The 40400-nt window shown below is 73.2% G+C and carries 38 protein-coding genes and 1 pseudogene; 22 read left to right on the top strand and 17 right to left on the bottom strand.

Features of this window, described 5'->3' with window-relative positions; translation table 11 throughout:
* Positions 1-134: 134 nt before the first annotated feature.
* Together ORI94_RS12710 and ORI94_RS12705 are read right to left on the bottom strand one after the other, a co-directional pair.
* Complete coding sequence (locus ORI94_RS12710) at positions 135-461, bottom strand: ATP-binding protein (RefSeq protein WP_266074628.1); 327 nt, start codon at positions 459-461, stop codon at positions 135-137.
* 565 nt (positions 462-1026) lie between these two features.
* The gene (locus ORI94_RS12705) at positions 1027-2022 is read right to left on the bottom strand and encodes a heavy metal transporter (RefSeq protein WP_416237808.1); all 996 of its coding nucleotides are present in this window, start codon (positions 2020-2022) and stop codon (positions 1027-1029) included.
* A gap of 81 nt (positions 2023-2103) precedes the next feature.
* Between ORI94_RS12705 and dapE the strand changes: the two genes are divergently transcribed.
* Entirely contained in the window at positions 2104-3183 is a 1080-nt protein-coding gene (dapE, locus tag ORI94_RS12700; RefSeq protein ID WP_266074627.1) for a succinyl-diaminopimelate desuccinylase, read from the top strand.
* A 156-nt stretch (positions 3184-3339) separates the two neighbouring features.
* Positions 3340-4098, top strand: a complete 759-nt coding sequence (locus ORI94_RS12695) for a TIGR00730 family Rossman fold protein (RefSeq protein WP_266074626.1) — start codon at positions 3340-3342, stop codon at positions 4096-4098.
* Positions 4099-4324: 226 nt separating this feature from the next.
* On the opposite strand, the gene folP is transcribed toward ORI94_RS12695, so the two are convergent.
* Positions 4325-5185 (bottom strand): dihydropteroate synthase, encoded by an 861-nt coding sequence (gene folP, locus ORI94_RS12690; protein WP_266074625.1) that lies wholly within the window; start codon positions 5183-5185, stop codon positions 4325-4327.
* Positions 5186-5360: 175 nt separating this feature from the next.
* Here folP and ORI94_RS12685 point away from each other — a divergent pair, with 175 nt between their 5' ends.
* Together ORI94_RS12685 and ORI94_RS12680 are read left to right on the top strand one after the other, a co-directional pair.
* Positions 5361-5723 (top strand): DivIVA domain-containing protein, encoded by a 363-nt coding sequence (locus tag ORI94_RS12685; protein ID WP_266074624.1) that lies wholly within the window; start codon positions 5361-5363, stop codon positions 5721-5723.
* The gene (locus ORI94_RS12680; RefSeq protein WP_323056047.1) at positions 5720-6304 is read left to right on the top strand and encodes a DNA-3-methyladenine glycosylase I; all 585 of its coding nucleotides are present in this window, start codon (positions 5720-5722) and stop codon (positions 6302-6304) included. The genes ORI94_RS12685 and ORI94_RS12680 overlap by 4 nt, the downstream gene beginning before the upstream one ends.
* A gap of 55 nt (positions 6305-6359) precedes the next feature.
* On the opposite strand, the gene ORI94_RS12675 is transcribed toward ORI94_RS12680, so the two are convergent.
* Positions 6360-7163, bottom strand: coding sequence for an enoyl-CoA hydratase/isomerase family protein (locus tag ORI94_RS12675; protein ID WP_266074623.1), 804 nt, complete (start codon positions 7161-7163; stop codon positions 6360-6362).
* Positions 7164-7541: 378 nt separating this feature from the next.
* On the opposite strand from ORI94_RS12675, the gene ORI94_RS12670 reads away from it, so the two are divergent.
* Positions 7542-7709 carry a DUF3117 domain-containing protein gene (locus tag ORI94_RS12670; protein WP_069086806.1) on the top strand — a complete coding sequence of 56 codons (168 nt, stop codon included), beginning with the start codon at positions 7542-7544 and terminating at the stop codon, positions 7707-7709.
* A gap of 115 nt (positions 7710-7824) precedes the next feature.
* Here the strand turns inward: ORI94_RS12670 and ORI94_RS12665 are convergent, their stop codons facing one another.
* Positions 7825-8523, bottom strand: coding sequence for an O-methyltransferase (locus ORI94_RS12665; protein WP_266074660.1), 699 nt, complete (start codon positions 8521-8523; stop codon positions 7825-7827).
* Between the two features lie 219 nt (positions 8524-8742).
* On the opposite strand from ORI94_RS12665, the gene sigE reads away from it, so the two are divergent.
* From sigE to ORI94_RS12640, 5 genes are all read left to right on the top strand, one after another.
* Positions 8743-9459: an RNA polymerase sigma factor SigE gene (sigE, locus tag ORI94_RS12660; protein WP_266074622.1), complete on the top strand. Its 717-nt coding sequence runs from the start codon at positions 8743-8745 to the stop codon at positions 9457-9459.
* Positions 9456-10472 (top strand): anti-sigma factor family protein, encoded by a 1017-nt coding sequence (locus tag ORI94_RS12655; protein ID WP_266074621.1) that lies wholly within the window; start codon positions 9456-9458, stop codon positions 10470-10472. Before sigE ends, ORI94_RS12655 begins: the two co-directional genes overlap by 4 nt.
* Before the next feature lie 172 nt (positions 10473-10644).
* The gene (locus ORI94_RS12650) at positions 10645-12774 is read left to right on the top strand and encodes a trypsin-like peptidase domain-containing protein (RefSeq protein WP_266074620.1); all 2130 of its coding nucleotides are present in this window, start codon (positions 10645-10647) and stop codon (positions 12772-12774) included.
* Between the two features lie 442 nt (positions 12775-13216).
* On the top strand, positions 13217-13678 hold the full coding sequence (locus ORI94_RS12645) for a sec-independent translocase (RefSeq protein ID WP_266074619.1): 462 nt from the start codon (positions 13217-13219) through the stop codon (positions 13676-13678).
* A 245-nt stretch (positions 13679-13923) separates the two neighbouring features.
* A complete protein-coding gene (locus tag ORI94_RS12640) occupies positions 13924-14604 on the top strand; it encodes a hypothetical protein (RefSeq protein WP_266074618.1) in 681 nt (226 codons plus the stop codon).
* Between the two features lie 153 nt (positions 14605-14757).
* On the opposite strand, the gene ORI94_RS12635 is transcribed toward ORI94_RS12640, so the two are convergent.
* From ORI94_RS12635 to ORI94_RS12625, 3 genes and pseudogenes are all read right to left on the bottom strand, one after another.
* On the bottom strand, positions 14758-15891 hold the full coding sequence (locus ORI94_RS12635) for an Mrp/NBP35 family ATP-binding protein (protein ID WP_266074617.1): 1134 nt from the start codon (positions 15889-15891) through the stop codon (positions 14758-14760).
* Between the two features lie 43 nt (positions 15892-15934).
* Positions 15935-16559 (bottom strand): annotated as a pseudogene (locus ORI94_RS12630) (DUF1003 domain-containing protein).
* The gene (locus tag ORI94_RS12625; RefSeq protein WP_266074616.1) at positions 16549-17895 is read right to left on the bottom strand and encodes a magnesium transporter MgtE N-terminal domain-containing protein; all 1347 of its coding nucleotides are present in this window, start codon (positions 17893-17895) and stop codon (positions 16549-16551) included. Before ORI94_RS12625 ends, ORI94_RS12630 begins: the two are co-directional and overlap by 11 nt.
* Before the next feature lie 260 nt (positions 17896-18155).
* Here ORI94_RS12625 and ORI94_RS12620 point away from each other — a divergent pair, with 260 nt between their 5' ends.
* Positions 18156-18950: a hypothetical protein gene (locus ORI94_RS12620; protein ID WP_266074615.1), complete on the top strand. Its 795-nt coding sequence runs from the start codon at positions 18156-18158 to the stop codon at positions 18948-18950.
* A 22-nt stretch (positions 18951-18972) separates the two neighbouring features.
* On the opposite strand, the gene ORI94_RS12615 is transcribed toward ORI94_RS12620, so the two are convergent.
* Together ORI94_RS12615 and ORI94_RS12610 are read right to left on the bottom strand one after the other, a co-directional pair.
* The gene (locus ORI94_RS12615) at positions 18973-19494 is read right to left on the bottom strand and encodes a hypothetical protein (RefSeq protein WP_266074613.1); all 522 of its coding nucleotides are present in this window, start codon (positions 19492-19494) and stop codon (positions 18973-18975) included.
* 108 nt (positions 19495-19602) lie between these two features.
* Entirely contained in the window at positions 19603-20721 is a 1119-nt protein-coding gene (locus tag ORI94_RS12610) for a magnesium and cobalt transport protein CorA (protein ID WP_266074611.1), read from the bottom strand.
* A gap of 580 nt (positions 20722-21301) precedes the next feature.
* On the opposite strand from ORI94_RS12610, the gene ORI94_RS12605 reads away from it, so the two are divergent.
* From ORI94_RS12605 to ORI94_RS12590, 4 genes are all read left to right on the top strand, one after another.
* Positions 21302-21886, top strand: a complete 585-nt coding sequence (locus tag ORI94_RS12605) for a suppressor of fused domain protein (protein ID WP_266074610.1) — start codon at positions 21302-21304, stop codon at positions 21884-21886.
* Between the two features lie 231 nt (positions 21887-22117).
* On the top strand, positions 22118-22762 hold the full coding sequence (locus tag ORI94_RS12600; protein ID WP_266074609.1) for a DUF6758 family protein: 645 nt from the start codon (positions 22118-22120) through the stop codon (positions 22760-22762).
* Between the two features lie 164 nt (positions 22763-22926).
* Entirely contained in the window at positions 22927-23784 is an 858-nt protein-coding gene (locus tag ORI94_RS12595) for a PHP domain-containing protein (RefSeq protein ID WP_266074608.1), read from the top strand.
* Between the two features lie 200 nt (positions 23785-23984).
* The gene (locus ORI94_RS12590) at positions 23985-24590 is read left to right on the top strand and encodes a MarC family protein (protein ID WP_266074607.1); all 606 of its coding nucleotides are present in this window, start codon (positions 23985-23987) and stop codon (positions 24588-24590) included.
* Positions 24591-24701: 111 nt separating this feature from the next.
* Here ORI94_RS12590 and ORI94_RS12585 read toward each other — a convergent pair whose 3' ends face one another.
* Positions 24702-24854 (bottom strand): hypothetical protein, encoded by a 153-nt coding sequence (locus ORI94_RS12585; RefSeq protein ID WP_266074606.1) that lies wholly within the window; start codon positions 24852-24854, stop codon positions 24702-24704.
* Positions 24855-25071: 217 nt separating this feature from the next.
* Here ORI94_RS12585 and ORI94_RS12580 point away from each other — a divergent pair, with 217 nt between their 5' ends.
* Positions 25072-25974, top strand: a complete 903-nt coding sequence (locus ORI94_RS12580) for an NYN domain-containing protein (RefSeq protein WP_266074659.1) — start codon at positions 25072-25074, stop codon at positions 25972-25974.
* 22 nt (positions 25975-25996) lie between these two features.
* Here the strand turns inward: ORI94_RS12580 and ORI94_RS12575 are convergent, their stop codons facing one another.
* Complete coding sequence (locus ORI94_RS12575; protein ID WP_266074605.1) at positions 25997-26959, bottom strand: alpha/beta fold hydrolase; 963 nt, start codon at positions 26957-26959, stop codon at positions 25997-25999.
* Between the two features lie 120 nt (positions 26960-27079).
* On the bottom strand, positions 27080-29584 hold the full coding sequence (locus tag ORI94_RS12570; protein WP_266074604.1) for a DEAD/DEAH box helicase: 2505 nt from the start codon (positions 29582-29584) through the stop codon (positions 27080-27082).
* 487 nt (positions 29585-30071) lie between these two features.
* Between ORI94_RS12570 and ORI94_RS12565 the strand changes: the two genes are divergently transcribed.
* The gene (locus ORI94_RS12565) at positions 30072-30827 is read left to right on the top strand and encodes a ferritin-like fold-containing protein (protein WP_042172755.1); all 756 of its coding nucleotides are present in this window, start codon (positions 30072-30074) and stop codon (positions 30825-30827) included.
* Positions 30828-31125: 298 nt separating this feature from the next.
* On the opposite strand, the gene ORI94_RS12560 is transcribed toward ORI94_RS12565, so the two are convergent.
* The 4 genes from ORI94_RS12560 to ORI94_RS12545 all read right to left on the bottom strand — a co-directional run bounded on the left by ORI94_RS12560 (position 31126) and on the right by ORI94_RS12545 (position 33260).
* Positions 31126-31395 (bottom strand): hypothetical protein, encoded by a 270-nt coding sequence (locus ORI94_RS12560; protein ID WP_042172757.1) that lies wholly within the window; start codon positions 31393-31395, stop codon positions 31126-31128.
* Between the two features lie 369 nt (positions 31396-31764).
* Complete coding sequence (locus tag ORI94_RS12555; RefSeq protein ID WP_019522837.1) at positions 31765-31992, bottom strand: DUF3107 domain-containing protein; 228 nt, start codon at positions 31990-31992, stop codon at positions 31765-31767.
* A gap of 168 nt (positions 31993-32160) precedes the next feature.
* Entirely contained in the window at positions 32161-32805 is a 645-nt protein-coding gene (locus ORI94_RS12550) for a TetR/AcrR family transcriptional regulator (protein ID WP_042172863.1), read from the bottom strand.
* A 227-nt stretch (positions 32806-33032) separates the two neighbouring features.
* Complete coding sequence (locus ORI94_RS12545) at positions 33033-33260, bottom strand: hypothetical protein (protein ID WP_266074602.1); 228 nt, start codon at positions 33258-33260, stop codon at positions 33033-33035.
* A gap of 201 nt (positions 33261-33461) precedes the next feature.
* On the opposite strand from ORI94_RS12545, the gene ORI94_RS12540 reads away from it, so the two are divergent.
* The 5 genes from ORI94_RS12540 (at position 33462) to ORI94_RS12520 (ending at position 40287) form a co-directional block, all read left to right on the top strand.
* The gene (locus ORI94_RS12540; protein ID WP_266074601.1) at positions 33462-34535 is read left to right on the top strand and encodes an alpha/beta fold hydrolase; all 1074 of its coding nucleotides are present in this window, start codon (positions 33462-33464) and stop codon (positions 34533-34535) included.
* Positions 34536-34543: 8 nt separating this feature from the next.
* The gene (locus ORI94_RS12535; protein ID WP_323056045.1) at positions 34544-36076 is read left to right on the top strand and encodes a DUF3152 domain-containing protein; all 1533 of its coding nucleotides are present in this window, start codon (positions 34544-34546) and stop codon (positions 36074-36076) included.
* A gap of 182 nt (positions 36077-36258) precedes the next feature.
* Positions 36259-38046: a DUF3492 domain-containing protein gene (locus ORI94_RS12530; RefSeq protein WP_266074599.1), complete on the top strand. Its 1788-nt coding sequence runs from the start codon at positions 36259-36261 to the stop codon at positions 38044-38046.
* A complete protein-coding gene (locus tag ORI94_RS12525) occupies positions 38043-39218 on the top strand; it encodes a hypothetical protein (RefSeq protein ID WP_266074598.1) in 1176 nt (391 codons plus the stop codon). The genes ORI94_RS12530 and ORI94_RS12525 overlap by 4 nt, the downstream gene beginning before the upstream one ends.
* A 40-nt stretch (positions 39219-39258) precedes the next feature.
* Positions 39259-40287, top strand: a complete 1029-nt coding sequence (locus tag ORI94_RS12520) for an NAD-dependent epimerase/dehydratase family protein (protein WP_266074597.1) — start codon at positions 39259-39261, stop codon at positions 40285-40287.
* The last annotated feature ends 113 nt before the right edge of the window (positions 40288-40400 follow it).

Genomic DNA, 40400 nt, shown 5'->3' with positions numbered 1-40400 from the left:
GGGGTGCAACGCCTGACGGGGTGAGGGGGGGGAGCGCCCAAACCAGCGCCGTCGGGGCCCGGGTTCTTCCCGGGCCCCGACGGCGTTCGTGCGGTCCGGACGTGTCCGGACGGATCCCCGTGGATCCGGACGGGTCAGCCGAGCGGCAGCGCCGTGGCCGGGAGGGTTTGGGCGGTCGGCACGCCCTCCAGACCGACGGCGTCGGTCGGCAGCGCGTCCCCGGCGGCCTGCTCGAGTGCCCGGCCGCCGGAGTTGCCCGCGGTGTCGGTGACGGTGTGCGCCGCGTCGTCCACGGCGCCGGTCGCGCCGGCCCCGTCCAGGACGGTCAGGCCGCCGACGCTCGGGGTGGCCGGCAGTTCGGGGGCCGCGCCGGCGGAACCGGCCGCACCGACCCCGGCGGCCGCTCCGGCGGCGACGAGCAGCGCGGCACGGGCGATCCGACGGGTCAGGGGGAGGGACATGGTGCTCCTTCGGCGGGAGAGAACGGTGGGACGTCCAGCCGGACCCGGTGATCGGCCTCCGGGCTCGGACGCAGTGACTACCGCTCGAAGGGCGGGAAGGTTGCGGTGCGACGACGTAAAGAGTTGGCAATGCGTCACATGATCGGCTACGCCGAAAAGCGGACGAACGGTACGCCGTTCGATGGGCTGCCGAATGGTTACAGCGCCCAAGTCCCAAGGAGTACGCCGAGTCGGGGGAGGGGGCGCGGAAATCCGCCCACCTCGTCAACGGCCCGCCCCTCGGGGCAACCCCTGGGAGCGGTCCGTCGGGCAACTGTGCGGGTGTCCGTGCGGGCCGCTTCGCGTGGCGGCCGCGCGGGGTGGCGCCCCGTCACGTGGTGAGGCCGGTCGAGCGGCACACCGGGCGCGACACCTACGGCCTCGCCGGTGCCCCCGTCCGGGCCCGCGGAGCCGGGACCGGCGACGGCCGCCGGGAGCTCTCCCGGCAGGACACGCCCGCCGGCCCCGGACCGGAGGCGGCAGGTCATGCCCGGGTCCACCACGACGGGGGGCGCACTCCGCGCGACTACCGCGCGGTCGTGATCCGGACCGCGTCCGCACCGCCGTCCGAGCCCGCGGAGTTCTTGCCGTCCTCGCCGTCCTCGCCGTCGGCCGGGCTCCACCGGCCGTCGTCCCCGGCGCTCCACTCCTCCCCCGCGTACGACACCCGCTCGATGTGCAGCGCGGAGGCGTTGGCCACGGCCCAGTGCGCCAGCTGCCAGCCCCGGTCCCTGCCCTTGCGGCCGGGGTCCGCCTCGGTGGAGACCGGCAGCGTCATGGTCCGTCCGTCCGAGCCGGCGCCTTCGTCCCCGGGAGCGGAGGACGGGCTCGCCGGATCGCCGACCCCGCCACCGGCCGGCTCCAGGGCGCCCCGCCCGAAGTCGCGGGCCAGCGCGGCCCGTACCGCGTCCGTCCCCGCCGCGCGGGTCGCCGCCGGGCGGCCCTCGCAGGTCAGGGTGGCCGCCGAACGGCGGCCGGTGAGAGCGGCGGCCAGCAGGGTGGCATCCGGCTCGTGCTTGGCGTACGCCTGCGGGAAGCCGCTGAGCTGCACCCGCTGGGCGGCGACGGTGAGCGGCAGCCGGGTGTACCCCGGTACCTCCTCCAGACCGTCGTAGAACTTCCCCGCCGAGTACGCCGGGTCCATGATCTCCTTCGGCGTGCCCCAGCCCTGCGAGGGCCGCTGCTGGAACAGGCCGAGCGAATCGCGGTCCCCGAAGTCGATGTTGCGCAGCGCCGACTCCTGGAGCGCGGTCGCCAGCGCGATCGTCACGGCCCTCTCGGGCAGGTCGCGCGCGGTGCCCACAGCCGTGATCGTCGCCGCGTTCACCGCCTGCTCGGGCGTGAACTCGTACGTGGCCCCGTCGCCCTTGGCGGACACGACCCGGCAGCCCGGCCCGCTCGGACCGCCGCCCGTGTCGTACTGGACCACCAGGTAGCCGGCGACTCCGAGGAGGACCACGGAGGCCGCCCCGAAGCGGAAGAAGCGGCCACGACGCTTGGAAGGAGGCGGTGACTCTGACACGCGTACAAGGTACTGGAGAGTACGAGGCGTGTGCGCCGGGTGTGGACAGTGCGCCCGGACCAGCGCGTTAGGGTCGTGGGCATGGCCGACACCCCGCTTGACCTCACCCTGGACGCGGCGCTTCTGACCGCGCGGCTCGTCGACTTCCCGTCCGTCAGCGGCACGGAGAAGCCCCTCGCGGACGCGATCGAATCCGCCCTGCGCGCCCTGCCGCACCTCACGGTCGACCGGTACGGCAACAACGTCGTGGCCCGTACGAACCTGGGGCGCGAGGAGCGCGTGATCCTCGCCGGTCACATCGACACGGTCCCGATCGCGGACAACGTCCCCTCCCGGCTCGACGAGGACGGCGTGCTGTGGGGCTGCGGGACCTGCGACATGAAGGCGGGCGTGGCCGTCCAGCTGCGCATCGCGGCCACCGTCCCCGAGCCCAACCGGGACCTGACCTTCATCTTCTACGACAACGAAGAAGTCGACGCGGACCTCAACGGCCTCAAGCACGTCGCCGAGCAGCGTCCCGACTGGCTGGAGGGCGACTTCGCGGTCCTCCTCGAGCCCTCCGACGGCCAGGTCGAAGGCGGCTGCCAGGGCACCCTCCGGGTGCTCCTGAAGACCACCGGTGAACGCGCCCACTCCGCGCGCGGCTGGATGGGCTCCAACGCGATCCACGCGGCGTCCCCCGTCCTCGCCCGCCTCGCCTCCTACGAGCCGCGTCACCCGGTGATCGACGGCCTGGAGTACCGCGAGGGCCTGAACGCGGTGGGCATCTCCGGGGGCGTGGCCGGCAACGTCATCCCCGACGAGTGCGTCGTCACCGTCAACTTCCGCTACGCCCCCGACCGCTCGGAGGCCGACGCCCTCGCCCACGTCCGCGAGGTCTTCGCCGACTGCGGCGTGAGCGAGTTCGTCGTCGACGACCACAGCGGCGCGGCCCTGCCCGGCCTCTCCCACCCGGCCGCGGCCGCCTTCATCGAGGCGGTGGGCGGCACCCCGCAGCCCAAGTACGGCTGGACGGACGTCTCCCGCTTCTCCGCGCTCGGCGTCCCGGCCGTCAACTACGGCCCCGGCAACCCGCACTTGGCGCACAAGCGGGACGAACGCGTGGAGACGGCGAAGATCGTCGCGGGGGAGGAGCGGCTGCGGACCTGGCTGACCGCGTGAGCGCGCCGCCGTATCAGGGCGTTTGGAACGCTTCCCCGCGGACATGCTGACGTCCCCCAGACGTAACCCGCGTGGATCTACGCTGAAGTGGAACGACCTCTCCCCCGGACCTCGGCGTCTTTCGAGCGGGGGAGACCGCAACCGGAGGGAGCACATATGGCTACTGGCAACCCCGAGGGCAAGCAGAGCCCACCGGAGGAGCAGCGGCTGGGTCCGGTGCTCCGCAGGCGGGACCAGGTCCAGGCGAGCACCACGGACCAGCGGCTGCTGGACGGGCGCGCGCCCTCGGACTGGGTGCACACCGACCCCTGGCGGGTGCTGCGCATCCAGGCGGAGTTCATCGAGGGCTTCGGTACCCTCGCCGAGCTGCCGCCCGCCATCAGCGTCTTCGGCTCGGCACGCACCCCGGTGGACTCACCGGAGTACGAGGCCGGCGTCCGACTCGGCCGGGGCCTGGTCGAGGCGGGCTTCGCCGTCATCACCGGCGGCGGCCCCGGGGCCATGGAGTCGGCCAACAAGGGCGCCTGCGAAGCCAACGGCGTCTCGGTCGGCCTCGGCATCGAGCTGCCCTTCGAACAGGGGCTCAACAGCTACGTCGACATCGGGCTGAACTTCCGGTACTTCTTCGTCCGCAAGCTGATGTTCGTCAAGTACTCGCAGGGCTTCGTCGTCCTGCCCGGCGGCCTGGGCACCCTCGACGAACTCTTCGAGGCGCTGACCCTGGTCCAGACGCAGAAGATCACCCAGTTCCCCATCGTCCTGTTCGGCACCGAGTACTGGGGCGGCCTGGTCGACTGGCTGCGCCACACGGTCATCGCCCAGGGCAAGGCGGCCGACAAGGACCTCCTCCTCATCCACGTCACGGACGACGTGGAGGAAGCGGTGGCCCTGGTCTCGAAGGAAGCGGGCCGCTGAGGACCAGCCCTTGACCGACCGGAAGCGGGCGCGGGCGGGCGCGGGCGAGGGCGGGCGCGGTCCTCGGGCCACCTTTCGACCGACCGAGTCGGGTGATGGGTGAGCACAGGCCGTTCCCCGGGGGCGGGGCCCTTGGCGGGGTCCGGGGTGGGGCCCTTTGTCCGGGGTCTGGGGGCGGCGTGGACGAAGTGGGCGTAAGAGCAGGACCGTTCCCCGGGGCGGAGCCCTACGCCAGCCCCCGCCGGGCCACCGCCGGCGGGCGATGACCCGCGATCGACGCCACCATGTCCAGCACCTGCCGCGTCTCCGCCACCTCGTGCACCCGGTACACCCGCGCCCCCAACCACGCCGACACCGCGGTCGTCGCCAGCGTCCCCAGCAGCCGCTCCTTGACCGGCCGGTCCAACGTCTCGCCGACGAAGTCCTTGTTGGACAGCGACACCAGCACCGGCCACCCGGTGGCGACCATCTCGTCCAGCCGCCGCGTCGCCTCGAGGCTGTGCCGGGTGTTCTTGCCGAAGTCGTGCCCGGGATCGATCATCACCGACTCCCGCGGCACGCCCAGGGACACCGCACGCTCCGCCAGCTCCAGCGTCCGGTCCAGGATGTCGGCCATCACGTCCTCGTACTCCACCCGGTGCGGCCGGGTCCGCGGCGGCGCGCCTCCCGCGTGGGTGCACACCAGCCCGGCGCCGTACCGCGCGGCGACCTCCGCGAGCCGCGGATCGACCCCGCCCCAGGCATCGTTCAGTACATCCGCCCCCGCCTCGCACACGGCCTCGCCGACCTCGTGCCGCCAGGTGTCCACACTGATCACGACGTCCGGGAAGCGCCGCCGCACCTCGCCGACGAAACCGACCGTCCGCCGCGCCTCCTCCTCGGCGGACACCTCCTCGCCCGGCCCGGCCTTCACCCCGCCGACGTCGATGATCGCGGCACCCTCGGCCACCGCCTGCTCCACGCGTGCGAGTGCCGGTTCGTCGCGGAAGGTCGCGCCCCGGTCGTAGAAGGAGTCCGGGGTCCGGTTCACGATCGCCATGATCACCGGCTCGTGCGGTGCGAATTCCCGCCTGCCCAGCCTGAGCATCCCCTGAGACCTCTCCTCGTTCGGTTCCTCGTCGGGTCCGGTCCGCGGCCGTACCCGGCCGCCTGTGAACCCGACTGTCAGACTCGCATGGCACGATCGGAGCCACACATCCGACTCCGGCCCGACCCAGCCCTCCCGACCCAACCCTCCCGATCCAACCCTGGGGACCTCAGCGATGGTTATGTTCCTGTTCCTGGTCGTCGCGCTCGCCGTCGTGGTCGCCGCGGTGACCCTCGCGGTGGTGGGCGGCGGGGAGAGCGGCCCGCTGCCCGACGCGGCCCCCGACCGCCTGAGGGACACTCTGCCGCTGGACCGCCCGGTCAGCCGCGCGGACGTGGACGCACTCCGCTTCCCGCTCGCCGCCCGCGGCTACCGCATGGCCGACGTGGACGACGCGCTGAGCCGCCTCGGCGCCGAACTCGCCGAGCGCGACGCCCGGATCGCCGACATGGAGTCCGCGCTGGCCGGTGCCCGGGCCGTCGCGGCCCACGCCGCCCCGGACGAGCCCGACGCCCGCCAGGAGGGAGACCAGCCGTGACCGACGGAGCCGCCCTCGCCGGCCCGGACGGCGCTCCGCGCTGCCCCTGGGCCCTGTCCACCGAGGACTACGTCGCCTACCACGACGAGGAGTGGGGCCGCCCGGTCCACGGGGACGACGCCCTGTTCGAGCGCCTCAGCCTGGAGGCCTTCCAGTCCGGCCTGTCGTGGCTCACGATCCTGCGCCGTCGTCCGGGCTTCCGTACCGCCTTCGCAGGCTTCCGGATCGCGGCTGTCGCGGAGTTCACCGACGCCGACCGGGAGCGTCTGCTCGCCGACGCCGGCATCATCCGCAATCGCGCCAAGATCGACGCGACCCTGGGCAACGCACGGGTGCTGGCCGGGTGGGCGCCCGGCGACCTGGACGCCCTGATCTGGTCGCACGCCCCCGACCCGGCCGGCCGCCCGGCCCCGGCGACCCTCACCGACGTCCCCGCGGTCACCCCCGAGTCGACGGCGCTGTCCAAGGCCCTGAAGAAGCAGGGCCTGCGCTTCGTCGGCCCGACCACGGCGTACGCGCTGATGCAGGCCTGCGGCCTGGTCGACGACCACCTGAAGGACTGCGTGGCCCGACGGACCTGAGCCGCGGAGGCGGGCGGCCCCCGCCGCAGGCCGCCCGGCACCTCCCGTTCCCCGGTCAGCGCCCCCGGTACTTCGGCTTCTCCTTGTTGACGAAGGCCTGCACGGCGATCGTGTGGTCCTCGGAGGCACCTGCCCGGGTCTGGAGCTCGTCCTCCTTCTCCAGGGCCTCCTCCAGGGAGTGGGTGAGCCCGTACGCCACCGACTCCTTCAGCGCCGCGTACGCCACCGTCGGTCCCGCGGCCAGCGCCAGCGCCGTCTTCCGGGCCTCCGCGCGCAGCTCGGCGGCCGGGACCAGCCGGTTCGCGATCCCGAGGTCGTACGCCTCCTGGGCCGTGATGCTGCGGGGGAAGAGCAGCAGGTCGGTGGCGCGGCCCGGGCCGACGACCCGCGGCAGCGTCCAGGAGATCCCGGAGTCGGCGGTCAGCGCGACCCCGGCGAACGACGTGTTGAACGCCGCCGTGTCGGCCACGATCCGGTAGTCCGCCGCCAGCGCGAAGCCGAAGCCCGCTCCGGCCGCGACCCCGTTCACCGCGGCGACCACCGGCTTCGCGGCCCCGGCGAGCGCCTTCACGATCGGGTTGTAGTGCTCGCGCACCGTGCTCATCGTGCGCTCGCCGCCGTCCTCGTGGTCGGCGGCCAGCAGCCCGATGTGCTCCTTGAGGTCCTGCCCGACACAGAACGCCCGGTCGCCGGCCGCGGTCAGCAGCACGGCCCGTACGCCGTCGTCGTCCGCGGCGGCCCGGACCGCGTCCCGGAGCGCGGCCTTCGCCGCCACGTTCAGCGCGTTCATCGCCTCCGGGCGGTTCAGCGTGATCGTCGCGAGTCCGTCGCTCACCTCGTAGAGCACGGTGTCGGCCATGGTGTGTCCCTCCGCGTCGCGGCTCGTGGACCTACTCGTCAGTACGTCCCTGTGCAGGACAGCATGACGGAGATCGACGGCGGTGGAGCGGAGCCCGCATGTGACCTGCGTCAAAGAATTCCGGTGCGTTTTCCGTCGGTGGGGCGGTGTGCGGTGGCGCAGTATCGCAGCCACATCGCCGAATTGAGTGGTTTTGATCGCGCGCGTTGCCCAAGCGATGCCGACCGATGTTGGTCATCGGGTCCTGAGATGCGGGATAATGGCCTGGAAGCAATGTGTTCGATGCCGGTGGCGTGTGTCCTGCTTCAAGGACCGCAGGTGCCCTTCAGTGGGCCGTCGGCTAGACGGTTGAGCTGGGTTTCAGGAAGGGGAACGAGCATGGCGGCCATGAAGCCGCGGACGGGTGATGGCCCGCTCGAGGTGACCAAGGAGGGGCGGGGCATCGTCATGCGCGTTCCGCTCGAAGGCGGCGGTCGGCTCGTCGTCGAGCTGACCCCGGATGAGGCCGGCGCGCTCGGCGACGCCCTCAAGAAGGTCGTCGGCTGACGCGCAAGCGACCATACCCCTTCAGTCGCCCCGGTGCCGCATGCGGCACCGGGGCGACTGTCTGCACAGGCCGGGGGCGGGGCGGGGCCCACCGCCGGACACTCGCGGACGTCCGCTACCGCTTCACCGCGCAGAGCAGTCCGTCACCCACGGGCAGCAGGGACGACACCATCTCCTGGCTCTCGCGCAGGGCCCGCACCAGTTCCCGCAGCCGCAGCACCTCGGTGGGCTGCGGGCCGGAGTCCACCGTCCGGCCGTTCGCGAAGACCCCTTCGAAGGCGACCAGGCCTCCCGGACGCAGCAGACGCAACGACTCGGCGAGATAGTCCTGGTACTCGAGCCGGTCGCCGTCGCAGAAGACCAGGTCGTAGCCGGAGTCCGCGAGACGGGGCAGGACGTCCAGCGCCCGGCCCGGGATGAAGCGGGCCCTGTTGGCGGCGAAGCCCGCCGTACGGAAGGCCTGGCGGGCCGACTGCTGGTGCTCCGGCTCCTGGTCGACCGTGGTCAGCACGCCGTCCGGCCGCATGCCGTGCAGCAGGTGGATCCCGGAGACGCCGCAGCCGGTGCCGATCTCCGCGACCGCCTTGGCGTCCGCGGTGGCCGCGAGCAACCGCAGGGCCGCACCCGTACCGGGCGACACCGAGCGCAGCCCTGCCTCACGGGCCCGGTCCCGGGCCCAGTGCAGCGCCTCGTCCTCGGCGACATAGGCGTCCGCGAACGCCCAGCTCGTCTGCCGGTTGGCGGTAATGACCCTCTCCTGTCCCCGTGGTTGCCTCGGCGTGACTTTATCCGTTGACGCGGGGAACCCACTGATGGGACCGGTCGTTCAAAGGGAAGAGCGAGCGGCGTGTGCCGTGGAGGGGGTGGGCGAATGAGCGAGGACACCGAGCAAGTACTGACGCAGGCGCACGAGCTGTGGCAGCCCGCATCAATTTCTCGTAAAACCGCTTATCCGGAGCTAACGGGCGAGGTGGCTATGGTAGGGGCTCCACCGGACACCATCAGAGCCGATAGGGGAGGTGCGGCTGCGCCTATGGATCGAGGGGGAGTGCTGAGGCGCTTCCTCGGATCGGCGGGCAGGCCGAAATCCGTGAACGACACAGCTGCTGACCACAGCCACGCCGCTGACCCGGCCCAGACCGCGAGCTTCTCCACCGACGCGGACGGGCAGGCGTGGACTCCGCCCACCTGGGAGGAGATCGTCAGCATGCACAGCGGCCGGGTCTACCGGCTCGCCTACCGTCTCACCGGTAACCAGCACGACGCGGAGGACCTCACCCAGGAGGTCTTCGTCCGCGTCTTCCGCTCGCTGTCGACGTACACGCCGGGCACCTTCGAGGGCTGGCTGCACCGTATTACCACCAACCTCTTCCTGGACATGGTGCGCCGCAAGCAGCGCATCCGTTTCGACTCCCTGGGCGACGACGCGGCCGAGCGGCTCCCCAGCAAGGAGCCCACACCGCAGCAGGTCTTCAACGACACCCACTTCGACGCGGACGTCCAGCAGGCCCTCGACACGCTCGCGCCCGAGTTCCGCGCCGCGGTCGTCCTCTGCGACATCGAAGGTCTGTCGTACGAGGAGATCGCCGCGACCCTCGGAGTCAAGCTCGGCACGGTCCGGTCCCGGATCCACCGCGGGCGCTCCCAGCTGCGCAAGGCCCTCGCCCACCGTTCGCCCCAGGCGCGCGCGGAGCGCCGCTCCTTCATGCCGCGTGTCCCCGCACTGGGAGGAGGGGGCGCGAGCACGTGAGCGGTTCACGGCCGAAACCTGCCGAGGGACACCTCGCAGAGCAGCACCTGGGAGACCGCCTTTCCGCCCTGGTGGACGGAGAGCTCGGTCATGACGCGCGTGAGCGCGTACTGGCGCACGTCGCCACCTGCGCGAAGTGCAAGTCGGAGGTGGACGCGCAGCGCCGCCTGAAGAACGTCTTCGCACAGGTCGCGCCCCCGCCCCCGTCCGAGAGCTTCCTGGCCCGTCTCCAGGGCCTTCCCGCGGGCGGCGACCTCGGCGGCGGCTCGCCGTCGACCGGCGGAAAACTGCCGGGCGACCCGCCCGTGCAGCTCGGCGGGGTGCCCAAAACCTTCGGGACCGGCAGGCGCGGCGAGCGGTTCGAGTTCGCCTACACACCTGCCCGGCGGCCCGCCCCCCTGCTCACGTCCCCGTCGGGCGCGGGCCGGGCGGACCAGGGCTTCCGCATCCATGACGTCGGCCGGCACGAGCAGGACCGGTCCTCCTCGCGCGGGATGCGGTTCGCCGCGGCGGCGGCGGGAGCGGTGTCCCTCGCGGCGATCGCCCTCGGCGGTGTCGCCACCGTCACCCCCACCGAGGCGGAGGTCCGCGGTTCGGGCAGCGGCAGCAACGTGACGCCGCTGCGCACCCAGGGCAGCACGGCGGCGACGGCGCCCGAGTCCCAGCGACGCCGGGGTACCGCCCCGCTGCTGGGCCAGCTGCAGGGCCAGAGCGCGCTGGGCGCCACCCCGGCCGCCCCGACCCAGGCGTCCGCGCCGCTGCTCCCCGGAGTGCCACCGCCCGCCCCCCGGCGCCACAGCCCCCTGGCGGCCGTCCCCGTCATGGCCGGCGGGGCACCGATGGCCCCGCTGACAGCGCCGCTGGCCCTGTCGGAGTGGGAGACGACCCCGGGGCTCAGGACCCCGGGTGCCTTCCCCGTCGCCGCCGTCTCGTCGCCCCCCGTCTCCTCCGCACCCCCCGTCGGCACGACCGCGGCGCCCGCCCCCGTCGCCTCCTCCCGCACCATCCGCTGACCGGTGCGCAGGCCTGTGCACCGACCGCGTCCGCTGCGCACGGGCGTGCGAACCTGATTGAATCCAGGGGTGCGCCCAGGCCCGTGCGGCCGGGCGCCGCACCAGGAGAGTTCCTGCGCGGAGGCGTACGGAGCCACGGAGTCGACGATCTGCGGCCAGCTGTGGGGAGAGCATGAACGAGGGGAAGCCCCCGAAGGCGAGCCCATCGGGGGAGCGGGAACAGCCGGCCGAGCCGGACGGGGACGGGGGCGGGGACTTCGAGCTGGAGCGTCCGGCGTCGTCGGGCGGCTCCGACGACTTCGCACTCGCGCGTCCCGCCACGGCCCCGGCCGACACGGAGGACGACTACGAACTGCACCGGCCCCTGAGCGCCGGGACGACGGGACCCGGCCTGCCGGAGGACGTCGAGCCCGTGGGAACCACTGACCCGCGTGAGTCCGACGCGGCCCTGGAACCCGCACGGACCGCAGGGTCCGCCGAGCCTGCCGGGTCCTCCGGGTCCTCCGGGTCCGGTGCCTTCGGTGAGCCTGCGGCGGTCACCGGGCCGCGTGGACCCGGCGCGGCTCCGGAGTCCGCACGCTCCTCCGGGTCCGGTGCCTTCGGTGAGCCTGCGGCGGTCACCGGGCCGCGTGGACCCGGCGCGGCTCCGGAGTCCGCACGCTCCTCCGGGTCCGGTGCCTTCGGTGAGCCCGCGGGAACCACCGACCCGTGGGGGCCCGGCGTGACTCCGGAGCCCGCACGGCCTGCCGAGTCCGCCGATTCCGGTGTCCTCGGAGGCCGGTCCGAGCAGCTCCGGCCGTTGCACGACCCCGATCCCTACAGCACCCCGCCGTACGGTGAGCCGGGGCCCTGGGCGCCCGCGCCCCCGGTTCAGCACCCCGCGGCGGCACCTCCCGCGCAGGACGCATCGGTTCCGGCGCCGTCCCCGGAACCGGGCACCCTGCCGCACGGCATGCCCACGCACGCTGCTCCCGCCGTGCCCGCCCCCGGCACCCCGGACGCGAACCACCCCGCAACCGCGCCCGCAACCGAACCCGCGCCCCCGGCCGTGTTCCCGGCCCCGGACGCTCCGGCGGCGGACGCCCAGGCGCCGGCCGACCCCTGGCGGCGTTACGACCCCTGGGCCGCCGCCGCGGCGAGCGCCCCGTTGCAGCAGACCGGGGGCGGGGTCGCCACGGAGGGGCAGCGGCGCAAGCGGGGCAGGAGGGTGCTCGTCGGCCTCATGCTGGTGGTCGCGCTCCTCTCCGGCGGCGTCGGCGGGATCGTCGGCACCCAGCTGGAGCGCAACGGCGGCGTCGGTTCCGTGGAACTCCCGCAGGCCGAGGGCAAGCCCGCCGGACGGGAACCCGGAAGCATCGCCGGGATCGCCGCGCAGGCCCTGCCCAGCGTCGTCACCCTGCACGTCAGCGGGGCGGCGTCGGCGGGCACCGGTACCGGATTCGTCCTCGACGACCGCGGACACATCCTCACCAACGACCACGTCGTGCAGCCCGCCGGACGCGACGGCGAGATCACCGTGACCTTCCACAGCGGCGACACCACCGAGGCCACGATCGTCGGCGGGGACAGCGGCTACGACCTCGCCGTGGTGAAGGTCAAGGGTGTCAGCGGGCTCGCCCCCCTGCCCCTCGGCAACTCGGACAACGCGCAGGTGGGCGACCCCGTCGTCGCCATCGGTGCCCCCTTCGACCTGGCCGGCACGGTCACCGCCGGCATCATCAGCGCCCGCGAACGACCCATCACGGCGGGCGGCGGACAGGGCGACGGCAGTGACGTGTCCTACGTCGACGCCCTGCAGACCGACGCCCCGATCAACCCCGGAAACTCCGGCGGCCCCCTCCTCGACGCCGAGGGCCACGTGATCGGCGTCAACTCCGCCATCCGCTCCGCCGGCAGCGGCGGCGAGGCCGAGGGCGGTCAGGCCGGCTCCATAGGCCTCGGCTTCGCCATCCCGATCAACCAGGGCAAGCGCGTCGCCGAGGAACTGATCAACACCGGCACGGCGACCCACCCGGTGATCGGCATCACCCTGGACATGGACTACGCCGGCGACGGCGCCCGCGTCGGCACCAGGGGCAGCGACGGCGGCCCCCCGGTCAGCAGCGGCGGCCCCGGGGACAGGGCCGGGATCGAGGCCGGCGACGTCATCACGAAGGTCGACGGGCAGCGCGTCCACTCCGGTGAGGAACTCATCGTCAAGACCCGCGCCCACCGTCCCGGGGACCGCCTGGAACTCACCCTGGAACGGGACGGCAAGGAGCGCGAGGTCTCGCTCGTCCTCGGCTCCTCCGGAGGTGACTAGGGCCTGCGGCGGGAGTGGCGTCTGCCGCGCGACCCCGGCACGCACTCTCGCCGCACCCGCACCCGCACCGCCCGGAAGCCCGGGCACGCGCGGTACGAGGGCTTTTGGGCGGCACGCCTGGAGAGCGTTCCCCCGAGCTCTCGGCTTCGCCCGAGCAGAGGGGGGCCTCCATGGCGCCGTGCGGCCGCCCTCCGCCCCAGGCCCTGGACACAGGACGGCACGGAGCGCGGCAGACACTCGGGCGCGACGGACAAGGGAGGGAGAACAGTCGGCGAAGACCGTACGCGTCACGCAGCCGGAGGGCCCGGCACAGTACCGGTCGTACGGGGTGGCCGGGTACCGTGGACCCGGCCCGGACCACGGAAGACCGCACGGACGCACGGACGCGTCGACGCACTGACCACCGAGGGCCGAGGGCCGAGGACATCGCAAGGAGCTTCAGGTGTTCAATGACATAGGACCGCTCGAGCTGGTCACGCTCGTCGTCCTCGCCGTACTCGTCTTCGGCCCGGACAAGCTCCCCAAGGTCATCCAGGACGTGAGCAGGACGATCCGTAAGATCCGCGACTTCTCGGACAGCGCCAAGCAGGACATCCGCGAGGAGCTCGGCCCGGAGTTCAAGGACTTCGAGTTCGAGGACCTCAACCCCAAGACGTTCATCCGCAAGCACCTGGACAACGACGAGCTGGGGCTCAAGGAGATCCGCAGCGGATTCGACCTGAAGAAGGAGATGACCGAGGTCACGGACGCCGTCCACGGCCGTGACCCCGAGTCCTCCCCGGCCTCTTCGTCCTCCTCCGCTGCTTCCTCCGCGCCCGCAGCGGGCGGTCGCCCCGACATGACGAAGAAGCCCGAGAAGGCGGCCGTCGACGACCGTCCGCCCTTCGACGCGGACGCCACCTGAGCCCCACCGGGCGTCGGCAGGGCCGGTCGGCGCGGACGTACACCCCCCGTGCGTGACGCGTTTCATACTCCGTCAGGCCCCCGTACGGCCTGAACCGGACGTCCGTGCGGCTCATGTGCCGAGTGCTTTCCCGGCGCACGCCCACGAGGTGGCTATGCTGCCCGGGTTGTTGTGCGGTCCGGACGAGTACGCCCGAAGGGGGGCGGGCCGCCCCCGGTCCGACGAGAGCGAGGAGGCGTCCGGGCATGGAGACGACGAGTCGGGCAGTCGCGCAGGCGTCGGCCGCGGAGGATGGACGACAGGCCCCCCTCGGCCGGCGCACGGTCGACGGCTACCTGAGCGCGCCCTTCCCGTGGTACGGCCTGGACGAGGCGTTCACGGGGCGGCGCTGGCTGATGCAGGTCGCCACCGCGGCCGACGGGGCCGTCGAGCACGGGTCGATCGGGCACGGTGACGAGCCCTCGGTCCGCAGCGAGTACACGGCCCAGCAGACCGGCCAGGACGCGAAGGAGAAGTTCGCGGTCGCCGTGACGGTGGCCGCGAACCCGGTGCGCCGCAGCGCGGACGGCACCGGCCTGATGGAGGCCACCTCGGTGTCCTCCGCCGCCTGGCTGGCCGGAGTGGGGCTGCTGTCGTTCACCTGGCCGGGCCAGGTGGACCACTCCCTGCGCGACGACTGGCTGGAGCAGCAGACGGAGACGGCCTGGGTGCTGGCGGACGACCTCGACGGACCGGACTGGTCGACGCTCTCCCTCCCCGTGGACGGGGTGCCGACGCCGTTCCACTACCGGGAGTCCGAGTTCGGCTGGGTGCTCGCGGGATCGACGCGGGCGGGCGTGCACCTCGGCGCGTACGGCCGGGGCATGAGCGCGTACGGCCTGGGCTTCGCCGTGGTCAAGGACATCACCGCCTACGCGGCCCCCTGAGCCGCGGAGCGTACCGCAGCCCCCGTACGGGCCCCGTACGGGCCTCCCCGCAGGGCTGTCCCCTGTGTGGCGAAGGGCGCCGCCCGACGGACGGCGCCCCGCGGCACAGCGGACCACGGCGCGCTCACGGCCCCGTACGGGCCCCTGGAGCGCTCAGAACTTGTTCCTCGGCGTGATGCCCAGGGCCAGTCCCGCCAGGCCGCGCTGGCGCCCGCCGAGCTTGCCGGCGATCGAGCGGAGCGCCGAACCCGCGGGGGACTCCGGGTCGGACAGGACGACCGGCCTTCCCTCGTCACCGCCCTCGCGCAGGCGCACGTCGATGGGGATGGACCCCAGCACCGGGACGTTCGCACCCGTGGTCCGGGTCAGCCCGTCGGCCACCGACTGGCCGCCACCGGTGCCGAAGACGTCGACCATCTCGCCGCAGTGCGGGCAGGGCAGGCCGGACATGTTCTCGACCACGCCGACGATCTTCTGGTGGGTCTGCACGGCGATGGAACCCGCCCGCTCGGCCACCTCGGCCGCCGCCTGCTGAGGCGTGGTGACCACCAGGATCTCGGCGTTCGGCACGAGCTGCGCGACGGAGATCGCGATGTCGCCGGTGCCCGGCGGCAGGTCGAGCAGCAGCACGTCCAGGTCGCCCCAGTAGACGTCCGCCAGGAACTGCTGCAGGGCGCGGTGCAGCATCGGGCCGCGCCACACCACCGGCGCGTTGCCCGGGGTGAACATGCCGATGGAGATGACCTTCACACCGTGCGCGGACGGCGGCATGATCATGTTCTCGACCTGGGTCGGACGCCCGTCGGCGCCCAGCATGCGCGGCACCGAGTGGCCGTAGATGTCGGCGTCCACGACGCCCACCTTCAGGCCGTCGGCCGCCATCGCCGCCGCCAGGTTCACCGTCACCGACGACTTGCCGACCCCGCCCTTGCCGGAGGCGACCGCGTACACCCGGGTCAGGCTGCCCGGCTTGGCGAAGGGCACCTCGCGCTCGGCCTGGCCGCCGCGCAGGGCGTTCGCCAGCTCCTTGCGCTGTTCGTCGCTCATCACGTCCAGCGTGACGTCGACCCGGGTGACGCCTTCGAGCCGGGAGACCGCGTCCGTCACCCGCTGCGTGATCGTGTCCCGCATCGGGCAGCCGGAGACCGTCAGGTACACGGTGACCGCGACCGCCCCGTCCGCGTCGATCTCCACCGATTTGACCATCCCCAGCTCGGTGATGGGCCGGTTGATCTCGGGGTCGTTCACCGTCGCCAGTGCCTCGCGCACCGCGTCTTCCGTAGCCATGGTGTCGATGGTACGGCGCCCGGTACGCCCCCCGGTAAGCCCGCTACCGGTCGTCTGCGTCACGTTCCGGAGGCCGTTGTGCCCGCATCGCCGTGATGGTGGTCCTGGCGGTCCTGGTGGGGCCGGTGTCCGTTCTGCCGTCCCTCGAGTTCCTTCATCATGTCCTGGAGCTCCGAGCGGATCCAGTCGCGCGTCGCGACCTCTCCGAGCCCGATCCGCAGGGCGGCGATCTCCCGGGTCAGGTACTCGGTGTCCGCGATCACCCGCTCGTCCTGCTTGCGGTCCTGCTCCAGGTTGACCCGGTCGCGGTCGTCCTGCCTGTTCTGCGCGAGCAGGATCAGCGGGGCGGCGTACGAGGCCTGGAGGGAGAGCATCAGGGTCAGGAAGATGAACGGGTACTCGTCGAAGCGCAGTTCCTCGGGCGCGGCCACGTTCCACACCAGCCACACGATGATGACGACCGTCATCCAGACGATGAACCGCCCGGTCCCCAGGAACCGCGCGATCCGCTCCGACAGGCGCCCGAAGGCCTCCGGGTCCCACTCGGGCACCAGCCGGCGCCCGGGCGGGAGCGGCTGGTCCAGCCGGGGCGTACGCGGCCGGTGGCCGGAGGCCGTGGCTCCCGCGGGCTGACGCTGCTCGCGCACACCGTCGCGCTCAGGTGCCATCGGTCACCACCCCCTTGTCGTCCCTGACATCCCTGACATCCCTGCCGTCCGCGTCGTCGGTACCGTCCGGGACGTCGTCGTCCAGGTGGAACTCGGTCTCCCGCCAGTCGTCCGGCAGCATGTGGTCCAGTACGTCGTCCACCGTCACCGCCCCCAGCAGCGCGCCCGTCTCGTCGACCACGGGCGCCGCCACCATGTCGTACGCGGCGAAGAACCCGGCGACCACGGGCAGCGCCGCGTCCGGCGCCAGCGACTGCAGATCGTCGTCGATGATCGAGCCGACCAGCGTGTACGGGGGGTCGCGCAGCAGCCGCTGGAAGTGGACCGTGCCCAGGTACTTGCCGGTCGGGGTCTCGTCCGGCGGACGGCACACGTAGATCTGGGCCGCGTGCGCCGGGGACAGGTCCGGGTTGCGGATGCGGGCCAGGGCGTCGGCGACGGTCGCGTCGGGCCTGAGCACGATCGGCTCGGTCGTCATCAGACCGCCCGCGGTGTGCTCCTCGTACGCCATCAGGCGCCGCATGTCGGCCGCGTCACCGGGCTTCATCAGGCTCAGCAGCCGCTCCTTGTCCTCCTCGGGCAGTTCGGAGAGCAGGTCGGCGGCGTCGTCCGGGTCCATGGCCTCCAGGACGTCGGCGGCGCGCTCCTCCTTCAGCTTGCCGAGGATCTCCACCTGGTCGTCCTCGGGCAGTTCCTCCAGCACGTCCGCGAGGCGGTCGTCGTCCAGGGCGGCGGCCACCTCGGCGCGGCGCTTGGCGGAGAGGTGGTGCAGGACGTTGGCCAGGTCGGCGGGACGCAGCTGCTCGAACGTGGCGAGCAGACTCTCGGCCCCCTGCCCCTGCTCCTCCAGCGAGAACCCGGTGACCGCCGACCACTCGACGGTCAGCGTCTCCCCCTTGCCCCGCCGGAACGTTCCACCCTTCTTGCCCTTGCGGACGAACACCCGGTCGATCTCCCATTCCCGACGGGCCGGCAGCTGATGCACCGACAGGTCCAGGACGGTGACCTCCTCACCGGTCTCCACCAGCTTCACCCTGCGGTCCAGGAGCTCGCCGAAGACGAGCCGCTCGGTGGGCCGCTGCTCGAAGCGCCGGACGTTGAGCACCCCGGTGGTGATGACCTGGCCGGACTGCACGGCGGTCACCCGGTTCATGGGCAGGAAGATGCGGCGCCGGCTGGGGAGTTCGACCACCAGACCGAGCAGTCTCGGCGGACGTCCGCCCACCCGCAGCATGACGACCAGATCGCGCACCCGCCCCACCTGGTCACCGGCCGGATCGAAGGTGGCGACGCCGGAGATGTGCGAGACGAAGAACCGGGGGGCGCCCGCTGCCATGGCGGCGGCTCCTTTTCGTACGGGGCGGTGCTGCCGTGCCGCCTTGCCTGTGCTGCGTGCTGCCTGCTCTGGTCCTGCCGCTTCTCCCCCGCGTACCGTGCCGGTGGTCCGGATGCCCCGTTCAGGCGGCTTCAGGCTAGCCCGTCCGGACCGGCGGTGCTTCGGGAGCCGGTCCGGACGGACTGCCTCCGAGGGGCCGGTGCGGTCCCGGTAATCTGCGGTACGCCGTTCAGGTCCCCGTCCGAGAGGCAGCGCAACCTGTGACTCCGATCTCCCCGGGCCGTTCCCGCACAGCCACACTGGCGAGTGCCGTGTGCGTGCTGCTCGTGACCGGAACGGCGCTCACGGGATGCTCCTCCGAGGAGGAAGACCCGCACAGGGGCACCAACGGCGTCGGCAAGCTGTCCGCCGCCGAGATCCAGAACAGGACGCGGACGGCCGCCAAGTCGGTCGACACCGTGCGGCTGCACGGGAACGTGGTCACCAGCGGGCGTACGTACACGCTCGACATGCGCCTCAAGCCCGAGGGGGGCATCGGATCGGTCACCGCCGGCGGGCAGACCTTCCGGCTGCTGAAGGTCGACGACGAGCTCTTCCTGAAGGCCGACGCCAGGTTCTGGGGTCAGGCGGACGGCGGGGCCGGCGAGGGCGATGCGAAGGGCGAGGGCGAGGGCGAGGGCGCGTCGGACGCGGCGGCGGCCGGCAAGCTCGCCGAGAAGTACGTGAAGGTGCCGGAGGGGGACCCGTCGTACAAGAAGTTCATCGGCTTCGCGGACAAGGATGTTCTCCTCGACAGCCTGCTGACCCTGCACGGCACCCTCGCCACGGACGGCCACCACGAGCAGGACGGCGTCCGCAGCATCCGCGTCACCGGCGACCAGGGCTCCGGCGGCACCCTGGACGTCTCCCTCGAGGGCAAGCCGTACCCGCTGCGCCTGGTGCGCGCCGGCAAGGCCGGCACCCTCACCTTCTCGGCCTGGGGCACCGACTTCGCCCTGGAGAAGCCGGCCAAGGACGAGACGCTGGATTACGAGGGGCAGCTCCCGACGTCGTAGGAGAACCGGTACGGCCGACCGGTCAGCGGCGCTTCTTCCGCCCCGCCAGCAGCCGGGGCAGGCCCGCGGGGGCAGGACGCCGGGTGGTCACCGGGGTCGCCGGCGGTGGCTCGGCCAGGGAGCCGTCGGGCAGCGGTGCCGTCACCCCGGTCGGTTCCAGACGCAGGACCCGGCACTCACGGGCCCAGCGTTCCGGCATCGCCTCGCCGTCGGGCGCGTTGAGCCGCTTGCCCTTGAGCGCGGCGACCGCCGCCTCCCACTCCTCGGAGCCGGACGGCAGCTCCACGACCGTCGCGGCCCAGGAGACCAGCCGCCCGCCCTTGTCCTTGCTGCGCACCGTCACCTCGGCCGGCCCGCCGTCCACCAGCCCCGGCAGCGGCTGCTCGCCGGGGCCGTCGCCGACCAGGCACATCGCACCCTCGTGCCACACGTGCCACAGCGGCCGGGCCGGAACACCGGGCCCCTGGACCCAGACGAGGCCCGACTTCTTGGTGGCCTCCTCGACGAGGGCCCGGTCGAACAGCGCACTGGTCGCACTTGTCATGGGCCCAGCCTATCCAGGGCCGCGGGGCCGGGGCCGGGGCCGGAGCCGCGGGGCCCTCCCGGCCCCGGCCCTCTCGGCCCTCGGCCCTCCTGGCCCCCGGTCCCGGTGTCAGAGCCACCCGTTGCGCTTCAGCGTGCGGTGGATGCCCAGACAGAGGGCGACGGTCACGCCGAGGACCACCGGATAGCCGTACTTCCAGTGCGTCTCCGGCATGTAGTCGAAGTTCATGCCGTACACCCCGCAGACCATCGTCGGTACGGCGATGATGGCGGCCCACGAGGTGATCTTGCGCATGTCCTCGTTCTGCGCCACGGACGCCTGCGCGAGGTTGGCCTGGAGGATGGAGTTGAGCAGTTCGTCGAAGCCGATCACCTGCTCGTGCACCCGGGCCACGTGGTCGGCGACGTCCCGGAAGTACTTCTGGATCTCCGGGTCGACCAGCCGCATCGGCCGCTCGCTCAGCAGCTGCATGGGCCGCAGCAGCGGTGACACCGCCCGCTTGAACTCCAGCACCTCGCGCTTGAGCTGGTAGATCCGTCCGGCGTCGGTGCCGCGCGGGGTGCCTCCCCGGCCCGGCGAGAACACCTCCGTCTCCACCTCGTCGATGTCGTCCTGCACCGCGTCGGCGACCGCGAGGTAGCCGTCGACGACGTGGTCGGCGATGGCGTGCAGGACCGCCGAGGGGCCTTTGGCCAGCAGCTCGGGGTCCTCCTGGAGGCGGTGCCGCAGGGCCCGCAGGGAGCCCTGGCCGCCGTGCCGGACGGTGATGAAGAAGTCCCGGCCGGTGAAGCACATCACCTCACCGGTCTCGACGACCTCGCTGCTGGAGTTGAGCCGGTCGTGGTCGAGGTAGTGGATGGTCTTGAAGACCGTGAAGAGCGAGTCGTCGTAGCGCTCCAGCTTGGGCCGCTGATGGGCCTGGACGGCGTCCTCCACGGCCAGCGGGTGCAGCCCGAACTCGCGGGCGACGCCGGAGAATTCGTCCTCGGTCGGCTCGTGCAGTCCGATCCACACGAAGCCCGAGTCGCGGCGCACCAGGCGCATCGCCTCCTGCGGGGTGAGCGGGCCCTCGGTCTCCACGCGCCGGCCGTCGCGGTAGATGGCGCAGTCGACGACCGCGGTGGCCGTCGCCGGGTCACGGGTGGTGTCGTACGGGGAGCTGCTCTCCTTGCGCAGCGAGACACGGGAGGGACGGACCACGGCGCGCAGGTCGCGGATCATCGACATGGCGGGCTCCTTCGCGAAACGGGCAACGAAAGGCGCCGGTGCGACGGGCGGAACCACCCGGAATGAGGACGTCCTGACCAGAGACGGCCCGGCCGCCGGGAAAACCGGGGCAGGGGATGTTTGGCACGTCCACAAAGCGGGGAGCACCGCATCGTCGCGGTGGCGAGTCTCGTCGCTGATGCAGCTACTGGGGCAGATCAGTCGGGACGAAACGAAACGCTCTTCCGATGAAGACGCGATGATGCGAGGTGGCAGCCGGAACGGAGCAGCTACATCAACGGGCGGAAGAGCGGGTGCTACTGCACGGTCGACTTCGGTCCATGCCAGCCCCACCTCCTCCGGCCGGTCCCCCGTGAGGGACGATCCTGATCCCCTGAGGGGATTCCCCCGCAAGGGGAGCGTCATAGCGGTACCGGGGCTCCGACGGACTCTCCCAGTGCCCTGAAAATGCCCTGACGGGCCTGGGCGTTGCCTGGGGGTCCTTACTGTGAGCTGCCCCGAACCACCGGGCCACACTAGCAGCCGCCCTCCGTGTCAAGGCGCCGCTTCGCCCGCTGCCGACGAGTTCTATGCTCGCCGCATGGCAGACGTTCTTCCTCTGGTCGAAGCCCGGTTGCGTACGGTCCTGGGTGAACCGGACGCACGCGCGGCGGTCACCTTCCTGGGTACGGACCGCGTCGAGGTGCTGCGCTTCCAGGAGGGCGACATCGTGCGCTACGCCACCCTCGGCATGTCCGCGCAGCCCATGGCCGACCCCACGGCGGTGATCGCGGACCCGGTCGCGGGCCCGCGTGCGGAACTGGTGCTGTCGGTACGGACCGGTCTCGCCGACACCGACAAGGTGCTCCGCCCGCTCGCCGTGCTCGCCGCGTCCCCGCAGGTCGAGGGAGTGGTCGTGGCCCCCGGCGCCTCCCTCGACGTCGGTGAACCACTGTGGCCCGGGGCTCCGTTCACCTCGGTGCTGGTCGCCGAGCCGGGCGGCCTGGTGGAGGACCTGGAGCTCGACGAGCCCATGGAGCCCGTACGGTTCCTGCCGCTGCTGCCCATGACGCCGAACGAGGCCGCCTGGAAGCGGGTGCACGGCGCCCAGGCCCTCCAGGAGCGCTGGCTGGCCCGGGAAACGGACCTGAGGCATCCCGCCCGCGCCTCCGTCGCGCTGGACTGAACGGCTCCCCCGCGGGGCGGGCGACCGTCGCGCGGGAGTGAGCAAACTCACCTGTGCCGACCCGTCAACGACGATCCACGAGGCCCCGGTTGGCGAGGACCGCGGCGGCCTGGAGGCAACCGGGAGCACGGGCGGGGCGGGTGGGCCGGTCGGTGGTGGAGGGTGACCGGTTCGGTCCGGACGGGTGATCGTCCTTGACGTGGCGGTGCGAGGGTAGGACCGTGGGGCCCTATGAGGGGCGAACCCAGTTGCCCGAAGTGCGGTGGCCGGGTCAGGGCTCCCGGCCTCTTCTCCGATGCCTGGCAGTGCGCTGCGCACGGCACCGTGCATCCGGTCCAGCCCGTGATACCGCCGAGCGTCGAGGCTCTCGACGTCGTCGTGCACCGTACCCGGGTGCCGGTGTGGATGCCGTGGCCGCTGCCGGTGGGCTGGCTGTTCAGCGGTGTGGCCAGCGCCGGTGACGACCGCAGCGGCGGCCGTGCCAGCGCCGTCGCGTGCACCGGACCCGGGCCGCTCGGCGGCATGGGCGAGCTGATCCTGGTGGCCGAGGAACTCGGCGTCGGACTCGGCGCGCGGTACGCGGGCGTCGACGGCCCGGACCCGGGCCCGTACCTGGACGTCGAGAAACCCGCCGACACCAAGGTGCTGGCCGCCGGCCGCCCCACCCCGCTCTGGCACGTCTCCAAGACGCCGGACGACCGGGCCGTCTTCGCGGGCGAGGCGCTCGGGATGTGGCTGTGGGCGGTGGTGTGGCCCGAGCAGTCCGGGCTCCTGATGTACGACGAACTGGTCCTCACCGACCTGCGGGACGCCGGGGCCGAGGTGGAGCTGGTGCCCTGCGGCGCGCTGTCTCCGCGGCTGATGGAGGCGCCGTGATCCGTGGCGGCGGGGGAGCCGGCGGGGAGCGTCGGCGCGAGTGTGCGGACCGGGGAGGGTGGATGTAGGGGGCGCCGGGCGGGTTCGGGTGTGACCGGAGCGCGCGGAAGTGCGGTTATCCTGAAGCGTCCCCGTCCGCCCGTCACCGCTTGGAGCCACGCGTCGTGCGTATCGATCTGCACACCCACTCCACCGCGTCCGACGGTACGGACTCCCCGGCCGAGCTGGTCCACGCGGCCGCCGCCGCCGGTCTCGACGTCGTCGCCCTGACCGACCACGACACCACCCGCGGACACGCCGAGGCCCTCGCCGCACTCCCCGCGGGGCTCACGCTGGTGACCGGCGCCGAGCTCTCCTGCCGCTACGACGGCATCAGCATGCACATGCTGGCCTACCTCTTCGATCCCGAGGAGCCGGCGCTGCTCGCCGAGCGCGAGCTGGTCCGGGACGACCGGGTACCGCGGGCCCGGGGCATGGTCGCCAAGCTGAACGATCTGGGGGTGCCCGTCACCTGGGAGCAGGTCGCGCGGATCGCCGGCGACGGCTCGGTGGGCCGCCCGCACATCGCCACGGCACTCGTCGAGCTGGGTGTGGTGGAGACGGTGAACGACGCGTTCACCTCGCAGTGGCTGGCCGACGGCGGCCGGGCCCACATGGCGAAGCACGAGACCGATCCCTTCGAAGCGCTCCGGCTGATCAAGGGCGCGGGCGGGGCGGCGGTCTTCGCCCACCCGGCCGCGAGCAAGCGCGGCCGGACCGTACCGGAGTCCGCCATCGCCGAACTGGCCGAGGCCGGTCTCGACGGCATCGAGGTCGACCACATGGACCACGACCCCGGGACCCGGGCGCGGCTGCGGGGCCTCGCGAAGGAACTGGGACTGCTCGTCACCGGGTCCAGCGACTACCACGGCAGCCGGAAGAGCTGCGTGCCCGGCGAGTTCACCACGGACCCCGAGGTGTACGGCGAGATCACACGCCGTGCGACCGGAGCGTTCCCGGTGCCGGGGGCCGGCGGCGCCTGAGCCGCCCGCCCGTACGCCCTCGGGCCTCGCCCCTCGCAGGGGCGGCGCCCGCCCTCCTCCCGGGCTTTCCCGCTCCTTGAGGCTCCCTGTTCCGTGCCCGGGCGTCGAACGCTTCCGGGCACGCGTCCTTCCGGTGCCCCCTGCTCGCCGCTCTCCCCGCCCCCTCCTCCTCCTCTCGTTCGTTTCACAGCAAGGCAGTCATGTTCGACGTCGCCGTCTTCGGCTCCCTCTTCCTGACCCTCTTCGTCATCATGGATCCCCCCGGGATCACCCCGATCTTCCTGGCCCTGACCGCCGGCCGACCCGCCAAGGCGCAGAAGCGGATGGCCTTCCAGGCCGTCTGCGTGGCCGGTGGCGTGATCGTCCTGTTCGGGCTGATCGGGCAGCAGATCCTCGACTACCTGCACGTGTCCGTGCCCGCGCTGATGATCGCGGGCGGGCTGCTGCTCCTGCTGATCGCGCTCGACCTCCTCACCGGCAAGACCGACGAGCCCCAGCAGACCAAGGACGTCAACGTCGCTCTGGTCCCGCTCGGCATGCCGCTGCTGGCCGGGCCCGGCGCGATCGTGTCGGTCATCCTCGCCGTGCAGAAGGCCGACGGCGGCCCGGCCCAGGTGTCGGTGTGGGCGGCGATCCTCGCCATCCACGTCGTGCTGTGGCTGGCGATGCGGTACTCGCTGCTGATCATCAGGATCATCAAGGACGGCGGGGTGGTCCTGGTGACGCGGCTCGCGGGCATGATGCTCTCCGCGATCGCCGTGCAGCAGATCATCAACGGGGTCACACAGGTGATCCAGGGCAGTTGACCGTGCCGCCCGAGCCGCGCGGGACGGGGGGCGCGGGACGCACGGAGCCCCCGTATCCGGCGATGGCGGTACGGGGGCTCCGGAAGGTCGGCGCGGACCCGGTGTCCTGCGTTACGAGGCCGGTGTGTTGGCCGGGCGGATCCACAGGCGCTGCCCGATGGCGGCGGCCTGCTGCACGATGTGGTTGACGGAGGCGGCGTCCACGACGGTGGTGTCCACGGCGGTGCCGTCGACGTCGTCGAGTCGCATGATTTCGAAGCGCAAGGGCTTCTCCCTTCGTCTGGTCATCCTCCTGGAGGAGAACTACTGGGGTGGTCGGAACGGTCCGGAGTGGTCCGTGTTCCATCAGTGCTCAACGGGTTGCCCCCTGCAAACATTCCCTACGCTAAGGAAATTCTTCGATCTGCTAAATACTGACGGGTAAGGGTTTCGCGGGAGACCGACCGGGACCGGTTGTGTTCGCACAGTGACCGCCGGGACAATGGAGGCGATGAACGACGACCTGGCGGACCTGAACTCCCGCATCGACCGCACGAACGAGCTGCTCCAGCGCATGCTCGCCGAGGTGGCGAAAACGCCCTCCACACACGCGATCTTCGTCGACGCGGGCTATCTGTACGCGGCGGCGGGGCGGCTGGTGGCCGGGACGGAGGACCGCCGGGCCTTCGACCTCGACGCCGAGGGGCTCATCGACGCGCTCATCGACCGGGCCCGCACCATCTTCGCGGACAGCAGGCTGCTGCGGGTCTACTGGTACGACGGGGCCAGGCGCCGCATCCACACCGCCGAGCAGCAGACCATCGCCGAGCTCCCCGACGTCAAGGTCCGCCTGGGCAACCTCAACGCCAACAACCAGCAGAAGGGCGTCGACTCCCTGATCCGCTCCGACCTGGAGTCACTGGCCCGGCACCGCGCCATCAGCGACGCGGCCCTGCTGGGCGGCGACGAGGACCTGGTCTCGGCGGTCGAGGCCGCCCAGGGGTACGGCGCCCGGGTCCATCTCTGGGGCATAGAGGCGCCCGAGGGCCGCAACCAGGCCGAGCCCCTGCTCTGGGAGGTCGACAGCCAGCGCACCTTCGACCTCGACTTCTTCAAGCCGTACGTCTCCCGGCGCACGGGCCCCACGTACGAGCCCGCGACGGGCCGGCCCGCCCGCGAGGACGTCCGCTTCGTCGGTGCGCAGATCGCCGCGAAATGGCTCTCCGAACGCGGGCGGGACTCGCTGGTGGAACTGCTGCCGGGCCATCCCTACCTGCCCGGCTCGGTCGACCAGGACCTGCTGGTGGAGGCCGAAGGGCTGCTGCAGTACTCCCTGCGCGGCCAGGCCGACCTGCGACGCGCCCTGCGCGACGGCTTCTGGGCCCACCTCCAGGGGCATTACTAGGCGTACCAGGTGTTGCCAGGTGTTACTGGATGAGGGGCCCGGTGGCGGTGGCGGTGGCGTTGCCGGTGGGGCGGGGCTGGAGGCCGTCCCAGAAGTCGGCGAGGGCTTGCGCGGTGGGCCCGGGCCGGTCGACGGCGGGGGAGTGTTCGGCCCCGGCGACGACCGTGCGGTGCGCGTTCAGGCGTACGGCCATGGCGTCGAGGTCCGGTACCGGCCAGGTGTCGTCGTGCGCCCCCGACAGCACGTGGAACGGCAGCGGCACGGCGGCGAGTTCGGCGACCAGATCCGGCTCCGCGCACAACTGCCTTCCGGTAGCAAGCAGTTGAGCTGGGCTGGTGCCCAGCCAGCGGCGGCGCAGCTGCTCCTGGCCGCCGATCCCGCGCGCGGGCCCGCCGACCTCCTCCGGCGGGCCCAGGGCCAGGACCGCCTCCCAGCACTCCGCCATCGTCATGTGGGAGAGCGCGTCCCGCAGCAGCTTCACGCGCTGCTCCTGGGAGACCGAGATCCGGGCGGGACCGGACGAGACCAGGGTGAGCGAACGGAAAGGGGAGTGGTCCTCGAGCACCGCGGCGCGGGCGATCTGGCCCCCGAGCGAGTGTCCGACCAGATGCAGCGGTACGTCCTCTCCGTGCGGAGCGCGGAGCGCCTCCGCCTGCGCGAGCACGTCCCGCGCCAGCTCCGCCCGCGCGTACGCGGACTCGTCGTCCAGGGGCCCGTCCGACTCGTACTGGCCCCGCCCGTCCACGGCGACACTGCGGTACCCGCGGGCGGCGAGCGGCCCGTGCACCAGTGTGAAATCCTCCTTGCTCCCCGTGAGCCCGGGCAGCGACAGCACGACCCCCTTCGGCACGACCCCGCCGGCCGGCGGCACGTCGACGACGGCGAACTCCCCACGGGCGGTGCGGAGCCGGTACGCCCGAGCGCCGGCCGGCAGCTCGGAGAAGGGAGAGGGGGCAGGGGAAACGGGGGAGGGGTGGCTGGTCACGGGGTGAGGGTAGCGGGCGCCGGGGCGCGAGCGGGGTGCCGGGGACGCCTGCCGGGCGACGCCGACGGCCCGGCCCCACAGGTGCGGGACCGGGCCGTCGGACGGCGCCTCTGGTGCGCGTCAGACCTCCGTGGGCTCCGCGGGAGCCGTCGCGGCGGCCTTGCGGGCGCGACGGACCCGGGGCTTGGCCTCGGCCGTCTCCGGCTCGGCCTCGGACGCGGCCTGGGCCGGGATGTCGGCGGTGCCCGCGGTGGCCTTGCGGGTGCGGCGGACCCGGGGCTTGGCCTCGGCGGCCTCGGCGGTGTCGACGGTCTTGGCGGCAGCCGTCTTCCGGGTGCGCTTGGGCTTCGCCTCGGCCGTGTCGACCGCCGCGGTCTCCGGCATGGTCTCCGCCTGCTGCGTGGCGGCGGTGGCCTTGCGGGTGCGGCGGGCCCGGGGCTTGGCCTCGGTGGCCTCGGCCGTGTCCACGGCCGTCTCCGCCGTCGCCGTGGCCTTGCGGGTGCGCCGGGGCTTGGTCGCCACGGCTGCCTCCGGCTCGGCCTCGGAGGCGGCCTGGGCCGGAATGCCGGCCGCGGTCGTGGTGGCCTCGGTGGCCTCGGCCGTCGCGGTGGCCTTGCGGGTGCGGCGGCGGGGCTTGGCCTCCGTGCCTTCGGCGGGGTCGAGCACGGCCTCGGCCGCGGCGGCCTCGGGGGCCCCGGCCACGCTCTTGCGGGTGCGGCGCTGCTTGGTCTCCACCGGCTCCGGGGCGGGTGCGGCGGTCGCCTCGGCCGTGTCCACCACTTCCCCGGCAGCCGAAGGCACGGTCGCGGCCGCGGACTTGCGGGTCCGGCGGCGGCGCGGCTCGGCGGCGGGGGCCTCGGGCTCGCCGGTCACCGGGGGCGTCCCGGTCGTGGCGGCGTTTTCGGCCGATGGGGCGACGGCGACCGCCACCGCCGTGTCGGCCGCGGTGTCGACGGCTGCTGTCTCCGCGGACCTGCGGGTCCGGCGGCGGCGCGGCGTCGACGGGGTCTCGTCCGACGGGCCCCCGAGGGCTTCCGGGGCCTTTGGAGCGTGCCCGGTCGTGTCCTCCGCCGTCCCGACAGCGGCCTCGGCGGACTCGGCCGCGGTCACCGGAACCGCGGTCACCGGAACCGCGGTCACCGGAACCGTGGCCGCCTCGGCCGCGGCCCCACCGCGCATACGGCGACGGCGACGCGGGGCGCGGGAAGCCGTGCCGGCCTCCGCCTCACCCGTGCTCCCACCGCTGCCCTCGACGGCCGGGGCCGCCGGCTGCTGCGCCGACTCGCTCAGCGGGGTACCGCCACGCGTGCGGCGACGGCGGCGTGGTGTACGGGCCGGACGCTCGTGATCGGCCGACCGGGAGTCGCCGCGGTCGCTCCGCTCGCCCCGCTCACCGCGGTCGCTCCGCTCACCGCGGCCACCCCGGCCGCGCGGGCCACGGCCGCCCATCTCGCCCAGGTCCTCCAGCTCCTCCGCGTCGAGTCCGGCGCGGACGCGCTCCGACCTCGGCAGCACACCCTTCGTGCCCTCGGGGATGCCGAGGTCGGTGAACAGGTGCGGGGAGGTGGAGTACGTCTCCGGCGGGTTGCCGAAGCCCAGGTCCAGCGCCTTGTTGATCAGCTGCCAGCGCGGGATGTCGTCCCAGTCGACCAGCGTGATCGCCGTACCCTTCGCCCCCGCGCGGCCGGTACGGCCGATGCGGTGCAGGTACGTCTTCTCGTCCTCGGGCGACTGGTAGTTGATGACGTGCGTGACGCCTTCCACGTCGATGCCGCGGGCGGCGACGTCGGTGCAGACGAGGACGTCCACCTTGCCGTTGCGGAACGCGCGCAGCGCCTGCTCGCGGGCACCCTGGCCGAGGTCGCCGTGGACCGCGCCGGAGGCGAAGCCGCGCTGCTTGAGCTGGTCGGCGAGATCGGCGGCGGTGCGCTTCGTACGGCAGAAGACCATGACCAGGCCCCGGTTGTCCGCCTGGAGTATCCGCGCGACCATCTCGGGCTTGTCCATGTTGTGCGCGCGGTAGATGAACTGCGTGGTGTTCGCGACCGTCGCACCCTCGTCGTCCGGCGCGGTGGCGCGGATGTGCGTGGGCTGCGACATGTAGCGGCGGGCCAGCCCGATGACCGCGCCCGGCATCGTCGCCGAGAACAGCATGGTCTGGCGGCGGGCCGGAAGCAGGTTGATGATCTTCTCGACGTCGGGCAGGAAGCCCAGGTCCAGCATCTCGTCGGCCTCGTCGAGGACGAGGGCCCTGACGTCCTTCAGGTTCAGCTTCTTCTGCCCGGCCAGGTCGAGCAGCCGGCCGGGGGTGCCGACGATCACGTCGACGCCCTTCTTCAGGGCCTCGACCTGCGGCTCGTAGGCCCGCCCGCCGTAGATCGCGGTGACGCGGACATTGCGCACCTTGCCGGCGGTCAGCAGGTCGTTGGTGACCTGCGTGCACAGCTCGCGGGTGGGGACGACGACGAGCGCCTGCGGTGTGTCGGTGAGGTCCTCGGGCTTCGCGCGGCCCGCCTCCACGTCCGCGGGGACGGTCACGCGCTCGAGGAGCGGAAGACCGAAGCCCAGCGTCTTGCCGGTACCGGTCTTGGCCTGGCCGATGACGTCCGAGCCCGACAGGGCCACGGGGAGCGTCAGCTCCTGGATGGGGAAGGGGGCGATGATGCCGACGGCTTCAAGGGCTTCGGCGGTCTCGGGGAGAATCCCGAGGTCTCGGAACGTAGTCAGGGTGCTGCCTCTTCTGTGTGCGCGGTGCGAGGCGAGCGCGGGGGTCGTCTATGGACCGTGCCGGGGACGTCGGCTGCCTTACGGGGAGGCCGTAGGGCACGGGACCACTGCCGACGCTCTAGCGCTCGTACCGCTGAGGGTCCCTCCGATCGTCGTACGCAATGTGCCGTACGGTCAGGGAGGGCGGTCGGGGCGGAGCCGATCGGGCCTCCGACCGGGCATCCTCATACAAGTGCCCTGTCGACTACGTCAGAGTATTCGGCAGGCGCATTACCACCATACCCCGAATCCGCGCACACGCCATGGCCGATGTGGCCACGTAGTCGTCGCCACACGTGCTGACCAGCACCTTACGGCCCGCGACAAGCGGGCTATTGTGCGGATTATGACGAGCTCTGACATGCCCGACCGCGCCGAGGACACCCCCGAGACCCCCGCCGCGCCGACCGGCGTCGCCGCCATGGACTGGGCGGCCGCCTCCGCCGACCCGCAGTACCGTGCCGCCATCGTGGACCTGCTCGGCGCGCTCGCGTACGGGGAGCTGGCGGCGTTCGAGCGGCTCGCGGACGATGCCAAACTGGCGCCCACGCTGGAGGACAAGGCGGAGCTGGCGAAGATGGCGTCGGCCGAGTTCCACCACTTCGAGCGGCTGCGCGACCGGCTGGCCGGGATCGGCCAGGAGCCGACCGCCGCGATGGAGCCGTTCGTGGCCGCGTACGAGGGCTTCCACAAGCAGACGGCGCCCTCCGACTGGCTCGAGGGTCTCGTCAAGGCCTACGTGGGCGACTCGATCGCCAGCGACTTCTACCGGGAGGTCGCGGCCCGGCTGGACTCCGACACCCGCGCGCTGGTGCTGGGCGTGCTCGACGACACCGGGCACGGCGGGTTCGCCGTGGAGAAGGTGCGCGCGGCGATCGACGCGGACCCGCGCGTGGGCGGGCGGCTCGCACTGTGGGCGCGGCGGCTGATGGGTGAGGCGCTGTCCCAGTCGCAGCGGGTCGTGGCCGACCGGGACGCGCTGTCGACGATGCTCGTCGGCGGTGTCGCGGACGGCTTCGACCTCGCCGAGGTCGGCCGGATGTTCTCCCGGATCACCGAGGCCCACACCAAGCGGATGGCGGCTCTGGGCCTGGCGGCCTGAGAGCCGCCGGGCTCTGCCCGGCTCCGCAGGGCTCCGGGGCCTGTGGCGAGAGGGGCGTCTGCCGCGCGGTGTCCGGCAGGCACTCCTGCCGCGCCGTCCGGAAGCCGGGGTACGCCCGCCCGGTACGAGGGCTTCCGGGCGGCACGCCGGGAGCACGCTCCCCCAGGCTCTCGGCTTCGCTCGAGCAGGAGGACCGAGCCCCATGACGCCGCGCGGTCGCCCTGCGGGCGACGACGTCACTTTCGCCACAGGCCCCGGTGCGGCCGGTGCGGCCGGTGTGGCCGGTTCCGGCGGCCGGTCAGGCGGTCGCCGACCGGCCGCGGAGTCTGCCCGAGGGGCGCAGCAGCAGCGACAGCGACGCCACGGAGACGATCGCCGCCCCGAACAGAACCGTCAGCAGGCGACCCGCGTCCAGCGCACTGTGTGTGAGGAACGCGCCGAACAGGGCCCCGGCCACACCGGTCGACAGGACCAGGGTGCGGGCGGGGAGGCGGTGCGGCAGGCGGCGCGTGGCCGCCCATGCCAGAGCCAGCCCGAGGATCGCTGAACTGAGCGCTTCCAAGAGCATGTCGGGGTCCCTCCCACATGGCCGGCCTGCTCGCATCGGTCGTAGCCCGTCCTACCCCTGACCTGCGGAATCCAATCCTTCCCTGTAAGGGACCTGTGCGCCGTCCGTGAGGAGCGGACGCGGTGGTGGGCGGCAGGGGGAGCGACGGGGTGCGCAGGGAACGGCACAGGGGAGAAGCCGAACGGAGCAGACGCGGAGAGCGGGGCCGGGGGTGTCGGGGCGCAGAGGGGCGGCGCGCAGAGGGGCGGCGCGCAGAGCGGAGCGCCGAGCATCCGAGAGGTACGGGGCGCGGACACGAAAGGGCCCGGCGGCTCGAGGTGCCGGGCCGCCGGGCCCTTCCACGCCTGCCGGTGTTCCGCCGGCCGTCGCCTACAGCGCGCCGAAGCCCACCTTGCGCGGGGCCGGCTCGCCGATCTCGACGTAGGCGAGACGGTCGGCCGGGACCAGGATCTTGCGGCCGTGCTCGTCCACGAGGCTCAGCAGCTGAGACTTCCCGGCCAGCGCCTCGGCCACCACGCGCTCGACCTCCTCGGCGCTCTGACCGCTCTCCAGAACGATCTCGCGGGGCGCGTGCTGCACGCCGATCTTGACCTCCACGGCTATGTCCCTCCGACGGTCAGTGAAGTGCGCGGCCTTCCGCGCCGTACCCAGCACACATTAGCCCGGTGAGGGGATGTGCACGCTCAGCCCCCGCAACGCCAGGAGCGAACAGCGGACGGGAACAAACGGCCACCTCCGCCCGCCGGCCTCCGCGGCCCGGTGCTGTCAGAACTGCTGCTCGCTGCCGTGCAGCGGGAATCCGGCGATGCCCCGCCAGGCCAGCGAGGTCAGCAGCTGGACCGCCTGGTCGCGCGGCACGCTGCGGTCGCTGTGCAGCCAGGACCGCGCGACCACCTGGGCCAGACCGCCCAGCCCCGAGGCGAGCAGCATCGACTCCTGGCGCGACAGCCCGGTGTCCTCGGCGATGACGTCGCAGATCGCCTCGGCGCAGTCGTTGGTGACCCGGTCGACGCGCTCGCGCACCGCGGGCTCGTTCGTCAGGTCCGACTCGAAGACCAGGCGGAAGGCGCCGCCGTCGTCCTCGACGTACGCGAAGTAGGCGTCCATGGTCGCCCGTACGCGCTGCTTGTTGTCGTGCGTCGACGCGAGCGCGTGGCGCACCGACTGGATCAGCGACTCGCAGTGCTGGTCCAGCAGCGCCAGATACAGGTCGAGCTTGCCCGGGAAGTGCTGGTAGAGCACCGGCTTGCTGACGCCCGCACGCTCGGCGATGTCGTCCATCGCCGCCGCGTGGTACCCCTGCGCGACGAACACTTCCTGGGCGGCGCCCAGCAACTGGTTCCGTCGGGCACGGCGCGGCAGGCGTGTACCCCTCGGGCGCACGGTCTCTGTCTGCTCGATGGCTGTCACGCCGCCTCCCATTGTCGTCCACATGCGGTGTGAGCCGCGCCGTCATCGTACTTTTCGGTAACCGTGCTGTGCGCGGTGAGAGCGCAGAATTTCACGCACCCGAGGACACCGAAAGCCGTACGGACGGTTTCAAAGGCTGTCAGAGAGGGCAAGGCGAGGCCTCGCTTCCGCGTGGAACTCCCCCGTGAAGGCGGCCTTCGGCGGCCTCCCCGGCTCCCTCGGCACCGTCACCGGTAGTCGTCCTCGTCGAAGGAGACGACCCTGGCCTGCTCGGCGAGGTCCGCCTCGTTGGCGCGGGCGACGTCGACGCCGGTCAGCGGCTCGTCACGGTCCGGGGTGAGGTCCGCGTGCTGCTCGGCCGTGTCGGCCTCCGGCGCCTCGACGCCGTACTCCAGGTCCTCGCGGGCCTCGTCGGCTTCCTCGAACGTCTCGGGCTCGGTGGGGTCTGATGCCATGGCTGGGCTTCCTTCCTGTGAACGTCCCCGCCCGGTGCGGGGGCCACATACGGGTGCCCTCGGTTCGAGCCCAGGAGACACCCGATCCGGGCGCCGTGCGATCCGTCACCGGGTCATGACGCCGTGTGCGCGCGGCGGGGCCGGCGGTCCTGTGATCGCCGACACATGAACCCCGGTGTGATCGTCTCGTAACATTGCCGCATGTCTTCGACCGGCCTGCCGTCCGTGCCGCCCGCCACCGTTCTTTCCGAAGCGGCCGCCGTGAGGGTCGCCGAAGGCGAGCGTCTCAGGTCGGTCCACCTTCCGGGCGTCACCCTGTCCGTGCGGTCGAGGCCGCCCCTGCGCGAAGGGCTCCCGCCCGCACTCCACATCCACGGGCTCGGGGGGTCGTCGCAGAACTGGTCGACGCTGATGCCCCTCCTGGACGACACCGTCCACAGCGAGGCCGTCGACCTTCCGGGCTTCGGCGACTCGCCGCCCCCGGACGACGGCAACTACTCGATCTCGGCGCACGCCCGCGCGGTGATCCGCTATCTCGACGCGGCCGGGCGCGGCCCCGTGCACCTCCTGGGCAATTCGCTCGGCGGCGCGGTCGCCACCCGTGTCGCCGCCGTACGCCCCGACCTGGTCCGGACGCTCACGCTCGTGTCACCGGCCCTTCCCGAGCTGCGCGTGCAGCGCACCGCCGTGCCGACGGGACTGCTGGCGGTGCCCGGGGTGGCCCCGCTGTTCACCCGGGTCACCCGGGGGTGGACCGCGGAACAGCGCGTCCGCGGCGTCGTGACGCTCTGCTACGGGGACCCCGGGCAGGTGACGCCGGAGGCGTTCCGCCACGCCGTGCAGGAGATGGAGCGGCGGCTGCGGCTGCCGTACTTCTGGGACGCCATGACCCGCTCCGCGCGGGGGCTCGTCAACGCCTACACCCTCGGCGGCCAGCACGGGCTGTGGCGCCAGGCCGAGCGGGTGCTCGCGCCGACCCTGCTGCTGTACGGCGGGCGGGACCGGCTCGTCGGCTTCCGGATGGCCCGGCGAGCGGCCCGCGCGTTCCGCGACTCCAGGCTGGTCACCCTGCCCGACGCGGGGCATGTGGCGATGATGGAATACCCCGAGGCGGTGGCCGCCGCTTTCCGTGAACTCCTCGCGGATGCAACGGATTCGGTGCAGGAAGGGGATACTTTGGAGCCGGGCGCGAAAGGCGCCCCGGGCTCGGCCGCCGGTATCGTCGCGGACGGGCCCGCCGACGGCGGGCCGACCGCCGACGACCTGAGGGGCTGAGGCGCGACGTGGGACGCCACAGCCGCCGTGGACCCGCGCCCGGGGGCGACGCCCGACCGGCGCGGAGTGCGACGCCCCCGGGCCAGGGGGCGGCCTCCGGCGGGACCGGTGCGTACGGCCCACCCGCCCCGTACGGCCCGCCCGGGCAGGAAGCGCGGGGTGACGGCGTACCCGCGGGAGCCGGAACCCCTGCCCACGGAGTGCCGCGGCTTCCGGACGGCCGGCTCCCGGACGGGACGCCGGCGCGTGGAGTGCCCCGCTTCCCCGACGGCACGCCCGCCCACGGCTTCCCCCGCCTGCCCGACGGCGCCCCCGCGCACGGTGTTCCGCGGGCCGCCCGTGGCGGCGGCCACCCTGAGCAGCGGGAACCCGGCGGCGGCTGGGGAGAGGTGGCGGGACGCGGCGCGGGTGCCGGGCCGTCCGGCCGGGCCGTGCCCCTGCCGGGACAGCGCCAGGCACCGCCCGAGCAGCCGCGCGGTCCACGGGGACCGCGCGGGCGGCAGGGCCCGCGGCAGGACTACCTCGACGCCTTCGGTGAGGGCGACGACGTCTTCACGCCCCGTCCCCCCGCCACGACCCGCCCGGCCTCCGGCGCGGACTTTGCGCACCCCGCGGATCCCTGCGCCGCCGTCACCGGCCGGGGCTCGGCCCCGGTCGCCGGGGCCCCGGCCGGCCCCGACGGCGGCGCGCCGCCCACCGGGGCGACGGAGCAGAGCAAGGGTGCCAAGGGGCGCGCGTTCACCGGGATCGCGGCCGCCGCCGTCACCACCGTGCTGGCGGTCGTCGTGGCCGGTCAGGTCGCCGACGAACGCGACGGCTCCGACGACCTCCAGGCGCAGTCCGCTCCCGAACAGGCGGCGCGCGACGTCCGGGGCCCCGGCGTGAACGAGGGCGCGGGCGACGAACAGGGCACCTCCCCGGGAGCCTCCCGCGCCGAGCCGCTGACGTACGCGCAGAAGATGGACGAGAAGTTCCCGTTCAGCGCCACGGCCGAGGGCTCGGGGACGTTCGACGCGATGACCGGCATCGCCGACGGACCCGGCAAGGGGCAGAGGATCACCTACCGCGTGGACGTGGAGCAGGGGCTCGGCCTGGACGGGGCGCTCTTCGCCGAGGCGGTGCACAGGACGCTCAACGACAACCGCAGCTGGGCGCACAACGGCGCCCGCACCTTCGAACGCATCCACTCCGGCCGCCCCGACTTCGTCATCACGCTCGCCAGCCCCGCGACGACCGCCGAGTGGTGCGCCAAGTCCGGCCTGGACACCACGGTCGACAACGTGTCCTGCGACTCGGCGGCCACCGAACGCGTGATGATCAACGCGTTCCGCTGGGCGCGGGGCGCCACGACGTACGGCGACGAGCTGCTCGCCTACCGCCAGATGCTGATCAACCACGAGGTCGGCCACCGCCTCGGGTACAACCACGTCACCTGTGACAAGGACGGCGATCTGGCCCCGGTCATGCAGCAGCAGACCAAGTTCCTCGAACACGACGGAATCAGGTGCCGGCCCAACGCCTGGGCTTATCCGAACAGCTGACGGTATCCGCTCCCTTGGCGCGACCCAACGCGCCCCACACGGGAAAGTTACGTCCGTTCACCCCTTTTGATGGTGCGACGGACAACCGTCCATCACGCCACCACCTTGTCCGCATACGTTCGTCCCGCTGCGAGCCGCCGGGTCAACGGCGGCTCCCCACACGGGAGATCGGGGGTGCACTCGTGCGCATCGGACTGCTTACGGAGGGTGGTTACCCGTATGTGGGCGGTGGCGCCGGACTCTGGTGCGACCGTCTCGTGCGCGGACTCGGGCACCACGAGTTCGACGTCTACGCGTTCAGTCGCAGCGAGGCCCAGGAGGACGACGGCTGGGTGCCGCTGCCGCCGCAGGTCGGCCGGGTGCGCACCGCGCCGCTGTGGACGGCCGAGGACGACGGGGTGGTGTACGGCAGGCGCGCGCGCCGGCGCTTCGCCGAGCACTACGGTGAACTCGTCGCGGTCCTCTGCGCGTCCGACTCCGCGGCGACCCCCCTGGTGGCACCCGACGCGGGCCCCGGGGGTGCCGGAACGGCAGGGACGACCCGTGCCCCGGCCGAGGCGGACCGTTTCGCCGGGGCGCTGTTCGGTCTCGCCGGTCTCGCCCGCGACGAGGGCGGTCTCACCGCCGCCCTCCGCTCCGAGACCGCCGTACGCGTCCTGGAAAACGCCTGTCGTGCGCCCCGGGTGCTGCCGGCCGCGCGGGAGGCCCGGGTGCCGGACCTGCTGGCCGTGGCCGCGCACCTGCACCAGGCCCTGCGCCCCCTCTCCCTCGACTGGTACGAGGAGGACGGACTCGGCGCGGTCGACCTGTGCCACGCCGCCTCCGGCGGCACGGCCGCCCTGCCGGGTCTGCTCGCCGGCCACTTCTTCGGCATCCCCCTGCTGGTGACCGAGTACGGCGTCCGGCTGCGCACGCACTACCTGACCCGGCCGGACTCCTCACCCGCGGTCCGGTCCCTGCTCGCGGCCTTCCACGGCCGGCTCGCCGCCGAGACCTACCGGCGGGCCGCGTTCATCACCCCGGGCAACGCGCACGCCCGCCGCTGGCAGGAGCGTTGCGGCGCCGACCGGGCGAAGATCCGTACGGTCCCTCCCGGAATGGACGCGGCGCCCTTCGCCCGGACGGGTGAGTCGCCGGAACGCGCCGCCCCGCACACCCTCGTCTGGACCGGCCGGGTGGAGCCCGCCAAGGACCTGGTCTCGCTGCTGCACGCGTTCGCCCGGGTCCGCGCGTCCGAGCCCTCGGCCCGCCTGCGGATCATCGGCGGCCCGGCCGGTCCCGAGGGCGCCCCCTACCTCGAGCACTGCAGGGACCTGGCCGCACGGCTCCTCCCGGACGGGGCCGGGAGCCCACACGCCGACGGCGCCGGTCCGGTGTCCTTCGAGGAGATCGGCGGCCCGGGACTCACCGGCCCCGCCGACGCGTACGCAGCGGGCGCCGTGTCCGTCCTGTCCAGCGTCGTCGAAGGCTTCCCCACCGGACTCGTCGAGGCGATGTTCGCCGGCCGCGCGACGGTGTCCACGGACGTCGGCGCCGTGGTCGAGGTCATCGGCGACACCGGACTCGTCGTTCCCCCACGCGACCCGCGAGCGCTGGCCGAGGCGTGCGTGTCGCTGCTGCGCGACCCCGAGCGGCGCGCGCGCCTCGGTGCCGCCGCGCGCGCCCGCGCACTCGAACTGTTCACCGTCGAGCAGAACGTCGCCGCGTTCCACGACCTGTACCTGAAGACCGTCGCGCGCGCCCCGGTCCGCCGCGTCCTCCTGAACGGCACCGGTGCTCCGCTGCCCTTCGCCGCACCCGCCGAGGCCCGTGTCCCCGGCCGCTGGGCCGGCCTCGCCTCCCACCGGCCGTCCCGCACCGTCCCGGCCTGGGCCAGGGACACGCCCGTGCGCGCCACCGCCCCGGTCCGGTCCGCGACCACCCCGGTGGCGGACGCGTCGCCCGTCCCCGCGACGGAGGCGGCACGATGACGGGCCTGGACGAACTGGACCACGAGACCGCGCAGCCCCGCGCCGGCCGGGGCACCGCCGACCCCGTGAAGGCGCTGCTGCACCGCCACCGCGAGCTGTGCGAACGCGCGGTGGACCCCCTGGAGATCGCGGCGGGCCTCGAGGCGCACGGCGTCACCGACCGGACCGCCGCAGGCTTCCGGCACCGGGACGTCTTCTCCCTCGCGGAGGAGCTGTACGCCCGCATCCCGCGCGACGGCGACGTCTCCCGCCCCTCCGCCGACAGGACCGCCCCCGGGCTCCGCGCCGGCTGGGTCGTCCTCACCCTGCTCCCCGGCGTCCTCGGCCTCGCGTCGGTGGCCGCCCTGCGCCTCACCCACGGCCAGACCCGCGTCCACGCGGTCTCCGCGGGCGTCCTCGCCATCGCCCTGGCCATGCGCGCGGCCCTGCGACGCGGCAGGCCGCCAGGCACCACGCCCGCCGTGTCCGGCCCACCCACCACGGGCACGGCGGCCGGGACCTGCTGGCTCGTCGGCTACGCCCTCCTGGGCGACGGCCTGCTCCGGACCGCGATCGCCGGCGGCCCCGACGCCCTGCCCACCGGTGTCACCGGCGCCACCTCCGACGGCGGCTGGGCGCTCGCCGTCGCCCCGGCGCTGGCCCTCACCCTGGCCTTCGCCCCCGGCGCCTGGAGCGCCCGGCTGTTCGCCGCACGGGCCCGCCGCGAGGTCGCGGCCAGCCGCGACCTCGAGGACTTCGCCGACTCCGTGCGCCCCCTGCTGTTCGGCGCCCTCGCCCTGTTCCTGTGCGCCCTGGCCGCTCTCTTCGCCTTCTGCGCCACGGCCCTGGACGAGCCCTTCACCCTCCACGAGGTCCTCACCCTGGGTGCCCTCTTCTTCCTGGCCCGCCTCCTCTCCCTCCACGGATTCACCCACGCGCCGAAGGTGATCCTCGTCGCCGCGGCCCTCGCCCAGGCAACCGTCCTGGCCGTGGTCCTCACGGCCCGCCTGCCCGGCTGCGGGGCGCTGGCCACCCCCGTGGAAACCCTGGTCACCGCCTGGGACCCCAGCGGCATCCCCACCCTCATCTGCGGCGGGGCCGCCCTGACCCTTCTGATCCACGCAGCACGCACCCTCACCCGAGCCTCGGTCCACGCCCAGCCGGAGGCCCCACCCCAAGGAGATCCCGCATGATCACCCGCCCAGCAGTCTCGGTCGCCACAGGAGCCGCCCGATGAGAGTCCTGCTGATCGGAGCGGGCGGCTACCTCGGCCGCTTCGTCGCCGACCGTCTGCTCGCCGACCCGGCCGTCCAGCTCACCGCTCTCGGCCGCGGCGACGACGCCGACGTCCGCTTCGACCTCGCCACCGGCAGCCCCGGCGCGCTCACCCGCTTCCTCGACGCCGTCCACCCCGGCGTCGTGGTCAACTGCGCCGGCACCACCCGCGGCGGAGCCCGCGACCTCACCCGGCACAACACCGTCGCCGTGGCCACCGTCTGCGAGGCCCTGCGCCGCAGCGGCTGCGGCGCCCGGCTCGTGCAGATCGGCTGCAGCGCCGAGTACGGCCCCAGCCAGCCCAACTCCTCCACGGCGGAGGACGCCGTCCCCCGCCCCGGCGGTCCGTACGGCGTGAGCAAGCTCGCCGCGACCGAACTCGTCCTCGGTTCCGGCCTGGACGCCGTGGTCCTGCGGGTCTTCTCGCCCGCGGGCCCCGGCACCCCCGCCGGCTCGCCCCTCGGCCGCCTCGCCGAGGCCATGCGCCGTGCCATGCAGGCCGGCGACGGTGAACTGAAGCTCGGCGGTCTCGGTGTCCAGCGCGACTTCGTCGACGTCCGGGACGTGGCCCGAGCCGTCCACGCGGCCTCGCTCTCCGCCGCGCAGGGGGTCATCAACATCGGTTCGGGCCGCGCCGTCCGCCTGCGGGACGCCGCCGGGGTGCTCGCCCGGGTCGCCGGATACAGCGGCGTCCTGAACGAGCTCGACGGCCCGCCCGGCGCCCATCTCGCCCACTCCGGCCACAGCGGGCACGGTGGTCACGCGGGGCACACCGCCCACACCCCGCATCCGAGGCCGGCCATCGGGCACCCCCGGGGCGAGCCCGACCATCACACGGCCTCGGTCGCGTTCCCCTACCCGGACGGCTGCGGCAGCTGGCAGCAGGCGGACGTGCGCACCGCGCGCGACCGGCTCGGCTGGCGTCCCCGTATCAATCTCGAGGAGTCCCTCGCCGACATCTGGATGGAGGCGGCATGCCGTATCTGATCCACCGGAACCATCCGGGCGGTCCGAGTCACCCGGGCGGCCCGGCCCGTCCGAGCGGTCCGGTGCCTCCGAGCGGTCCGGCCCGTCCCGGCCGGCCGCCGCGGGCGACAGCA

Source organism: Streptomyces sp. NEAU-W12 (assembly GCF_026242095.1).
Classification (GTDB): domain Bacteria; phylum Actinomycetota; class Actinomycetes; order Streptomycetales; family Streptomycetaceae; genus Streptomyces.
The sequence above is the reverse complement of the archived record's forward strand: the minus strand, read 5'-3'. Positions and strand labels throughout refer to the sequence as shown.

What these genes read in the sequence shown, in the direction of transcription:
- ORI94_RS12625 (WP_266074616.1), bottom strand. Translation starts at nt 17,895, where the DNA reads ATGGCAGCGGGCGCCCCCCGGTTCTTCGTCTCGCACATCTCCGGCGTC.
- ORI94_RS12590 (WP_266074607.1), top strand. Translation starts at nt 23,985, where the DNA reads ATGTTCGACGTCGCCGTCTTCGGCTCCCTCTTCCTGACCCTCTTCGTC.
- ORI94_RS12560 (WP_042172757.1), bottom strand. Translation starts at nt 31,395, where the DNA reads ATGCTCTTGGAAGCGCTCAGTTCAGCGATCCTCGGGCTGGCTCTGGCA.
- ORI94_RS12600 (WP_266074609.1), top strand. Translation starts at nt 22,118, where the DNA reads ATGAGGGGCGAACCCAGTTGCCCGAAGTGCGGTGGCCGGGTCAGGGCT.
- ORI94_RS12685 (WP_266074624.1), top strand. Translation starts at nt 5,361, where the DNA reads ATGGTTATGTTCCTGTTCCTGGTCGTCGCGCTCGCCGTCGTGGTCGCC.
- ORI94_RS12565 (WP_042172755.1), top strand. Translation starts at nt 30,072, where the DNA reads ATGACGAGCTCTGACATGCCCGACCGCGCCGAGGACACCCCCGAGACC.
- ORI94_RS12650 (WP_266074620.1), top strand. Translation starts at nt 10,645, where the DNA reads ATGAACGAGGGGAAGCCCCCGAAGGCGAGCCCATCGGGGGAGCGGGAA.
- dapE (WP_266074627.1), top strand. Translation starts at nt 2,104, where the DNA reads ATGGCCGACACCCCGCTTGACCTCACCCTGGACGCGGCGCTTCTGACC.
- ORI94_RS12710 (WP_266074628.1), bottom strand. Translation starts at nt 461, where the DNA reads ATGTCCCTCCCCCTGACCCGTCGGATCGCCCGTGCCGCGCTGCTCGTC.
- ORI94_RS12605 (WP_266074610.1), top strand. Translation starts at nt 21,302, where the DNA reads ATGGCAGACGTTCTTCCTCTGGTCGAAGCCCGGTTGCGTACGGTCCTG.
- ORI94_RS12525 (WP_266074598.1), top strand. Translation starts at nt 38,043, where the DNA reads ATGACGGGCCTGGACGAACTGGACCACGAGACCGCGCAGCCCCGCGCC.
- ORI94_RS12520 (WP_266074597.1), top strand. Translation starts at nt 39,259, where the DNA reads ATGAGAGTCCTGCTGATCGGAGCGGGCGGCTACCTCGGCCGCTTCGTC.
- ORI94_RS12670 (WP_069086806.1), top strand. Translation starts at nt 7,542, where the DNA reads ATGGCGGCCATGAAGCCGCGGACGGGTGATGGCCCGCTCGAGGTGACC.
- ORI94_RS12615 (WP_266074613.1), bottom strand. Translation starts at nt 19,494, where the DNA reads ATGACAAGTGCGACCAGTGCGCTGTTCGACCGGGCCCTCGTCGAGGAG.
- ORI94_RS12640 (WP_266074618.1), top strand. Translation starts at nt 13,924, where the DNA reads ATGGAGACGACGAGTCGGGCAGTCGCGCAGGCGTCGGCCGCGGAGGAT.
- ORI94_RS12540 (WP_266074601.1), top strand. Translation starts at nt 33,462, where the DNA reads ATGTCTTCGACCGGCCTGCCGTCCGTGCCGCCCGCCACCGTTCTTTCC.
- ORI94_RS12635 (WP_266074617.1), bottom strand. Translation starts at nt 15,891, where the DNA reads ATGGCTACGGAAGACGCGGTGCGCGAGGCACTGGCGACGGTGAACGAC.
- ORI94_RS12695 (WP_266074626.1), top strand. Translation starts at nt 3,340, where the DNA reads ATGGCTACTGGCAACCCCGAGGGCAAGCAGAGCCCACCGGAGGAGCAG.
- folP (WP_266074625.1), bottom strand. Translation starts at nt 5,185, where the DNA reads ATGCTCAGGCTGGGCAGGCGGGAATTCGCACCGCACGAGCCGGTGATC.
- ORI94_RS12610 (WP_266074611.1), bottom strand. Translation starts at nt 20,721, where the DNA reads ATGTCGATGATCCGCGACCTGCGCGCCGTGGTCCGTCCCTCCCGTGTC.
- sigE (WP_266074622.1), top strand. Translation starts at nt 8,743, where the DNA reads ATGGATCGAGGGGGAGTGCTGAGGCGCTTCCTCGGATCGGCGGGCAGG.
- ORI94_RS12675 (WP_266074623.1), bottom strand. Translation starts at nt 7,163, where the DNA reads ATGGCCGACACCGTGCTCTACGAGGTGAGCGACGGACTCGCGACGATC.
- ORI94_RS12580 (WP_266074659.1), top strand. Translation starts at nt 25,072, where the DNA reads ATGGAGGCGATGAACGACGACCTGGCGGACCTGAACTCCCGCATCGAC.
- ORI94_RS12545 (WP_266074602.1), bottom strand. Translation starts at nt 33,260, where the DNA reads ATGGCATCAGACCCCACCGAGCCCGAGACGTTCGAGGAAGCCGACGAG.